Raw genomic sequence first — 56141 nt, forward strand, 5'->3', positions numbered from 1 at the left:
GCGATCGGATACGCGACTTGCCCTCGGCGGATGCGCGACAGTTCGAAGAGGCCAAGCGTCGCGCCGTAGATGCCGAGCGAAAAGAAATGCGCCACATAGAGCACGGCGACGAAGATCAGATTGGCGGCGAAGCGCAGCGGCCAGGGGCCCTCGGCCAGCATCAGATAGACGGCGATGCCCCAGAGCGCGAGGCCGAGCCCGAACTCGAAATTCACGAAGCCCCAGCTGAACGGCAGGCAGTAGAGGAAAGCCAGCGCGGCGAAGCCGGCGAGATGGATGCGCCCCTTCCTGACCCATTCGATCAGCAGCGCACCGGTGACGATCAGGAATTGGCTCAGCAGCAGAAACAGCCGCGTGGCGTTGTCGACGCTCATCAGCCGCGCCAGCTGCGGGACCAGCAGGTCCATTCCGAGGTTGGGATAGAAGGCCCACCTCACCTCGTAATACGGATTGGCCCCCGGGGTGCCGTTCTGGCTCAGAATGTACATGCGGGCGAGGTGATTGGGATAATCGACCATCGCCGGAATGGGCGTCAGCAGCACCGGAACAAACGAGACCGCCGCCAGCATCGTAAGCACGATGATCGCCACGGCTCGGTCCGGGTCGGGACGAGCCGGATCTGTCAGGGTCGGCTTGCTGAAAGGAGCCATGTGATGGAGCCGCTGAGGCCGATGACGCGCGCTGGAGCCGGTCCTCACTTCGCAGGCGCCACAATCGTGCTGTCTGCGGTGTCGCGCACGTGGATCACGGCGATGTCGTCCGCATAGATCCGCTTCCAGCCCTTGAGCTGGTCGAGGATCTGCGGGCCCGGCGCATCGGCGCCCAGCAGCGTCGCATCGATCTTGTATTCTTCCAGTAGACGCGGCAGCAGCTCGGGCTTCTTGCCTTCGGTTGCCTTGAAGAAGTCCAAGATGAACTTCTCGCCGTAGAGCTCGGCGCGTCCGTCGACGAAAACAGGGATGTCGCGCGAGATCAGATAGCCGCCGAACTGGTAGGCGTTGAAGACGCGCCGCACCTTGCGTTGCTCGAGCAGATCGACCGCCGCAACCGGCGTCTGCGTCATGGTGAAGGTGAAACGGTGGTGCCCCATGTAGAGCGAGGTCGAGGTCCAGCTTGCCGCCATGATCATCAGCACGCCGAGTGCTGTGAGGGTGCGGCCCGGCCAGCTTTCGGCACCGGCGGCCTCAGGCGCCGGCTGCGGGAACATCTCGCCGAGCGGCTTTGCCAGCACCAGCGGCACCAGGAATGCAAATGCCTCGATGCTCCTGACATGGCTCAGCGCGCTCCAGGTCAGGAACAGGATCAGGAAGATCCGGGGCGCCGACAGCACCAGGCCGCGATAATAGCCGAATGCGATCAGGGCGAGCAGGGCGCCTTCGAACGGGGTGAAGGTGGCGAAGTTCGCCGGCATCCATTCGAGGATCAGCGTCAGCAGCTCGCCGAGGCTGAGGATGTTGGTCGCGCCCTGCAGCGTTCGCCAGCCATAGGGCGTGCAGCAACTCGCGATCAGCGCCCCGATTCCGAACAGCACCCAGCGCATGAACAGGGCAAGCCGCTGGCCCTTCTCGGCATGCTCGACCGCTTCGAGCGAGATCGGGCCGATCAGCGCGAGCCCCAGCACGAAACCGCCATGCAGGTTCGCCCAGAGCGCCATCAGCGGCAGCCAGGTCCAGGACGGCGCGCTCCTGCGGCTTGCAGCCGCCATCAGCAAGCCGACCCACGCCACCATCACCGGCAGCGCCAGAATATGCGGGCGCGCCAGCACGTGATGGATCGACAGCAGCAGCGCCAGCATCGCGAACAGCACCGCGCGCGGGGCTTCGAGATGCGCCTCGAGCAGATGGACGAAGATTGCGACGGTGAGCGCGACGGCGGCCGCGGTGAGGATGACGGGACCCGCCCAGCCCCATTGCGCATGGGAGAAGGCGAACGCGACCTGCGACAGCCAGGACGTCGAGATCCACGGCGCGCCCGTCCGCGTGAAGGAATAGAAGTCGATCATGGGCATGGCGCGGTGATCGAGGATCCATTGCCCGATCTTGATCTGCCAGAACGAGTCGGAATCCTGAAGCAGTGTGTCGCCGAGGAACAGGAAGAACAGATAGGCGCCGGCGCCGACGCACAATGGCACCAGGGCGCGTGCGCGGCCCTGCACCGCGATGCTGTTGGCGAAGGAAAGGGACATGCCGCCTCGTCGTCCTGGTTGTTCTTGCCGGTCCGGCCATGATCCGGATCCGGCGGGCTGCGTGCGCACCATCTCGCCGCGCTTCAGTCCGAGCGGGCGGCATTGGACCACGCCGGTCATAACTTCGGGTAAACCGGCCGCGCCAGACCGGCGTCATATATTTACAATTTAACGGATTGTTTCGAACTTGGATTTACCATGGGCCAATACACGCAATCCGCTCAGTGTTTACGCAGTCGAATTAACTGCGGCGCAATTCTTTGCCTCTACGTTTCGTTCCCATGGTCGGGCGGCGCTGGGAAGCCGAAGAGACCAGATCAGTTGTAGCCTCGTGTACTCATTTGGAGCACTCTATGAAGAACCTCGTTGCGCGTTTCATGAAGGATGAATCGGGCGCCACCGCCATTGAATACGGCCTGATCGCTGCCGGCATCGCGCTGGCGATCATCACCGTCGTCAACAACCTCGGCACCACGCTGAACGCCAAGTTCACCTCGATCTCGACCAGCCTCAAGTAAGGCTCGACAAGCGAAATAGCGAAGAGCCCCGTCATCGACGGGGCTCTTTTGCTTTGCCGGTATCGGCGCGAGGCGCGACGATCGGGCTTAAGCCTCCTTCAAGCCACTCGGGTGTATGGCTTGAACGCATCTGCGTCAGCGTATCGCGTAAGGAAGCCGCATGGCCGAAGCTTCGTCCGTCCCGCCAGCCGTCGGCCGTCACGATGCGGTCCCTGCGATCCTCGTCAACATCTCCTTCGTGCTGGCGATCGTCACGCTGGCGTATTTTCCGACGGCCTATCTCACCCATCTGTGGATCTTCGACGCCGACGGACGCGGCATCCCCACTGATTTCGTCAATGTCTGGGCGGCCGGAAGGCTGGCGCTCGAGGGGCATCCCGCGCAGGCCTGGGATTGGGACATTCAGAAGCAGGTCGAGCTTGCACTGCTCAAGCAGGATTTCGTCGGCCATTTCGCCTGGCACTATCCGCCGCCCTTCCTGTTCGTTGCGTCGTTCCTTGCGCAATTTCCCTATGCAATCGCCTTCATCGGCTGGGCCGCGTTCAGCATGGTGCCGTATCTTGCCGTGATGCGCGCGATCATCGGGCGCAATGCGGGCCTCGTGATTGCCATTGGATTTCCGGCCGCCTTCCTCAACATCCTGGTCGGGCAGAACGGCTTCCTCACGGCATCGCTGATCGGCGGCACGCTCTACCTGTTGCCGGCACGGCCGGTGCTGGCCGGAATCTGTCTCGGCCTGCTCAGCTACAAGCCGCAATACGGACTCCTGTTTCCGCTTGCACTGCTCGCCGCCGCCGAATGGACCGTGCTGTTCACGGCCGCAATCGTCACCGCTGCGATCGCTGTAGTGTCCTGGTTCGCCTTCGGCACCGACAGCTGGCAGGCGTTCTTCCACTGGATCCCGATGTTCTCCCAGGCCTTCCTGACCGAGGGCAGGGCGCCCTGGTTCAAGATGCAGAGCATCTTCGCGCTGGTGCGCTATCTCGGCGGCACCGAGCAACTCGGATGGATCTTCCAATGGGTGTTGACCGCAGCCGTTGCCGTCGTGCTGGCATTGGTGTGGCGGAGCCGGTTGCCCCACGCCCTCAAGGCGGCGATGCTCGCGACGGCGACGCTGCTGACGACGCCCTATCTCTTCATGTACGATCTGGTCGTGCTGGGCATCGCGGTGGCGTTCCTCATCCGCGCCGGGCTCGATGAAGGTTTCGCACGCCACGAGGTGTTGGCGCTGGCGCTCGTCTTTGCGCTGCTTGCGAGCTTCCTGTTTCTCGGGCAACCGGTCGGCTTCCCGGCAATCCTGATCGTGTTCGGGCTGATCCTCGGACGCTGTGCAGCCTGGCGGACCGCCGAGGCCGCATCGGCGCAGCCCGCGATCGCGCGAACGAGCTGAGAAACTCGATTGCGCTTTGATCGGGCTCCGGGTGAGACGCGAGGGGCGTGTGAGCCCTCGGGCCCATCTCGCGCAACCCGAGCATCGGCCGCAAAACTCAGCAGCCGCGCAGGGCAAGTGGCGTCATCTAGTCCTGGAGGGGAGCGAGGGTAAACTGGAAGACGGCGCCCCGCGGTTTATTCACGGTGACCCACAACCGTCCGCCATGAGCCGCAATGATCGACCGACAGATGGCAAGCCCCATGCCTAGGCCGTCGGACTTGGTCGTGTAAAACGCGTCGAAAACACGTTCCGCACTCGTCGGCTCGATCCCCGGGCCCGAATCCCGTACAGCGACGAGCACGCTGCCTGCAACGTCTCTTTCGGTACTGATCTGCAACTCCCGCTTGCCGTCCTCGAGGCTGTTCATGGCTTCCACGGCATTGAGGATCAGATTAAGGAGCACTTGCTGCAGCTGAATGCGCTCACCTTCGATTTGCGGCAGATCCTCAGCGAGTTGCATCTGTACCGAGATTCCATGCCTCACCGCCTCGCTCCGGACCATGGCGATGACGTCCAGAACGGCTGCGTTGACGTCGAGCCGACTTTTGGGCACCGGCGCTTTCCTGACCATATCGCGGATCCGGTGGACGATGTCGCCAGCTCGTTGGCAATCTGTGACAATGTGGTGGAGGGACTCGCGGCCCTTGCCCAGGTTTGGCGGGTCCGCGGCGAGCCAGTTCAAGGCGGCGTCGGCGTTACTAAGCACGGCCGAGATCGGCTGATTGATCTCATGGGCAATCGAGGCCGTCAGTTGGCCCATTGTGGCTACGCGACTGACATGAGCGAGCTCGACTTGTGTCCTTTGGCGTTCGACAATGCCTTTCTTGAAAACATTGACCGCGGCCGCCATTGCGCCGATTTCGTCACGCCGGTCAATTCCGGGCACGTCGATGCTCGTGTCTCCCTTGGCAAGTGCCGCCATAGCCCCGGTCATGCGTGTGATCGGCCGCGCGATCGCGCGTGTGAGTAGTATGCCCATCAACACTGCGATCATGAGTGAGGCTGCGGCGCCCATCACGGTTGCCGTGTATGCAGTAGTATATGCCGAGTTCTGTACGGCGTCACGCCTTGCCAACAGATCGCGCTCAACCTTCTCGATTTCGCGCGCCTTGGCGCGGATTGCGTCCATGGCAGCTTTGCCGGTCGCCCCCTCCAACGTGCGCGCCTGCTCCCGCGTCGTGGGATCCGCCATCAGCGTGATCTCCCGCTCGGCGGTCTCGACGCGCCACGTCATCGCCAGCTTGTTCAATTCATCGAGACGACTTTGCTGGTCTGGGTTATCCGAAGTCTGTTCTCTCAATTTTCGGATTGCCGCGCTGAAGTCGGCGCTGCCTCTGCGGTACGGGTCCAGGAATTTCTCGTCGCCGCTGATCAAATAGCCGCGTAGGCTAGTTTGTTGATCCAGCGTTGCGGCTACTGCCGCCTCTAGCGTGTCCAACACGTCAGTGGTGTGGACCCGCCGGTTTTTGGCCTCTTCGATCACGCTAAGTCTGTCGTAGACGATTGCGCCGCTCACGAATATGACCGCTACCACGGCTGCAAATGCCGCCATCAATTTGTGCAAAATCAGTAGACTCGAAAACTGGGGCACCTGACCCTCAAAACCGAAGTCCGCGACCGACCAGACAGCTAGCTCGAGATTGCTCCCAAGCGATGGCATTCGCAAGAATTGGTATGGGACCGTGACGGGGCAAAGCGGCGCAGCCTCCGGAGTGGAGCGCAGTCAGTGTCTCGTCGGGCAAGGGGGAAATGTTGCCGTGTCGTCGGACACAACAGGGCCGTCATATCGACGCGACCTTCATGATATCCAATGTTCCGCGAAAGATCATCTCAAGTGCCACGTAGAGAATGACGGCCAGACCGACGTAAGCAATCCAGCGATGAGTCTCCAGAAGGCGGGCAATGAAGGAAGCGGCCATTCCCATCATCGCGATGGAAAGGCCCAAGCCGAAGATCAGGACCAATGGATGCTCCCGCGCAGCCCCAGCGACGGCCAGAACATTGTCGAGAGACATCGAAGCGTCGGCAACGATAATTTGCCAACTCGCTTGGATGAGTGTTTTACGAGGTTTGCTTTCCGGGATTGCTTCAATTGCCCCTTTCCTATCGGTGGGGCCCGTGGGGGACGTGCGCAACTCTCGCCACATTTTCCAGCATACCCACAATAGCAGGATCCCGCCGGCGAGTGGGAGGCCGACGATCTGCAGGATCTGCGTCGCTATCCCGGCTAACAGAAGGCGCAGTATCGTCGCGGCGACTATACCGATCAAAATCGCCTTGCTTCGTTGGGCCTGAGGAAGTCCCGCCGCGGCAAGGCCGATGACGATGGCATTATCGCCGGCGAGCACAAGGTCGATTAGAACGACCTGCAAGAGTACGCTAAGAACATCCGTATTGAGAGAATCTAACACGGATCATGGTCCCCGATGCCAGGGAAAACAACTCCGAGCGATGGTCGCATACGTTCTTATGGATTGACCGATGCGCGTTACCATCCAAAACAGAGCGGCCAATTCAGCTCTAGTCCGACGTCGCCGGCAATCCGGGCGCCAGGTGACGATCTCCCAAAACGGCGTCCGAATGCTGTCCGACCGGCGCCCCGAAAAGCATTGCGACTTGATCTGGTTCGCCAAAAATCGCTGCGGCGCAACACATCATGGTGAATGCACCTGCGATATCCCAGAGCGTTACATGTTCTGGCGTTACATGTTCGGGCTTTGCCCAGGCCAAGAGCGTGGTGATCATCGCGTCTGAGAAAAATAGAAGACTGAGCGCTGGTAAGACGAGTTGGGAATCCAGCAGGAGGATCATAAAGAGGGCGGGAGTCGCGACCAGGATGCTCAACAACGCGAATAAGCAGAATGTGTCCCGCCAAGGCGCATTCCTGTTCCAACTTGCATGAGAAGCGATCATTTGATCCTCCTGCATACGAGCGCTTTATGTAGGAGCCATCTACTCGTTGAACTATCCGGTCTACTTGGGCGTTTTCCGCCTCTCAAATGAATGTCTTGTTGTCCTATGCCGCCGACCCTCAATCAACGTAAGAACGCCAGCGGTCGTTACGGCAACAATGACAACGGCTGCCAGCCCCTCGACGGAGGCCAAGGTTTCATACCACCTGTTCCAAAGCTCAATCATGTGCTGGCCTCTCTCGAGAGCGCACCCCACGATCGATAGATTTCACCGCTTAAAGACGACCCTTGCAGTCAGAAGCACAATGCTACTGATGGTCGCGCGCGTTTTGGCCGCGCGGCAACATGACCACGATCCGTTCGGCCCGCACGCGCATCGATCTTTCTACTGGAACGTCAGGATCGAACTGGCTGTTCGATACCAGGAAGATTGCCTTCGCTGTCGCGGAACCACGCGCCTCGCTGAGCGACGCCCTTGCTGGCGTAGTTGCCGGCGATCTCGGCGATCCCATTAGCGGTCTTCAGACCAGGAAGGTCATATTCCTCGAACTTGACTCCCCGCGCGCGAAGTTCGCGCACTGTTGCGTCGATATCCTCTACTTCCCAGCGCATCTGCGTATGCTGCCGGATTGCACCCCGGCCGAGATGAATATCGCAAACTCGCCAGATGCGCAGACGTAGCGCAATCCACCCTCGCGCTGTTCGACCGGGTCGAGACCGAGTTTTTCGGAGTAGAAAGCCCGAGCGCGCTCCAGGTCCTTGGCTGGAAGCAATCTTCACCGCAGTGCTCCTGGTCATCGTCTTGGCTGGCATCCTTGGGCTGCAATAGAGCAGGACGTTGCAAAGTCTGAGCTCTGAGACGGGCTGTATCTCTTGCCAACCATCATCTTCTTCGAATTCTATTTCCTCACGAACGACCTGTTGGCCCTTCTTTGCGAGAAGTACGAGCTGGACTTCGGGCGGTGATGCGAACTGTGTAACAGTCTTCCAAGCAATCAGCCGAGATCAATCTCAGCCGCCTCGTACCCAATCGCCCAAGGCGAGCGCTTTATACAAGTTCATCAGCCCACACATTGAAGCTGACGAGCGTGTTGGGTCCGAAAGTTTGGGCGATCGGAACATCCGCCGCATCGCGGCCTTGCGCGATCAGGACGCGGCCGATTCGCGGAGTGTTGTTGCGTGCATCGAATGTGTACCAGCGACCGCCAAGATAGGCTTCGAACCAGCCTGCAAAGTCCCCGGGAGCGTGGGGCGGCGGGATGCCGATGTCGCCGAGATAGCCGGTGCAATAGCGTGCTGGAATGTTCATGCAACGGCAGAATGCAATGGCAAGATGTGCATAGTCGCGGCAGACGCCCTTGCCCTCGTTGAATGCTTCCCAAGCCGTCATGGTGGCCCGCGCGTGCTCGTAGCCGAACGCGATGTGATTGTGCACGAAATCGCAGATCGCCTGGACCCGTGGCCAGCCCGGCGCCACATTCTCGAACAGCTTCCATGCGATGTCGGAAAGCCGATCGGTTTCGCAGTAGCGGCTGCCAAGCAGATAAACGATGGTATCAGGTGGAAGATCCTCGACCGCGTATTGCGTGGCGGAAGGCGCGATCACATCAGGCAAACCGCTATCGCGCACTGTACCGTTGGCGGAAAGGCGCATGCGGCCGGCGGGCGCAACGAACCGACTGCACCAGTTTCCGAAGCCGTCGCGGTAGGGCGAGATCGGGACGGAAGGCTCGGTGATGAGGTAATCCGGCACAATGATGTCGGATGCCCGGGTAAAATGCATGCCGACGATAGCAATCAATGGTGTGACTTGCTGGAAGTCGTAGATCATTTCGAAGCCAACCCGTATTTTCATCCTTAGGGCCTGTCTCGACTGCATCAACTCGAATGGCTGCGGGGATGATCGTGTTGGCAACGGCGGCCGGCGTCCGTTACTTCAAACTAGAGGCTTCCTTGGTGACTTGCGAACGGGGCGGCTCGATGCGCCAGAATGGATATGCCGCCAATTCTTTCGAATGCTGCCCGAACATATCGACCTGTCTGCTTGTAAACTCCGCAAGGACGCCGAAAAATTCAGTCGGTGACCCGATCGTCGCAAATCTCAGGCCAAATTCAAAAGCAAATTGCACGTTGGCTCGGGCGACCTCAAAAAGCTTCGTTTGATATGCCTGCATGTTTGCCGTGGCTAAAACAAAGCTCTTCGTTTGATCGCTTTCCGTCATTCTCTGACTGACGTCATCTGGCAAGGCATCCACCCGAGGCTCAATGGTAGGAACCTCGTGGTTAGGATCATCCTGAAGCTTAAGAGGCGGTTCAATCGAAACTGCCGCAACCGAGCGAAGAAAATTCTCTTTCGGGCTTCTAACAACGGCCTGTTTGTTCCGTTCGGTCCGCACGGCCATTTTCGGATTGCGGGCGCGCTTTGAGGCTGATGCCGGTTTGCGTTTGCTCATCTGACGCTCCAATAAAATGGGGTGCGACCACAACGGTCATTTCTGAACGGACAACAGGCTTTGTGAGCTGGCGTTCCAACCCGCGCATTGTTGGAGTCCCGAGATCAATCGCACGCTCTGCGATGTCGCAACTCCAACCAACAAGCGTATAGCTGGCGATCTTCCAGACCTATACTCAACGGGTGTCGGTCTGAGAACAATCAGCTCTCCGCTCGTTGTGCTCTCCAGAGACCGCTTTAAGTTGCGGCGACTACGCTAGAGCATGATCCGCAAAAGTGTGCAGCGGTTTTCCGAAAAGATCATGCTCAAACAATAACCCAAAGCGCGATGACGATTCATCCTAATAGCATCGCGCTTTAGCATTCGTGCCTTGATCGCGAGACTGGCGGATAGAGGCCGGCAAGCTGATCCGGAAGCTCGGCGACGTGCTCGAGGACCCGAGCGCCCTGTGAAGCTGGGTTACCCACCGAGCGAATGCTCGAGGAAGAAGCGCAGCATTTCCCTTGTGGCATCCGGCCCTTGCGGATCAGTGTAAGACCCGGCGGGGCTGCCGCCTGACCACGCGTGTCCGGCGCCATCGATGTCCCAGTGTTCCGAGATCGCCCGACCGGCCCCGTCGATCAGGACGGTGCGAGTATAGGCATGGCCGTGGGGTACGCGTCCGCGAAGTACCTTCGTCGTCGGCCTCGTCGCCCTGGCGGACTGCTCGATAATCTGATCGCCATTCTTTGGATGCACCGTAGTGTCGCGATTGCCATGGAAAACGATGGTTGGCACAGAAGTTTTGCCATCCGCATTTGCCTTGGAGCCGCCTCCCTGCCGCATGGCGACGAACGCGGAGGGAAGATCGCTCGCGGCCCCGCACGCGAGGCCTGAATGAATACCGACGGCCGCGTACAGGTCGTTATACGTTGCGCCCATGATCGCGGCGGCGGCCCCGCCGGCCGACAGACCCGCGACGTATACGCGCTTCGGATCGATCGGATGCTCGCGCATGATCTGGCGGGTAATACCGGCGATCATCGACGGCTCGCCCCCGCCGCGACGCTGGTCGCCGGTGCGAAACCAGTTCCAGCACTTCGACTGGTTGGCTCCGCTCGGCTGCTCAGGATAGACCACATAGCAATTCTGCTCTTCCGCCAGGAAGTTCATCCGGGTGCCGGCCGCGAAATCGTCCGGCGACTGGGTGCAGCCATGAAGCATGACTATCAGGGGAAGCCGTTGTCCCTGAAAGCGGCTTGGAATGAACAGCTTGTAGGTCCGGCTTCCTGCGGCGTTACTGAAGGTACCGGCGATAAATTGTGTGCCCTCGGGCACGATGTCCGATGGGGACAGGGGAGCGCGCGTGATCGGACTTCGCAGGCCGACCCCGGGAAAATCCCGCATGCCGTCGAGCGGTAAGGCGCGTCTGCGTCCCTGAGCAGAGCGGGCCGGCGAGATCGGCGGAGCTTCCCGCTCCTCGACGACGTCGGCAGTGGCGTCGATAGTAAGCGGATCGAGCGGAAGCCGAGCCTGAGCGGCGCTACGAGACTCCGGTCTTGGAGCGTAACCGCCCTGGAGCATGCGCTGCAGGAGCGCGGTGGCCTCGACCAGTTGGCCGGCACGCGTAAGGCGGGTTGCTTCGCGGACTATGTCTTGATTCAGCATCGTTCACCTCATTCTGTCGGCGAGAGCGGCCTTGACCGCGGGAGTGGCGTGGAGGGCCCCCAGCACCGAGACCGACGCGATCGTGGCGCGAGCCAACTCGGGAGTGACGTCTTGGGCGATAGTGGCCAAGCCCAAAACATTGATCTGCAGCATCTCGCCGGCGCGGCGCGCCGCTTCGAGATCCTCGCGCGCGTAGTTGCGCAGCCCGAGGTCCAGGTTCTTCCGGACCGTGGATTGTCTGACGACCTCCGCGTGGCGCTCGAGCTGGTTCCGGATTGCTGTCCGAATGAAATCGGTCCGGTTCGAATAGAACCCTTCCTGCACCATGAGATCGACATGACCGAGGTCGACATAGCCAAGGTTGATCGTGATCTTCTCGGTGTCGGGGACCTTGGGGCGCAGCTCGCGCATATTATCGGCCATGGCTAGCATCCATTCTTACCATCCGTATGGATGGCATATGGATGCTATCTAGATGCTCGTAGGCTTCTTTCAAGGGATAGAGCGGATAGATCCGCGCCCAAGAGCACGAGACTGGATGCTGCAGCGGGCCGGCGTCTCGATGACCTCGGCGGAGCTCCGGATGGCGCGCATGCCGCACGACCTCTGCCGCGACTACCGAGCTCATTGTGAACGGCGGTCCAGGTCCTCCAACCCTACTCGTTCGGCGTCGCGAAGGTTCGCTGGAGATCGATCGTACCGGACAGACGTGACGCTGATTCCGCTCTGCTCCTGGCAAACTGCCACCCTCGGAAGGCGGCCTCGACAGGGATGGCGCCGACGCAGGCCTGGCGCTCCCGTCCGCAACCGTGGCGCTTCACGCATTTGCATCTTGTCATTCACCCTGAATAGTTGTTCAGTCCTTGCGGGGCGATTTGCATCTTTTGCGTGAGAAGCGTTCGGGCGCAGGGCGTGCGGCCGGCGTGTGTGGGACAGGAAGCGCGCCATGGTTTATCGGCGGACGCATCAAGTGGTGAAGCGCCTTGCGGCGCGGCGCAGCGCGATTTTGGCGGCGGCGCGGGAGGCGGCGGCGGAGGGCGGGATGGCGGCGGTGCAGATCGCGCCGGTCGCGGTTCGGGCCAATGTCGCAGCCGGCACCGTCTATCGCTATTTCCCCTCCAAGGCCGAGCTGATCTCCGAGCTCATTGCCGAGGTCTCCCGCGACGAGCTCGCGGCGATCCGCCGGGCGGCCGATGCCGCGCCGGGGCCGTCCTCGGCGCTGGCGGCTGCGGTCACCACGGTGGCGGTCCATACGCTGTCGCAGCGCAGGCTGGCCTGGGGCATCCTGGCCGAGCCGGTCGATGTCGATGTCAGCGCCTCCCGCCTCGCCAGCCGGCGCGAAATCGCCGGCGAGATCGCCTCCCGGATCGACGCTGCGGTGCGTGCCGGCCATCTGCCGGCGCAGGACACCGCGCTCGCCGCCACCGCGCTGCTTGGGGCGCTGCATGAGGCTCTCGTCGGGCCGCTCGCGCCCGACAATCTCGAAGATCCCGTCAAGATGCGCGATGCGGTGCAGACGGTGACGCTGCTGGCGCTGCGCGCGGTCGGCGTCATGGACGCCCGCGCCCGGGGCCTCGTGGTCCAGCAGACGCTGCTGCCGACGACCAAGGCACTGGTCGGCGCGTAGAAAATCGCGCCGCGAGTGCGGTGGCGAGGTGATCGCGCTCAGGCCTTTGCCTGAGCATGCCTTTTCGCAAAACCCCGGCAAATCCGGCCAAGCGGCCGGCTACTGTGCATGGGGTTGTTTTTCGACTTTGTGTTTGGCGGCCTCTGGCGAGGCTTACAGGTTGGCGTCGCCCTCGGGGCCGACCGAGGCGATGCGCACCATGTTGGTGGTGCCGGGGATGCCGAGCGGCACACCGGCGACGATGATCACGCGCTGGCCGGCGCGGACGAAGCCGTCCCGGAACGCGATCTGGCCGGCGCGGCTGACCATGTCGTCCTGGTCGCGCGCGTCTTCCGCCACCACGCAATGCACGCCCCAGGCAACCGCGAGGCGGCGGCCGGCGGTGATGTTCGGCGTGATCGCCACGATCGGCGGCTTCGGCCGTTCGCGCGCCACGCGCACGGCGGTCGAGCCCGACGAGGTCCAGCAGATCAAGGCCGGCAGGTCGAGCGTCTCGGCGATCTGCCGGGCGGCGTCGGCGATGGCATCGCCCGCGGTGGATTCCGGTGCCGGGCGCTGGGCCATGATCACCGAACGGTAGGTCGGGTCGCGCTCGACCTCCTCGCCGATCCGGTTCATGGTCGAGACCGCCTCGACCGGGAATTTGCCGGCGGCCGATTCCGCGGACAGCATGATGGCGTCGGCACCCTCATAGACCGCGGTGGCGACGTCGGAGACTTCGGCGCGGGTCGGCACCGGCGACTGGATCATCGATTCCAGCATCTGGGTCGCGATCACCACCGGCTTGCCGGCGCGGCGCGCCATCCGCGTCATCTGCTTCTGCAGGCTCGGCACCCGCTCCAGCGGCAGCTCGACGCCGAGGTCGCCGCGGGCCACCATCAGCGCATCGGAAGCCTCGATGATGTCGGCGAGGCGGTCGATCGCCTGCGGCTTCTCGATCTTGGCCATCACGGCGGCGCGGCCGCGGATCATCTTCTTGGCCTCGATCACGTCGTCGGCGCGCTGCACGAAGGACAGCGCGATCCAGTCGACGCCGGTGACGAGGGCGGCCTCGAGGTCGGCGCGGTCCTTGGGCGTCATCGCCGAGACCGGCAAATCGGTGTCGGGCAGGCTGACGCCCTTGCGGTCGCTCATCTTGCCGCCGACCACGACACGGGTCACCGCATGCTCTTTCGAGGTCTCCTCCGCGATCAGCCGCACCTTGCCGTCGTCGAGCAGCAGCGCATGGCCGGGCCTGAGCGCGGCCAGGATCTCCGGATGCGGGAGATTGACGCGCGTGGCATCGCCCGGCGCCTTGTCGGAATCCAGCGTGAAGGTCTGGCCGTTCTGGAGCTGGATCGCCCCCTCGGCAAAGGAGCCCAGTCTCAGCTTCGGGCCCTGGAGGTCGACCAGAATGCCGATCGGCCGACCGTAGCTAGACTCGACGTTACGGATCGTCGCGACCAGCTCCCGCATCTTGTCATGCGGGGTGTGGCTCATGTTGATGCGGAACAGGTCAGCGCCGGCCTCGAACAGGCGGCGGATCATCGCGAGGTCTGAAGAGGCCGGTCCCAGGGTCGCGAGAATCTTGATACGGCGAAGACGCCTCATGGCTTATTTCCAGGCGGGGGTGGCAGGCCGGGCGAGCCCGGGGGCGTAGCACCGGGCGGGCTATTGGGCAAACCCGGAACCCCGCCCGGGCCCACCGGACCGGGCAGGCCAGGCACGCGTTGCTGCGCCGGCTGTTCGTTGGCGTCGGTCAGCTGCACCGTCCAGGCCCGCTGCTCGCCGGTGTCGACCTCGAAATAGCCCGTGCGGTCATAGCCGCGCGCCAGGCAATCCTCGGTGCCGCGGATGGTGAACTCCTTGTCGCGCGAGCACATGAAGGCCTGGCCCGACCACTCGCCGCCGCGGTCGTAGTCGATGGCGTAGATGTAGTAATAGCGGGCGACCAGCGTGCCCCGCAGCAACGTCTCGCAGGAGCGGGACGAGATGTTCCACCAGCCCTCGGTGGTCCAGCCCTCGGCATCCTTGTAGCCGAGCGCAATCCCGACCCGGCTCGAGGTGTTGTTGCAGAGGCGGAAATCGGCGGAGGCGGGGCTGGCGGCAAGGCACAGCAGGGCGACCACCAGCACCGGGACCAACCGGGCGGGCAGGTAAAGCGGGGAGCGGGGAGATTCGGTCGTCATTGTCGCGGAAGCTATACCAGATCATTGACGATTTGGCGTTGGGCCGGGGCCAGCCGGGCCGTGGTCCCTTTGCGCCGCGATATGGCAAAATCTGTGACAACACCCACCTGATCCCCTAACGCTAACCTCCACCGGCACGGTTAAGGACGACAGCCATGGCAATCGACGACAAAACCAGAACGGAGCTCGAGGCCGCCGCTTTCCGGCGCCTGGTCGAGCATCTGCGGAGCCGGACGGACGTCCAGAACATTGACTTGATGAATCTGGCCGGTTTCTGCCGCAACTGCCTCTCGAACTGGCTCAAGGACGCCGCGGACGCCCAGGGCGTCGCCTTGAGCAAGGACGAGAGCCGGGAGGCCGTCTACGGCATGCCCTACGAGACCTGGAAGGCGAAGCACCAGGGCCCGGCCACGCCCGAGCAGATCGAGGCGATGAAGAAGGTCCATCCCCACGGGCATTGAACGGAACATCGCGGTGCCCTGAGTCGCACCACACAACAGCTTTCTTTGCATCAGTGCAGGAAGGTGTGGGCGCGCTGTGGACGAGCGTGATGCTTGCTTGAACGCTGGGAGCGCCGACCCTAAGGGTCTACCCAGCACGCGCGGTGAGGGATGCCGGCGTCACGTTTTGCCAGTTCCATTGGGAGTACCAAGATGGCCACCTCCGCCGCCGTCCGCGACGACGAGCCCGCGACGAAATTTGCCAAGGACCAGCTCAAATCCATCATCGAGCGCATCGAGCGGCTGGAGGAAGAGAAGAAGGCGATCTCCGACGACATCCGCGACGTCTATGCCGAGAGCAAAGGCAACGGCTACGACGTCAAGGCGCTGCGCACCATCGTGCGCCTGCGCAAGCAGGACCCCAACGAGCGCGCCGAGGCCGAGACCATTCTCGAGACCTACATGCAGGCGTTGGGGATGCTCTGAGGCGCCTCGCCCGGCCGGCGTTGCAGCGCACCAAGCTTGGGCAAAATCTCGGCATCTGCTAGATTGCTCGGTGAAGGGACCGAGCGATGGATGTGCCGGGACCAGAGCGCAGGCTTGCCGCGGTTCTTGCCGCCGACATGGTCGGCTTCAGCCGGCTGATGGAGGTCGACGAGGCCGGCACCCTCGCGCGCCTCAAGACCCATCGGGTCGAACTCATCGATCCCGCCATTGCCAAGAATCGCGGCCGTATCATCAAGACGACCGGCGACGGCATGCTCGCGGAATTCCACAGCGTCGTCGATGCCGTGCTATGTGCGGCCGAGGTTCAGCGCCGCATGGCGCGGCGTAATGCCGATGTCGCGCCGCCGCGGTGGATCCAATTCCGCATCGGCATCAATCTCGGCGACGTCATCGTCGATCAGAACGACATTTTTGGCGATGGCGTCAACGTCGCGGCACGGCTGGAGACGCTGGCCGAGCCTGGAGGCATCTGCATCTCCAGCGCGGTTCGCGACCAACTGGGCGAGCGCCTCGATGGCGTCGCATTCGAGGACATCGGCGAGCAGAACGTCAAGAACATCGTGCGCGCCATCCGCGTCTACCGGATCCGATTGGAGGATGCGCCGGCAAGCACGCCAGCCGGTGCGACGGCCGCCGCAAAGCCGACTGGCAAGTCGAAGAAGCCGTCAATCGCCGTGCTGCCCTTCGCCAACATGAGCGGCGATCCCGAACAGGAGTTCTTCGCCGACGGTCTCACCGAGGACATCATCACCGAGCTTTCACGCTTCCACGACCTGCTGGTGATCTCGCGCAACTCGACCTTCGTGTACAAGGGAAAGTCGGTCAAGGTACAGGATGTTGGCCGCGAATTCGGCGTCGACTACGTCATCGAGGGAAGCGTGCGAAAGGCCGGGGATCGCGTCCGCGTCACCGTGCAGCTGATCGATGCGGAGACGGATCGGCACATTTGGGCCGAGCGTTACGACGGCGAGCTCAAGGACATCTTCGCCATCCAGGACGAGATGACCCGCGCGATCGCCGCCACATTGCCCGGCCGCGTCGAGGCGGCGACGCACGATCGCGCGAACCGCAAGCCGACGGACAACATGGCGGCCTACGAATGCGTGCTGGCCGCAAAGGTCTTGCACCATCGCTCCAATCGCGAAGACAATGCGCGGGCGCAACTTCTGCTCGACCGGGCACTCGAACTCGACGCGAGCTATGCGCACGCGCATGCGTGGAAGGCGTGCGTCCTCGGCCAGACCTGGGTCTATAATTGGTGCGCGGATCGCGACGCCACCTTCCAGCAGGTGGCTGCAGAGCTGGAAACCGCGCTGGTCCTCGACGACAATGACAGCGACGTCCACCGCATCCTCGCGGCACTCAATCTGAATCGCGACGACCATGATAAGGCCACTTACCATCAGGAACGCGCGCTCGCGCTCAACCCGAACTATGACCTCGTGGTGGTGCAGCAGGGCGAACTGCTGACCTGGCTGGGGAGGCCGGAGGAGGGCATCGACTGGATCAAGAAGGCGATGCGGCTCAACCCATATCACCCGGAACGATTCTGGAGCCATCTCGGGCGTGCCTATTACTGTGCTGAGAAATACGCCGAAGCCGCCGAAGCTTTCTCGCGGATCTCACGTCCCGATCACACCCATCATGCGTTCCTTGCCGGGATCTTCGCGCAGATGGGCAATGCAGTGGCTGCCGGTGCGCACGCGGCCGAAGTTCTCAAGCGTGAGCCGGCATTTTCCGTCGCCAATCATCTTGCTACCCAGCATTACAAGCACCAGGTCGATCGTCAGCGCTATGAGGCAGGCCTTCTTCGGGCAGGCCTGCCGGCTTGATCTGGCGCGCGGCGGAGACTGCCTGCGATCATCGCAAGATGGGCTACGAGACTGAATTCGTGGAGGTCGCTATGCGCCTCAGCGCAGCGCGGCGGTGCGCACGACGAACGACGTCGTCTCGAGCTTTGCGGTCGCGCTGCCCGAGAAATTGTCGCAGGACAGGCCCAGCATCGGATCGTCGGAGAAGCCCATCGCGATCACGGCCTTCGGCTTGACGAAATAGCCGCGCAGCGCCGCGGTATCGAGCTCGCCCATCAGCGTCACCGACATCGCGCGGCTGGCGCTCGGCGACAGCATCACGATCTTGAGCCAGATGCTCTCGCCCTTGGCCGCGGAGAGGCGCGTCGCGGTTGCGATCCTGCCGTCGATGCTCTTGCCGACCACCGTGTTGATCTCCGCTGCCTGGGCCACGCTGCGGGGACGGGCGGTGCGCGGGATCGGCGCGGAAGCGGCGACGACATTGGCGCGGTCGACCGGCGAGGCCGCCGGCGCGAAAGCCAGGGCCTGGAGGGCCGCGTTGGGCACGCTCGCTGTTGGTTGCGGATCGGTAGCCGCAGCCAGCGCCTGGCGCGCCTTCAGCGCTGCGACCTGCGCCGGCGTCGCCTGCTGCGGCGTCGCAGGAACGTCATCCCAGAAGCCGCGCGCATTGATGATGTCGGCCGGGGTCTCCGGCTTGCCGGAAGCGGGCTTGTCAGCCACGGGCGCGGGCTTCGGCTTGGGCGGCGCGACGATCTGCGCATCGGCCGAGGCGAGCTGGATCGCGGTGGCGATCTGCGGCTTGGCGCGCGGCGTCGGCACCGGCTCTGCGGGCTTGGCGGCGGCTGCGACGACGGTCGGTGCCGCCGGCCTCGCGGCCGGAGCGGGCGCGCCCTCGTCATCCTCGTCGCTGGCGGCCGGAGCTGCCGACTTGCCCTTGAACAGCGCGGCGAAGAAATTCGGCTTGCTGCCGGCATCGTCGCCGCTGCCGCGGCGCTCGATCTCGGCCTTGGCGAGCTCATAGTTCTTCAGCGGCACGCCGTCGGTCGGCAGATGCACCGTCTTGCCGTCCGGGAACACGCGCGCGAGCTGGTCATGCGTCATGCGCGGCCAGTGCCGGACGCTGCCGGTGTCGAGGTGCACGAAGGGCGAGCCGGAGGTCGGATAGAAGCCAACGCCGCCGCGCTGCAGGCGCAGGCCGGCGAAGCGGATCTGCTCCAGCGGCACACCCGGGATGTAGAAGTCCATCGCATGTCCCAGCATGTGCTGGCTGGCGCGCGCCACGCCGGAGGAGCGGCGGCGGAGCATGGCGTTGGTGGCGGGAGAGCGATAGGAGGAGATGATCTGGATGGGCTGCTTGCCGTCGACGTCCCGATAGACTTCCCAGAGGATGTCGAACAGGCGGCGGTCCATCACCGTCTCGTCCTGGGTGCGCCAGTCGCGCAGGAAATGGTTGAGCTGCTTCAGCGCCGCCTCGTCATAGCGCCCGTCACGCTTGAAGGTGACGGTGAGGTCTTCGCCGGAATGGGTGTGGTGGAACGAGAGCGTCTTGGTCTCGTTCAGCGCGGCGGCGTCATGAACCGAACCGGCGGCCGCAAGCAGCAATGCAGCCGCGAGGCCGATCCGGGATCCGGCCTTCACGCCCGCATGGGACAACGACAGCACAGCAAGTTGGCGTGCGAGACCAGTCAGCACGTATGAGCCCACCCAGTCGACGAGCGTTCAAATGGACTCTCCCGCCAACCCCGTTAGCAGCGCGAAAGAGGATGAACGCTTTCTTAAAGCGAGAAGGTTAATTTGACGTTGACCTTCCCGCCCCCAAACCAAGTCAGAATACGATCCTAAGCCGTTGACTGTGGCAAAAAAACGCCCGCCGCCCCAGGGCGGGTCGCAGCATGGTTAACGTTAAGCGGCCCCATCCGAGGGATGAGGCCGCTGATTTCATTACATAATTCCTGTAAGCCAAGGGTGCCGAGCGAGGCTCAGCGGGTAAACACCCGCTGCGGACGGCGGCCGACCGGCGCCGGCGGCGCGGCCTGGGTGGGCGCCCCGAACAGCCGCTCGAAGAAATTGGGCCCGGACGAGCCGAAGCCGCTGTTAGCCACGGCCACCCCGGAGGGCAGCGTCGTCGCCGGACGCGAATAGCTCGGCTGGGAATGCGCCACGACGGCCTCGAGGTCCTTGCCGCGGTTGTTCTTCAGGATGTTGATCATGGTCGCGTCGCGGCCATAGACGTCCTTGCGGAATTGCAACTTGCCGGCGTCGTCCACGAACGCGGTCTGATAGGTGATGTTGACCGGGATCGGGGTCGGAAATTTCAGGTCGATCTCGCTCTTGCCGTACATGCTGCGCACGCGCTCCGGCGTGTACTTCTCGTTCGGCATGGCGATGTTGAGCAGCACGGAGGCGTACTGATCCGGATTCTGCACGCGCATGCAGCCATGGCTGAAGGCGCGCTCGTCCCGGGCGAACAAATGCTTGTCCGGCGTGTCGTGCTGATAGACCAGGAACTTGTTCGGGAAGTTGAAGCGGATGCGTCCGAGCGCGTTGGCCTCGCCGGGTGGCTGCGAGATGTGCACCGAACCGTCACGGTTCTGCTCCAGCCTGAGGCCCATGCGCTGAAGCACGGTCGGGTCCTGCTGCAGGGCCGGCAGGTATTCGTTGTAGACGATCGACGGCGGCACGTTCCAGGTCGGATTGACCGTGATGTACTTCATCGTCTCGGTGAGCAGCGGGGTCGCATGCGAACCCGGCTTGCCGGTCACGACGCGGGTGGTCCAGACCTGCTGGCCGCGCTGCATCACCTTCAGCGTGAAGTCCGGAATGTTGAGGATGACATAGGCATCGCCCAGCGCCGGCGTGCCGAGGTCGCGCGGCAGCCAGCGCCAGCGCTCCATGTTCACCAGCACCACGTCGATCTGCTTGTCGCGCTTGGGAGTGTTGAGCGCCTTGACCGTCTTGTCGTCGAGGATGCCGGTCGGCTTCAGCTCGACGCTGGTCTGGAATTTGCGCACGGCTTCGGCCACCGCAGCGTCGTAGCGGGTGTCGCTGGCATTCTCGGCGAGGCCGAGCTTGGCGCGCAGTTGCGGCACGCGCGGATCTTCCACGACGATCTCAGCCTGCTTCTTGCCGGCCGGGGTATATTTCAGCGCCGGACCGTCGGCGATCTCGATCACCGGACCGCTGCCCTGGCCGCGCAGCTCGGCGAGCTTGGCCTTCAGCTCCTTGTAGAGCTTGTGCGGCGGGTTGTAGCTGTCGAGCGCCGCGGAGGCGTCGCTCGCGGTCGTGACCTTGGCGAGTACCTCGCCGGGCTCGACCGGGTGCTCGGGATAGAGGATGTCGCCGCTGACCTGCGACCAATGCATGCGGCCGCTCTGGGCGTGGCGGGCGTAGTCGAACATCCCGGCGGTGAGCTTGAGCTCGGCATCGGCCAGCGCATCGGGCGTCGTGGCGGCGGCGAAATCCGGCACCGGATAGTCGGCGGGATTGAGACCGTCGGAGGCCGCGTCCTTGAGCCGCGCGATCACGCCCTTGGCCGCAGCAGTCAGGCTGCCGCCTTGCGTCCAGACCGGCGCGAAGTCGCGCGCGCCGTAAAACTTCTCGACGGCCGCCCGCTCGTTCTTGCGGTCGAAATGGCGCGAGGTCTTGGCGCCGATCATGTCCTTGAGCCTGTCCGCGACCGGCTGGTCGGCGGCGGGCACGGTGCTTGCGGCCTTCACCGGCTCGGCGGCCGGTGCTGCGGGAGCCGCCGGGGTGGCGGTCGCGGTGTCGGCCTTGGCAGGCTCGGTCTTTGCCGGCTCGGTCTTCGCAGTCTCGCTCTTCGGCGCTTCTGGCGCGGGTGTGGTGACAACGTCGGACGGCTTGGTCTCGACCTTGTCCGGCGCTGGTGCGACGTCCGTCTTGGCGGAGTCCCTCGCAGCGTCCTTCGTCGAATCCTGCACCGTGGCGGTGGTGTCGAGCTTGATGTCGGCTGCAGTCGGGGGCGGGACGTTTGCGGGCTCGGGGCGCGGGATCGCAGCTTCGATCGCGAGCTCGGCGGCGCTGCTGCGCACCTGATCCTGCGCCAGGGCCGAGCTGGCCGACACCGTGAGGAAGGTTGCCGCGACCGTCATCAAGACACGGTCAAAGCCCACACGATGGTTCAAACAGTCACGCATTGTGTCGCACCCCTCGGGTGAGCTGTTCCTTCGTGGAACAGCTTCGTTATCGCCTAGTGATGAGTTACGGCTAAAACCGCGCCGGCCTCTCGAAAGTTGCACGCCTGCACGCAACGATTCTGACGCAGACGATATACAGGCCCCGATTTTGCAGCCAGCGCTACCCGGGACGACTCACGACAAACTGACTTCAAGGGAGCCTCTTGGCAACGGATTGTACGCTTCTGCCACGCGCTTTTCCCTCTGTCTGTCACTTCCAAGTCACGGTTCAAATCGCAGACGAATTCCGTCGGCACGCGAACGGCTTAGAGCGGTCTCGCACCGCGGCGCGAACCCCCATTCACGTTGGGCTCAGTGCGTCTCTTCACCGCTTTTGCCGCCATGGCCGGGAACCCCGGCCTCGTCGAGTTTGCGGTAGAGCGTCGAGCGGCCGATCTTGAGGCGGCGAGCCACTTCGGACATCTGGCCGCGATAGTGCGAGATCGCGAACCGGATGATCTCGTTCTCCATGTCGTCCAGCGGGCGGACATCCCCGGTCGCAGTGAGCATGGAGAGCGTTCCCACCAGGGGAAGCGGAGCGATTGGTATTTCGTTACCCGACACCAGTGAGGGCGTCGCCGCCGGCTCGAGCATCAGCGGGGCGGTCGGAATTTCCGTGGCGGGATGCGGCTGCGAGGCGAGCAGCGGGAAGTCGCCGAGACCGAGCTGGTCTCCGTCGCTCATCACCACGGCGCGGTAGACCGCGTTCTCGAGCTGGCGGATGTTGCCGGGCCAGTCGAGCTGGGCAAGGTGGGCCACCGCCTCGCCGCTGATCCCGGCGATCGGGCGGTTCTCCTCGGCGGCGAAGCGCGCGATGAAATGCCTGAGCAGATGCGGGATATCCTCGCGCCGGGCGCGCAGCGAGGGGATCGTCAGCGGCAACACGTGCAGCCGATAGAACAGGTCTTCGCGGAAATGTCCCTGCTTGACCCGCTCCAGCAGCTTGCGATTGGTGGCCGAGATGATGCGAACGTCGACCTTGAGCGGCTTGCGGCCGCCGACCGATTCCACGGCGCCTTCCTGGAGCGCGCGCAGCAGCTTCACTTGCGCCGTCAGCGGCAGCTCGCTGACCTCGTCCAGAAACAGCGTGCCGCCATGAGCCTCGACGAACTTGCCGGTGTGCCGCTCGGTGGCGCCGGTGAAGGCGCCCTTCTCATGCCCGAACAGGATGGACTCGACGAGGTTGTCTGGAATCGCGCCGCAATTGACCGCGACGAACGGCTTGGCCTTGCGCTCGCCGCTGCCATGGATGGCGCGCGCGAACATCTCCTTGCCGACGCCGGACTCGCCCTCGATCAGCACGGGGATCGCGGAGTTTGCCGCCTTCTGGGCGGCACGCATCACGCCCACCATCGCTTCGGAGCGGGTGATGATGTCGGAGAAGGTGAGCCGTCCTTCGCGGCTGTGACGGATGCGCTGCAATTCGCCCTTGAGCGCGGACGTGTTGAGCGCGTTGCGCAGCGAGACCTGGAGCCGCTCGACGCCGACCGGCTTGACGACGAAATCGGCCGCGCCCGCGCGCATCGCGGAGATCACGTTGTCGATGCCGCCATGGGCGGTCTGCACGATGACGGGGACGCTCAGGCCGGCTTCGCGGATCTTGGCCAATACGCCCATGCCGTCGAGGCCGGGCATCACGAGATCGAGGATGACGGCGTCGATGGCCGGTCCGTCGGGAGCGGTGAGGGCGGCGATTGCGGCGTCGCCGGAGTCCACGACGACCGTCTCATAGCCGCATTTCTGCACCATGTTCTCGACCAGCCGGCGGGCTACAGCGTCGTCGTCGGCGATCAAAATACTGGCAGCCATGGTGTTCCCCGCACGCTACTACTATCTGTCTCGAATCGGGGCACTCTGGCCGAAGCCGATTAACGCACGCTTAATCCTTGATGCCCCCGCCCGCCGCCGCGATTGTTGAACACAGGTTTCCCACACAATGAATTCGCGCTCCAAGTCTGCCTCGAACAAGCCCGCTCTTAAGAAGACCGCTCTCAAGAAGTCCGCTTTCAGCAAGCCCGCTCTCCGTAAGCCAAGCGCCAAAAAATCCGCCGCCAAGGCAAGACCCTCCACGGCTGCGAGCAAGACCGGCAAGCTTCCGGAGTGGAACCTGGCCGACCTCTACTCCGGGATCGGCGCGCCGGAAGTGGCGCGCGATCTCGAGAAAATGGATGCCGACTGCGTCGCCTTCGAGACGGACTACAAGGGCAAGCTGGCGACAGGGACAGCAAACGAAGATGGCGGAAAATGGCTCGCCGAAGCGGTGCGACGCTATGAGGCGATCGACGATCTCGCCGGCCGTCTCGGCTCCTATGCCGGCCTCGTCCATGCCGGCGACAGCGTGGACCCTGCGATTTCAAAGTTTTACGGCGATGTGTCCGAACGGCTGACGGCGGCGTCCACGCATCTGTTGTTCTTCGCGCTCGAGCTCAACCGGATCGATGACGATATTTTGAATCGCGCGATGCAGGCCGCCGAGCTCGCGCACTACCGTCCCTGGATCGAGGATCTGCGCAAGGAGAAGCCGTACCAGCTCGACGACAAGCTCGAGCAGCTTTTCCTCGAGAAGGCGCAGACCGGCTATTCTGCCTTCAACCGTCTGTTCGACCAGACCATCTCCAGCCTGCGCTTCAAGCTCGGCACCAAGGAGCTCGCGATCGAGCCGACGCTCAACCTGTTGCAGGACCGCGACGGCTCCAAGCGCAAGAGCGCGGCGGAGGCGCTGGCGAAGACCTTCAAGGCCAATGAGCGCACCTTTGCGCTGATCACCAACACGCTTGCCAAGGACAAGGACATCTCCGACCGCTGGCGCGGCTTCAAGGACGTCGCCGATTCCCGCCATCTGAACAACCGCGTCGAGCGCGAGGTCGTCGACGCGCTGGTCGCCTCGGTGCGCGCAGCCTATCCGAAACTGTCGCATCGCTATTACGCATTGAAGGCGAAATGGTTCGGCAAGAAGCGGCTGGCCTATTGGGACCGCAACGCGCCGCTGCCTTTTGCGGCGACTGACGTCATCGCCTGGCCGGAGGCGCGCAGCATGGTGCTGACGGCCTATCGCGGCTTCTCGCCCAAAATGGCCGATATCGCCGAGCGCTTCTTCACCGACCGCTGGATCGACGCGCCGGTGCGGCCGGGCAAGGTGCCGGGGGCGTTCTCGCATCCGACCACGCCATCGGCTCATCCTTACGTGCTAATGAACTACCAGGGCAAGCCGCGCGACGTGATGACCCTCGCGCATGAGCTCGGCCATGGCGTCCATCAGGTGCTCGCGGCAAAGAACGGTGCGCTGATGGCGCCGACGCCGCTGACGCTGGCGGAGACCGCGAGCGTGTTTGGCGAAATGCTCACCTTCAAGCGACTGCTGGCCCAGACCAAGAACGCAAAGCAGCGCCAGGCGCTGCTCGCCGGCAAGGTCGAGGACATGATCAACACCGTGGTTCGGCAGATCGCGTTCTATTCCTTCGAGCGCGCGGTCCACACCGAGCGCAAGAACGGCGAGCTCACCGCGACGCGGCTCGGCGAGATCTGGCTGTCGGTGCAGGGCGAGAGCCTGGGGCCGGCGATCAAGATCAAGGCGGGCTACGAGAACTACTGGATGTACATCCCGCACTTCATCCACTCGCCGTTCTACGTCTACGCCTACGCATTCGGCGACTGTCTCGTGAACTCGCTCTATGCGGTCTATGAGAACGCGGCCGAGGGTTTCGCCGAGCGCTATCTCGACATGCTCGCCGCCGGCGGCACCAAGCACTATTCCGAGCTGCTGCGCCCGTTCGGGCTCGATGCGAAGGACCCGAAGTTCTGGGACCGCGGGCTCAGCGTCATCGCGGGGATGATCGACGAACTCGAGGCGATGGGCTGAGGCGCGCGGCGCTTTTGGCGATGGGGCGCGCGTAAAACATCTGTTGAACTAGGGCTTCGGCGATGTTATACATATGTATAACGTGCTGGAGCCCATGTCATGAAAATCGAGATCAAGAAGATTGGCAATTCCGATGGCCTGCTGCTGCCCCGTGAATTGATGCAGCGCCTCGATCTCAAGCGGGGGCAGCAATTGCACGTCGTGGAATTGCCTGGCGGTGGTTTTCAATTGCTGCCCTACGATCCCGACTTCGAGCGGACGATGGAAATCGCCGACGAGGTGATGGACAAGTATCGCGACACGCTCGCTGCTCTCGCAAAATAAGTCGGCGACGCGCATGAGCGATCCTCAGGAGCCGCTCTGGGTGACCTACGAGCAGGCTGTCGCAATTCACGGCCGCCAACTCCGGCGCTTCGGTGGTGCGCCGGGATTGCGCGACGAGGGCATGCTGCGCTCCGCGCTGGAGCGCCCGCTCAATAAACGGCGCTATGAACGGGCGCCGATGGACGAACTCGCTGCAGCCTATGCATTCGGCCTCGCGAAGAACCATGCATTCGTCGACGGAAACAAGCGCATCGCCTTCATGGTGATGATGGTCTTCCTTCATAAGAACGGCGTGGCCTTCAGTCCCGATCCTGCGGAGGCGACGACGATCATCCTCTCGCTCGCCGCCGGCGAAGTCAGCGAGCAGAGCCTGACGCGCTGGATTCGCGACAATTGGAATTCCAAATGACCCGATTTGCGGGAAAACCCCGCTTCGGTGCCGTTGCCCTGTCTAAATCTTTCAGGTATCCCAGCCCGAGAATTCGACGTTCGACTGGGGACAATCCATGGCTGATCATAGCGAAGTGGCGTACACCACTGCCGACGGCAACGACTACGTTGCCCACGAGCAGACCTATGAGGGTTTCATCAAACTGGTGAAATACGGCACGGCCTCGGTCGCGCTCATCGTGATCCTGATGGCGATCTTCCTCACCTGATCCGTCCGTTGCCGCACCGCCAGCGCTGTCGGTGCCCATAAAATTTGCATTCAAGCCGGTTCTAAAACCGGTATCCAACGTTGCGGGAGTAACGCTAAGTTCGCGTGCGCGCTTTGTCCCGCGTCGCCGGAGGGCCTATGAAGATCGCCGTTGCCAAGGAAATCGATCCGTCGGAGCCGCGCGTCGCCGCTTCGCCTGATACGGTGAAAAAATTCAAGGCGCTCGGCGCCGAGATCGCCGTCGAGCCGGGTGCCGGCATCAAGTCGGGCCTTCCGGATTCCGAATTCATCGCCGTGGGCGCCACCGTCAGCACAGACGCGCTCAAGGACGCCGACATCATAATCAAGGTGAAGCGTCCCGAGGCATCCGAGCTTGCGCAGTACAAGCGCGGCGCCCTCGTCATCGCCATCATGGACCCTTACGGCAACGAGGCCGCGCTGAAGACGATCGCGGATGCGGGCGTCGCGGCCTTCGCGATGGAATTGATGCCGCGCATCACCCGCGCGCAGGTGATGGACGTGCTGTCCTCGCAGGCCAACCTCGCCGGCTACCGTGCCGTGATCGAGGGCGCCGAGGCCTTCGGCCGCGCCTTTCCGATGATGATGACCGCGGCCGGCACCGTACCCGCCGCCAAGGTGTTCGTGATGGGCGTCGGCGTCGCCGGCCTGCAGGCGATCGCGACCGCCCGCCGTCTCGGCGCCGTGGTGACCGCGACCGACGTCCGACCCGCAACCAAGGAACAGGTCGAGTCGCTCGGCGCAAAGTTCCTCGCCGTCGAGGACGAGGAGTTCAAGAACGCACAGACCGCCGGCGGCTACGCCAAGGAAATGTCCAAAGAGTACCAGGCCAAGCAGGCCGCGCTCACTGCCGAGCACATCAAGAAGCAGGACATCGTCATCACCACCGCGCTGATTCCGGGCCGGCCGGCGCCGAAGCTCGTCAGTGCCGACATGGTGAGATCGATGAAGCCCGGCTCGGTGCTGGTCGACCTCGCCGTCGAGCGCGGCGGCAATGTCGAGGGCGCCAAGGCCGGCGAGGTCGTCGACCTCGATGGCATCAAGATCGTGGGCTACACCAACGTCGCCGGCCGCGTCGCAGCCTCGGCCTCCAGCCTCTATGCCCGCAATCTGTTCTCCTTCATCGAGACCATGGTCGACAAGAACGAGAAGAAGCTCGCCGTGAACTGGGACGACGAGCTCGTCAAGGCCACCGCGCTCACCAAGGACGGCGCCGTGATCCACCCGAACTTCCAGCCGAAGGCTTAAGGAGACCCGTTATGGAGCACGCTGCACAGGTCGTCGACCCCTTCATCTTCCGGCTGTCGATCTTCGTCCTCGCCGTCTTCGTCGGCTATTTCGTGGTGTGGTCGGTGACACCCGCGCTGCACACGCCGCTGATGAGCGTGACCAACGCGATCTCCTCGGTGATCGTGGTCGGTGCGCTGCTTGCCGGCGGCGTCGCCAATGTTTCGAGCGGCTCCGGCTGGGCGCGAGCCTTCGGCTTCGTCGCGCTGATCTTTGCCTGCATCAACATCTTCGGCGGCTTCCTTGTCACCCAGCGCATGCTGGCGATGTACAAGAAGAAGTCGAAGTGAGCGGCCACCTCGGGCTGATGGGATCAATGGGGACCTGAGATGAGCGCCAACCTCTCTGCATTTCTGTATCTCGTGGCGGGAGTGCTGTTCATCCTGTCGCTGCGTGGGCTATCCAGCCCGGCTTCGTCGCGCCAGGGCAATCTGTTCGGCATGATCGGCATGGCGATCGCGGTCGCCACCACGCTTGCCAACCATCCGCCGGCTGACGGTCTCGCGTGGGTGCTGGTGATCGTCGGCATCGCGATTGGCGCCGCGATCGGCGCGGTGATCGCGCGGCGCGTGCCCATGACGTCGATGCCGGAGCTCGTCGCGGCCTTCCACTCGCTGGTCGGCATGGCCGCGGTGCTGGTCGCCGCCGGCGCGTTCTATGCGCCCGAGGCGTTCGACATCGGCACGCCGGGCAATATTCACACCCAGAGCCTGGTCGAAATGTCGCTCGGCGTCGCCATCGGCGCTTTGACCTTCACCGGCTCGGTGATCGCCTTCCTCAAGCTTTCGGCGCGGATGAGCGGCGCTCCGATCATCCTGCCGGCCCGCCACGTGATCAACATCGCGCTCGCGGTGGCGCTGGTCGCCTGCATCGTCGGTCTCGTCGTCACCGGCAGCCCCGTGTTCTTCTGGCTGAACGTCATCCTGGCGCTTCTGCTCGGCGTGCTCATGATCATCCCGATCGGCGGCGCCGACATGCCGGTCGTGATCTCGATGCTGAACTCCTATTCGGGGTGGGCCGCGGCCGGCATCGGCTTCACGCTCGGCAATTCCGCGCTGATCATTACCGGCGCGCTGGTCGGCTCCTCAGGCGCGATCCTGTCCTACATCATGTGCCACGCGATGAACCGGTCCTTCATCTCGGTCATCCTCGGCGGCTTCGGCGGTGAGACCGCTGCGGCCGGCGGCGGTACGGGCGAGCAGAAGCCCGCCAAGCTCGGCTCGGCCGACGATGCGGCCTTCATCATGAAGAACGCCTCCAAGGTCATCATCGTGCCCGGCTACGGCATGGCGGTGGCGCAGGCCCAGCACGCGCTGCGCGAGATGGCCGACATCCTGAAGAAGGAAGGCGTCGAGGTGAAGTACGCCATTCACCCCGTCGCCGGCCGCATGCCCGGCCACATGAACGTGTTGCTCGCCGAAGCCAACGTTCCCTATGACGAGGTGTTCGAGCTCGAAGACATCAACTCCGAATTCGCGCAGGCCGACATCGCCTTCGTGATCGGCGCCAACGACGTCACCAACCCGGCCGCAGAAGAGGACAAGTCCTCGCCGATCTACGGCATGCCGGTGCTCCAGGTCTGGAAGGCCGGCACGGTGATGTTCATCAAGCGCTCGCTGGCTTCGGGCTATGCCGGTATCGACAATCCGCTGTTCTACCGCGACAACACGATGATGCTGCTCGGCGACGCCAAGAAGGTCACCGAGAACATCGTCAAGGCGATGTAGCGAGGGAGGGACCCCTGGCCATCAACAAGGATTGGCACCGGTCCCAGCGCATGCCGCCCAAGGCGACGCGCGAGCAGCGCATCGCCTGGCACGCTGCCCACAAGGCGGCATGCGGCTGTCGCGACGTTCCGGCGAGTCTCCGGCCCGACGTCATGAAATTGCTGCGGAGCCGTCGCAAGCCCTAGTCTGGATCGGGGCCGGCCGCGCAATGATCACCATCGTCAAATGGACCGTCATCCTGCTCGTGGCCGTCTATCTTGCCGGTCTCGTCGTGCTGTATCTCCGCCAGCGCGAGATGCTGTTTCCGATCCCGCCCGTCGGTCGCACCGCACCCGATGCTGCGGGCCTTCCCGAGGCGGAAGAGCATGTCCTGACTACCTCGGACGGCGAGAAGGTCATCGTCTGGCACGTGCCGGCGAAACCCGGTCGTCCCGTGATCCTGTATTTTCCAGGCAATGGTGATTTTCTCGCCGGTCCTGTCGGCCGCTTCAAGGCGATGACCGCAGACGGTACCGGCCTCGTCGCGCTGTCCTATCGCGGCTATGCCGGCTCCAGCGGCGCGCCCAGCGAGGAGGGCCTGTTGCGCGATGCCGCGGCCGCCTACGCCTTCACGACCGCGCGCTACGCGGCGGAACGAATCGTCGCCTGGGGCTTTTCGCTCGGGACCGGCGTGGCGGTCGCGCTCGCCTCGGAGCAGCGCATTGGAAAGCTCATCCTGGAAGCCCCCTATACGTCGACGGCCGACATTGCAGCTTCGTCGTTCCGGTTCGTGCCGGTGCGCCTGCTGATGCGCGACCCGTTTCCCTCCGACGAGCGCATCTCGCGCGTCACGGTGCCGCTCCTGGTGATGCATGGCACCAATGACCTTGTCATTTCGATCGTCTTCGGAGAGCGTCTGTTCGCACTCGCCCGCGAGCCCAAGCGGTTCGTTCGCATGGAGGGCGGCGGGCACGACAATCTCGATCAATATGGCGCGATCGAAACGGCGAGAGGCTTCATTGGCGACTGACGGCTTGGCTCAACGTTACGTTCCCGCGCTCGCCGTCTCCTGCTTGACGTTTCTGCCGCAGAATGCGCTTGCCGCGACCGGGCTCGACGGCGCGGCGATGCGCTGGCCCCATGCGCTGCCCTTTGCCGGCTTGTTGCTGTCGATCGCACTGGGGCCGCTGCTGTTGCCGAAGATCTGGCATCACCATTACGGCAAGATCACAGCTGCCTGGTCGCTGCTGGCGCTCGCCGCGCTCGTCGTCTTCGCCGGCGGCATGGCGATGCTGGCGGCGCTGGTCCATGCCATCCTCGCCGAATATCTCGGCTTCATCGTGCTGCTGTTCGCGCTCTATGTCGTGGCCGGCGGCATTCTCATCACGGGCGACATCAAGGGCACGCCGGCGGCGAATGTCGGCATCCTCGCGCTCGGCACGTTGGGGGCGAGCATCGTCGGAACCACGGGTGCCGCGATGATCCTGATCCGCCCCTTGATCCGCGCCAATCGGCTGCGGCGCCACAACGCCCATGTCGTCATCTTCTTCATCATCCTGGTGGCCAATGTCGGCGGCGCGCTGAGCCCGCTCGGCGATCCCCCGCTCTTCGTCGGCTTCCTCCACGGTGTCGACTTCTTCTGGACCACGCGGACCGTCTGGTTGCAGACCGCGCTGGTTGCCGGCCTGTTGCTCGCGATCTTCGCCGTCATCGACGTCTGGCGCTTTCGTAGCGAGCCTCCCACTGACACAGGCCGTGGCGAGCCGTTGCGCATCCGCGGCCTCGTCAATCTGGTGCTGATCGCAGCCATCGTCGCCAGCCTGCTCGCCTCCGCGATGTGGAGGCCCGGCATCGCGTTCGATGTTCTCGGCACCAGGCTGGACCTGGAGGACCTCGTTCGCAATCTGGTGCTGCTGGCCATCGCGGCGCTGTCGGTATGGCTGACGCCCGACGAGCACAGGCAGGCCAACGGCTTCACCTGGGAGCCGATCCGCGAGGTCGCAAAGCTGTTCGCGGGCATCTTCGTCGCCATCATCCCGGTCATTGCCATGCTCAATGCCGGCCATCACGGCGCGTTCGCCTGGCTGCTGTCGGCCGTGACGGCGCCGGACGGCACCCCGCGCGAGGTCGCCTATTTCTGGTTCACCGGACTGATGTCGGCTTTCCTCGACAATGCGCCGACTTATCTGTTGTTCTTCGAGCTCGCCGGCGGCGACCCGCAGGTGCTGATGCATGAGCTCTCGGGCACGCTCGCCTCGATCTCGATGGGAGCCGTCTACATGGGAGCGCTCACCTATATCGGCAACGCGCCGAACTTCATGGTGAGCAGCATCGCCCGCGAGAACGGCATCGAGATGCCGAGCTTCTTCGGTTATCTCCTGCGCGCGGGCGCCGTGCTGATCCCGCTGTTCCTGTTGCTGACGTTCCTGCCGGTCGCGCCGATCCTGCACTGGCATTGAATCTGCCGGCCGATTTGCTACTGCTCGGCCGAGCTGCGATGAATTTCATCGCACCTCGGTTTTTCGATTGCGCATGATCATATCGGAAAACCGCAACACACTTTTCCGGATCATGCTGAGATTGGAGCCGGTGGATGAGCGCGCATGATCCGATGCCCCGGTCGGCCTGGGTCTTTCCGGCGCTGGCCGTGCTGTTGTTCGCGGCCGTCAGCGCGACGGGTTACGTGTTCACGCTGTCGTTTGGCGGACTGCTCTTCGCAATCGTCCTCCTGGTCATCCTGTTCGGCACGGTATTCGCTGCGGTTCATCATGCCGAGGTGATCGCGGAGCGGGTCGGCGAACCCTATGGCACGCTGGTGCTGACGCTGTCGGTGACCATCATCGAGGTCGCGCTGATCACCACGATCATGCTGGGCGACAAGCCTGCCCCGGCACTGGCCCGCGACACCGTGTTCGCCGTGGTCATGATCGTCTGCAACGGCCTGGTCGGGCTCTGCATCTTCATCGGCGGCCTGCGCTATCGCGAGCAGGGCTTTCAGCTCTCCGGCGCCAACGTCTATCTCAGCGTCCTGTTCGCGCTCGCGACCATCACGCTGATCATGCCGAACTACACCACCACCACGCCGGGGCCGGTCTATTCGGCGGTCCAGCTCGGCTTCGTCGACGTGGTCACGCTGGCGCTCTATGCGGTGTTTCTCTATACCCAGACCGTCCTGCACAAGGATTACTTCGTGCACGAACGTGCCGACGGCGAGGGCGGGGCGGCGCACGTGTCTGCAGGGGCACTCGCGCTCACGGTGGTGCTGCTCCTGGTCTCGCTTCTGGCGGTCGTGCTGCTCGCCAAGAAATTCTCGCTGGTGGTCGATGCCGTGGGCGCCAGGATCGGGGCGCCACCGGCCTTCGCCGGCCTTCTGGTCGCGCTGCTGATCCTGATGCCCGAGGGCGTTGCGGCCGTCGCGGCGGCGCGCAGGAACGACCTCCAGAAGAGCATCAATCTCGCCCTCGGCTCTTCGCTGGCGACCATCGGCCTGACCATTCCTGCCGTCGGCGTCGCGACCTATGCGCTCGACAAGGAGCTCGAGCTCGGCCTCAGCGCCCAGGGCAGCGTCCTTTTGCTGCTGACCTTCTTCCTGAGCATGCTGACCTTCGGCACGGGCAGGACCAACGTCCTGTTCGGCCTGGTGCATATGGTGGTATTTGCCGTCTACGTGTTCATGGTTTTCGTGCCCTAGAAGGAGCTCCCGGTGCTTGCCGCCAAGTCTGACGTCCAGATCGACAACGAAGAGGTCCGGGTGACCGAATGGCGGCTTGCCCCCGGCAGCGCCACCGGCCATCACACCCATGGGATGGACTATGTGATCGTTCCGGTCGCCGCCGGCGAGATGACCATCGTGGCGCCCAATGGCGAACGGTCCAAGGCGCAGCTTTCCGCCGGCAAATCCTATTTCCGCAAGGCCGGCGTCCAGCATGACGTACTTAACGAAACCTCAACTGAGATCGTGTTCCTTGAAATTGAGCTGAAACGCTAGGGGGCGCGCCACCCTTTGCCATCGATCCGTCGCAGTTGATCCCTCACAATGCCCTAAAGTTCCCGCATCAGGTCGCGCGGGGAGTGGTCGGAATGCTGAAATACCTCGCAAAAATTTCGATGGATATTTTCCCCTCGGTGCTCGCGACGATCATCGGGGCCTACATCGTCAATCATTACATCAACGCCAAGCCGGCCGCCGACACCCCAGCCGCCGTGACCGCGCCTGCCCAGACCGGCGGCGACGGCAAGCCGACCGATAGCGCCAACCTTCCCGCGCCTGGCGTCAAGGCCAAGGGCATTCCCGAGAAGAGCGTGACGGACAAGGCGGCAGCCGAGAAGCCGGCCGATCGTCCGCCGGCCGCCGAGACCAAGGCCGCAGACGTGGCTCCCGCTGACGCCGCCCCGCGCGGCCGACCCTCTACCCGCGACAAGGCCGCGGCGAAATCCGCACCGGCTGCCGCTGCTCCGGTGGTTGAGGCCAATTCAGCCCCGACGGCGGCTTCCCCGGCTCCCGACGCCAACGATCTGGCGCGTGCTGCGATCGAGCGCCTGCGCAAATCGCCCGAGGGCAAGGCTGCCGAGGCCAAATCGTCGGAAACCAAGCCTGCCGAGGCTCGCGCTTCGGAGACCAAGCCGGCCGAGCCTGCGGTGCGGGACGCTGCCCGCACGCCGGAGACCCCGCGGGTCGTGAATGTGGAGCCGTCCCCGGTCCGTCCGCTGCCGCCGCCGATCAATGTCTCGACGCCTTCGCCCGAGGCCTATGGCAATGCGGGCTCCAATCCGCCCTACACGGCCTCGGTCGGCAACGACGATCCGAATCGGGTGACGCCGCCGGCCGACATTCCTGTGCCCGTCATCGCGCCACCGCTCGACCTGCGTGCCGATGCGGGCGCCTCCATGCCGCGGCCGAAGAAGACCAATGTCGCCGACGAGATGCTGTCGGGCATGAAGTCGATGTTCAACGCCGTTCTGCCCAAGAGCGCTACCCCCGACTAGAACTACGCTCAGGCTACACCAAACGGTCAGCCGCCGACGCGGGCGAGACCGCTGCGGGCGGGTTCGTCGCGTGGACGAAGCGCGACCGCCCTGGTGTAAGACGCCGCCGCCTTGGCCTTGTCGCCCAGCCGCTCATAGGCCTGACCGCGCGCGGTCCAGACCTGGGCATTGTGCGGATCCGCCTCGGAGGCTTCATCGAGATCGGCTGCGGCCTCCTTGACCTTGCCGAGCGCGAGATAGCTGGTGGCGCGGCCGAGCAGCGGCTCGGCCTTTTGCGGGTTGAGGCCACTGGCCGCGCTGAAATCGGCGATCGCGAAGTCGTGCTGGTTGTTGCCCTGGTAGATCAGGGCGCGGCCATAGAGCGCCTGCGCATTATAGGGATCGAGGCCGACCGCGCGGTTGAACTCGTCGAGCGCTGCCGTGGTCTCGCCTGACTTCGCCAGGGACTGGGCCTTCGCGGTATGGGCCTGGGCTTCGGTGACGTTGCCGGCGCTTACCGCGCCCTCGGCCGGCGCGGTGGCTTTGGGCGCTTCCTGCGGCTTGTCCTTCTCCGGCATCAGCGATCCCAGATCGAACGAGCAGCCGCACAGCGCGATTCCCGTCAACGCCACCGCGAGCGGCGGCTGCCAGATCCGACGCCGTCGCGCAAAGCCGCGCTGAGGGAAAGGGGAGGCCATCTACGGTTCGCTCGCGCTAGAGCTTGATCCGACAAGTCCTCAAAACAATAACGCGGGCCTGGGGCCCGCGTCATCGAAAACTGAAGTCTTGCTGAATCGGATCAGCGCGGTCCGCGCGGACCTGCACCGGGGCCGCCACGACCGCCGCGATCGCCGCCCGGGCCGGCGCCGAACACCGGCTTCGGCTTCATCGGCAGCAGGCCTTCGCGCTGCAGCTTCTTGCGGGCGAGCTTGCGCGCACGGCGCACGGCTTCGGCCTTTTCGCGGGCCTTCTTCTCGGAGGGCTTCTCGTAATGACCGCGGAGCTTCATCTCGCGGAAAATTCCCTCGCGCTGCATCTTCTTCTTCAGCGCCTTGAGGGCTTGATCAACATTGTTATCGCGAACGAGAACCTGCACGCGGCATCCTCTTCAAGTGGATCGGATTTGAATTCTGGTAAGTCAAAGGGGATGGCGAAACGCGCAAGCCCTTGACCTTGAGCGCGCGGATGTATCAGACAAAACAGCAGATGTCCACCGGCCAAGCGGGTTTTCGGGCCAAGTTCGGCCATTAAATGCGGCGAAAATACCTCCATGCGGCCCCGATTTGGGCGGTTTGGCGCCGAGGACGGGGCCGCGCCGGAGCTTTGTTTCCGGAATCTTGCAATGAGGGGACCACAATGGACATCAAAAAATATGCTGCCGAAGCCATCGGCACCTTCTGGCTCACATTCGCGGGCTGCGGAAGCGCGGTGATTGCGGCCGGCTTCCCGCAGGTGGGAATCGGGCTGGTCGGCGTGTCCCTGGCCTTCGGATTGAGCGTCGTCACCATGGCCTATGCGATCGGCCACATCTCCGGCTGCCATCTCAACCCGGCCGTCACGGTCGGTCTTACCGCCGGTGGCCGTTTTCCGGCGGGGCAGGTCCTGCCTTACATCGTCGCCCAGGTGGCGGGGGCGATCACTGCCGCCTGGCTGCTCTATGTCATTGCCAGCGGGGCGCCCGGCTTCGACGTCGGCAAGGGCTTTGCCTCCAACGGCTATGACGCGCATTCGCCCGGCCAGTACAGCATGATCGTGTGCTTCCTCACCGAGGTGGTGATGACCATGATGTTCCTGTTCATCATCATGGGGGCCACCCATGGCCGCGCGCCGGCGGGTTTCGCACCGCTGGCGATCGGGCTCGCGCTGGTGATGATCCATCTCGTCAGCATTCCCGTCACCAACACCTCGGTGAACCCGGCGCGCAGCACCGGCCCGGCGCTGTTCGTCGGAGGCTGGGCGCTGTCGCAGCTCTGGCTGTTCTGGATCGCGCCGCTGATCGGCGGCGCGCTCGGCGGGGTGATCTATCGCTGGCTGAGCGAGGAGCCCACCGGCGTCGTTGCGGGCGTGAAGACGGCGTAATCGAAAAGCACCCGGCGGGATTGCAGCCTTTGCTGCGATCCCGTCACTCGTCCCGGGGCGGCCTGATTTCGGTGACGTGGCCCATCTTGCGGCCGGGGCGCGGCGTGCCCTTGCCGTAGATGTGCACGGTCGCGCCCGGCACGCTCAGCCACTTTTCGTAGTCCTTGATCTCGTCCCCGATCAGGTTGGTCATGGTGACGACGTCGCCGTGGCGCACCGGCTTGCCGAGCGGCCAGCCGGCGATGGCGCGGATGTGCTGCTCGAACTGCGAGATGGAGGCGCCGTCGAGCGTCCAGTGTCCGGAATTGTGCACGCGCGGCGCGATCTCGTTGACCAGCACCTTCGGCCCGGTGCCGTTGGCGAGCACGAACATCTCGACCGCGAGCACGCCGACATAGTCGAGCGCGGTTGCGATCTTGCCGGCGATGCTGCGCGCCTCCTCGGCGAGCGCATCGGGGATCGGCGCGGGTGCACGCGATATTTTCAGGATGTGGTCGCGGTGCTCGTTCTCGGTGACGTCGAAGCACTCGACCTCGCCCGTGGCCGCGCGCGCGGCGATCACGGAGATCTCGCGCTCGTAGGGCACGAAGGCCTCCAGGATCGCCGATTTGGTGGCGAGGCTGGTCCACACTTTCGCGATGTCGTCGCCCTCGCGGATGATGGCCTGGCCCTTGCCGTCATAGCCGAAGCGGCGGGTTTTCAGCACCGCCGGAAGGCCGATCCTGGCGATCGCCTCGCGCAGCGAGGAGACGGAGGTGACGTCGGCATAGGCGGCAGTGCCGATGCCGAGCCGCGTCACGAAATCCTTCTCGGCGAGCCGGTCCTGGGTGGTCTCGAGGATCTTGCGGTTGGGCAGTACCGGGCGGCGCGCGTCCAGCACCAGCGCGGCTGCCGCCGGCACGTTCTCGAATTCGTAGGTGATGACGTCGACATCATGCGCGAACAATTCGAGCGCCTCGACGTCGGCATATTCGGCGCAGGTCGCGTTCAGCACGACGTCGAAGGCCGGCGAATCCGGATCGGGCGAGAACACCTGGCAGCGCAGGCCGAGCCGCGCCGCGGCCATGGCCAGCATCCGGCCCAATTGTCCGCCGCCGAGGATTCCGATGGTGTCTCCGGGCTTCAGCTTCACGTGCCTGGTGTCCGTCACGCCTGGTCCTCCGGGCGCTCGGCGACCGCCTCGGTTTGCGCCTTGCGCCAGGCGGCGAGGCGATCCGACAGGGCCGGGTCGGACAACGCCAGCACGGCGGCCGCCAGCAGCGCGGCATTGATCGCGCCGGCCTTGCCGATGGCGAGGGTGCCGACCGGGATGCCCGCGGGCATCTGGACGATCGAATAGAGCGAATCGACGCCCTTGAGCGTCCTGGATTCGACGGGAACGCCGAACACCGGGAGTTCCGTCAGCGCTGCCGCCATGCCGGGCAGATGTGCCGCGCCACCGGCCCCGGCGATGATGACTTTGTAACCCGCGGCCTTGGCGCCCTTGGCGAAAGCGAACAGCCGGTCGGGTGTGCGGTGGGCCGAGACGATGCGGCTGTCGGCGGCAATACCGAGCGCGTCGAGCGTGTCGGCGGCGTGGCGCATCGTGTCCCAGTCCGACTGGCTTCCCATGATGATGGCGATTGGCGCGGTCATGAGGTCAATTGTGCCCAGAAAAACAGAAAGATAGGCCAGATTAACGATTCCGGCCGGCGGCTCGCAAGGCGGTGGCAAGGAGAAGGGAATCCACTATCCTGTCTTGGTGAATCCCCGCAAGCCTTCATTGAGCAGGATGCCCATGAAGAAACCAAAAAGGGCGAGCTCTGCGAAGGCCGGAAAGGGCCGGACCACCAGCGCCGGCCGATCCAAAGCCGTTTCGAGCCGCGCGGCCAAATCGGCCTTGCGCGGAGCGCCGGCAGCCAACGACAGCAAGGCGGCCATCCGCGACCTCAGGAGCAAGCTCAAGGCAGCCCTGCTGCGGATCTCGGAACTCGAGGCGGCGGCCGACACCGATTTCCTGCTCGATATCCCCAACCGGCGCGGTTTCGAGCGCGAGCTCGCGCGCGCGATCGCCTACATGAAACGCTACCGCGCCAGCGGGGCGCTGATCGTGCTCGACGTCGATCGGCTGAAGCCGATCAACGATTCCTTCGGTCACGCCGCCGGCGATGAGGTGCTCAAGGCGATTGTCGCCACGCTGACGCGACAGGTCCGAGCCTCCGACGTGGTCGGCCGCCTCGGCGGCGATGAGTTCGCGCTGCTGCTCTGGAATCTCAGCGAGACCGATGCCAAGGCGAAGGCCGCCGCCCTGGAGCAGGCGATCGACGAATTGTCCTTCGTCTTTCGCGGCCAGCACGTGACCGCGGGCGCCTCGGCGGGCGTCGCCCTGCTCGGTCCGCAGTCCGCGGCAGCTCGCGCCCTGGAGGAGGCGGATGCCGCCATGTACGTGCGCAAGGCGCACCGCCGGCACGAGGCGGCGGATCAGGCTCCGCAGCGAGCGCTAGTCTAGAGGGTTGCAAGATCTTCCGGCACGTTGCCGAACTTGCGCAGCAGCGTCGCATCCCCGAACTCGCCGGTCATGGGATCGCCGCTGCGACTGAATGCGACCGCGCCGATATGGCCGGCGCCGCGCGCCAGAATCTCTGCGCGTCGCAGCGCCGCCGTCGAGGACTGACACTCCTCTGCCGCGCCTGCGACGGGGGATCCGTCATCATCGATCAAAAAGGGCATTGCAACGTAATAGGTCACATCCGACATGGCGTTGCTCCGATGGAGCATGATCCGGAAAAGTGTGGAGCGGTTTTCCGACAAGATCATGCTTAAAACAAAGCGCGGTCTCTTCGCGCTTTGAAAATCAGGCGGCGCTGCTCTTGCTCCGCATCTTGCTGCGCGAAGTCTCCGGAATGCAGCCTGCGGAAATCGCCTCCTGCAATTCCTCCAGCTCAGCTTCCAGATATTCGTTGGCCATGATCAGCGCCTTGATGGTGCTGCGCAGATTGCCGTCGCACATCGCGATCGCCTGATCGCAGGCCTGTTCATAATGGCTGTTGTCGAGAAGGGCGGTCGCCGACATCTGCGTTGTCCTCGTGTGTTGTGCTTGAGCGTTCTCTGAGGTGTTGGGGCGCCCGCGAATGTTCCTATTTTGTTCTTATTGAGTCAAGCGGATTCGGAAGCGGCGGGCGCCGCGCGAGACCGGCTCAGGCTCAGGCGATGATGTCGGGCGTAATCTGGTCTTCGATGAAAGCGATGCGGTCGCGCAACAACAGCTTGCGCTTTTTCAGGCGCTGTAACCGCAACAGATCGGGGGCGGGCGATTGATGCAACGCATCGATCGCCGCATCGAGATCTCGGTGTTCCTGCTGCAACCGGGTGAGCTCGGCTTCGAGCTCACGCTCATCTTCATTGGTCATGTCTGCGGTGGCCGAAAACCGATAGGCGTGAGATCTGGGCTGTGGATGCCCTGTGGAAATTATCGTCCTTGCGCCGCGTGATCGCAAGCGATCTGCGATCCCGCATCGCCGATCTCCCGCAAGATATTTCTGCGAGGAGCTGCGGCGTGGCGCCGGCGCATTGATATCATGGATTTTTCCGGCGTGGTTCCCCTAGTCACGCTTCGTTACATATGAACTTTCAAAAATGACGCGGCGACGACGGTTACCCATCGACAGGACGAATCGGTGATGTAGACTTAGGCGTCCGGATCGAATCCTGAGGTTCAACCCTACCGAGGAGGTTTCGAATGACAATTCAGGCACATCTCGTTGAATTGGAACGGAAGCACAAACTTCTCGAAAACGAATTGCACGAAGCTCTCGTGCACCTTTCAACAGACGACCTGCAAATTGTTGAGTTGAAGCGCCGGAAGTTGATGGTCAAGGACCAGATCGAGCGTCTGAAGCAAGGCGACACGCTCCACTAGTAACCCCCGTGACAGTGTAGAGTTGATCACATCCTTCACGCAGGGATGAGAGCATTCGTGCTCATCCCTGCTGCAAGGTGTGCACCGTGCAACAGGTTTGCGCGGCGGCCACTCTTGTTTGGACGCGTGGTCTCGACACCAACAGTTATCCGCTCCTCGAAGCGCTCTCGATGTTTGCGAGCTCGGCGACGTGATCGGCGATCGCGAGCGAGGACGTCAATCCCGGCGATTCGATGCCGAACAGATTGATCAGGCCTGCAACGCCGTGATCGCGCGGGCCCTGCATCATGAAATCCTGCGTGGCCACGGCCGGGGGCACGATCTTCGGGCGGATGCCGGAATAGCTCGGCATCAGCGCGCCGTCAGGCAGCGTCGGCCAGTATTTGCGGATCGCGGGATAGAACCGCTCGGCGCGTGAGGGGTCGACCTCGTAATCGATCGTCTCGATCCATTCGACGTCAGGCCCGAAGCGCGCCTGTCCTGCCATGTCCAGCGTCAGGTGCACCCCCAATCCGCCGGGCTCGGGCACCGGATAGATCAGGCGCGAGAACGGCGCCTTGGCGTTGCAGCTGAAATAGTTTCCCTTGGCGAGATAGGCCGCTGGAATCCGGTCCAGCGGCATGCCGTCGATGCTGCGCGCCACATGCGTCGCCGACAGCCCCGCGGCGTTGACGAGGAGGCTGCATTGCAGCGTCATCGGTGCCTCGCCGCCGGCATCGATCTCGATGAATCCGGCCGCCGCCTTGGCACGGATCAGCGGAGTGTGAAACGCGAAAGCCGCGCCGGCGTCCTCGGCTTCGCCGCGCAGCGAGAGCATGTAGGCGTGGCTGTCGATGATGCCCGTCGACGGTGACAGCAGCGCGGCGTCGCAGGCGAGCGCAGGCTCCAGCGCGCGTGCGGCCTCGCCCGAGAGCAGCTGCATGTCGAGTACGCCGTTGGCCTCGGCATGGGCCTTGATCGATTGCAGCTTCTCGGTCTCTTTCGGGCTGGTCGCGACGATCAGCTTGCCGCAATTCTTGTGCGGGATGCCGCGCTCGTCGCAGTAGCGGTAGAGCGCGTGCTTGCCGGCCACGCACATGCGCGCCATCCAGCTCCCGGCGCGGTAGTAGATACCGGCATGGATCACCTCGCTGTTGCGCGAGGAGGTGACGGTGCCGATCGCCTCGGCTTCCTCGAGCACGATCACCTCGCGCCCGGCCTGGGCGAGCTTTCGGGCCACCGCGAGACCGATCACGCCGGCTCCGATGACGACGCAGTCGACCCTATCCATGGTTGTGCAAGATACCAGTTGGAAGCACCGGTGGCGTATGGCCCGGGCAGGGGCGCGCAGGCGGGGCTTCCGTTAAGAAGGCGTTTATCATGTCAGGGCAATTGCCGTATTTCACGTGACATTATTCTGTTGTTCCCTCAGGCGTTTACCCGATCCAAACCCGCGAGGCCAGACAATCCGACGTTGAAATCGCGGGTGGCTGATGGCTGAGAAGAACTGGCACGTGGGCAGCACGCTTTCGATTGCTGTGCAGGCCCTCCTATGCCTGGCCGGCACGGGCGCGCCTGCGCGCGCCTTTGCGGCATCGGACAGCCTTGCCGTGGCGGCAGATCTCACCGGGCTTGATCCGGGCGTGATCTGGGAAGCCCTGATCGCCGGCATCGTGGTCTGCGCGTTCCTCGCCGCGATCGGGCTGTGGATCCATTCCTCATTGCGCCGGTCCAGGCGTTTGCAGCTGCGGCGCAACGCCTTCATCTCCTCCGCCATGAACAATCTCAACCAGGGCGTGGTGATGACGGATGCGCAGCGCCGCATCATCTTCTGCAACGACCGCTATCTCGAGATCTATGGCCTGACGCGGTCGGAAGTCCGGCCTGGCATGAATGGCCACGACCTTCTCGAGCTTCGTCGCAGGCGCGGGGTGCTGAATGCCGCCTCCGACGCCGAGTTCTACGACAAGGCATCGAGCGTCAACGGCCTGATCACGGAGCTGCCCGACGGACGGGCCATCCTGGTGAAATATTTCGTGCTGCCGAACGGTGGCTCGGTGGCGACCCATCTCGACGTCAGCGAGGAGCGCAGACTGTCGCGGCAGCTCGCCTCCACCAAGCAGTTCCTGGAGACGGTGCTGGACCATGTGCCGGCCTGCGTGGCGGCCAAGAACATCGAGGACGGCTGCTACATCTTCGCCAACAGCGCCTATGAGAAGTTCTGGGGATTGTCGCGGGACTTCGCCGTCGGCAGGAATGCGCGGGAGCTGTTTGCATCGGCCTCGGCCGCGAGCATCGAGGCGGCCGACGAGGCGGCACTCAATTCGCCGGATGGCCAGTACCGCAACGAGTTCGACGTGGATCGTGCCGGCGCGCAGCGCACGGTCGCCTCGATCCGGATCGTGGTCCGCAACGAGAGCAATAAGCCCGAATTTCTGCTCATCGTGTTCGAGGACATCACTGACCGCCGCTCGCTGTCGGAGGAGCTGGAGAGCACCAAGAAGTTCCTCGAGCTCGTGGTCGACAACATCCCGGTTGCGCTGATCGTGGAGCAGGTCAAGGACGGCCGCTATCTTCTCGCCAACCGCAGCGCTGAGACGATCCTCAACCGCAGCCGCGAAGAAGCCACCGGCCTGACCGCGACCGACATCTTCAACGCCAAGGAAGCCAAGCTGATCGTCGCGCGCGACGAGGCCGCGATCAAGAAACGCGGGATGATCACCGAGGAGCATCCGATCTCGACCAAGGACGGCTTGCGGCTGTTCCTCACCCGCCGCGCCACCGTGCTGAGCGAGGCCGGCGAGCCGCAATATCTGATCAAGACCCACGAGGACGTCACCGACCGCCGGCAGACCGAGTCGCGCATGGCGCACATGGCCTATCACGACGGCCTCACCGATCTGCCGAACCGCGCCGCCTTCCTGCAGGCGCTGACCCAGATGATCGAGGCCTGCGAGGGCACCGGCGAGGAGTTCGCCGTGCTCTGCGTCGACCTCGACGGCCTCAAGGAGGTCAACGACGTCTTTGGCCATGCGCTCGGCGACAAGCTCCTGATCGAGGTCGCCCATCGGCTCCAGGATTCCGCGCGCGGCGGCGTGGTGGCGCGCCTGTCCGGGGACGAGTTCGGGCTGATCATCGACGGCAAGCAGCCCGAGGCCGGCCTCGCGCTGGCGCAGCAGATCGCCGAAGCCGTCGCGAAGGATTTTCAGATCGACGGCCGTCCGGTCCGCGCCGGCATCACCACGGGCATGTCGGTGTTCCCCCACAATGGCACCGATGGCGCCTCGCTGCTCGCCAATGCCGGTGCCACGCTGTTCCGCGCCAAGCAGAAGTCGCGCGGCACGATCAGCCTCTACCAGCCCGAGATGGACCAGCAGATTCGCGACCGCCGCGTGCTGCACCAGGACCTGTCCATGGCGGTCAAGAACGGCGAGCTCGCGCTCGCCTTCCAGCCGCAGGGGGCCGCGGGCCACAGCGTCGCCGAGAGCGAGATCATCGGCTTCGAGGCGCTGGCGCGCTGGCAGCATCCGGTGCGCGGCCAGGTTTCGCCGGCCGAGTTCATTCCCATCGCCGAGGAAAGCGGCCTCATCGTCGAGATGGGCGAGTGGATCCTGCGCGAGGCCTGCCGCGAGGCGGCGTCCTGGCCGAAGCCGCTGCAGGTCGCGGTCAATCTGTCCCCGGCGCAGTTCATGCACGGCGACGTGGTCGGCCTCGTCCATTCGATCCTGCTCGAGACGGGCCTTGCACCCGGCCGGCTCGAGCTCGAGATCACCGAGGGTGTTCTGATCGAGGATTTCGACCGCGGTCTCGCGCTGCTGCGCCGCCTGAAGGCGCTCGGCGTGCGCATCTCCATGGACGATTTCGGCAGCGGCTATTCCTCGCTGAGCTATCTCCAGGCGTTTCCGTTCGACAAGATCAAGATCGACCGCGCCTTCATCATCAATCTCGGCCGCAACCCGCAATCGGCGGCGATCGTGCGCGCCGTCATCGACCTCGGCCACGGCCTCGAAATGTCGATCATCGCCGAGGGCGTCGAGACGGTCGACCAGCTCGCCTTCCTCGCCAAGGAGGGCTGCGACGGCGTGCAGGGCTACCTGCTCGGCAAGCCCTTGCCGATCGGCAAATATGCCGGCCTCGTCGGCCGCGACGAAGCGATGGAGCTTGCGCTGAAGACCGGCTAGTGATGGGAGCGCTTCGCTCCCATTCGACGGCTTCATGGCGGATTACGATCTCGCGATCATCGGCGGCGGCCTGAACGGCGTCAGCCTCGCCCGCGATGCGGCGGGCCGCGGCCTGCGGGTAATCCTGTTCGAGCAGGGCGATCTCGGCGGCGCGTCGTCGTCGGCCACACCGCGGCTGATCCACGGCGATCTCTCAGTGCTGGAGCGCCGCGGCTTCTGGCGGGTGCGCCGGGCTCTGGCCGAGCGCCGGATCTGGCTCCGGATCGCGCCGCATCTGGTCCGGCCGATGCGTTTCGTGATTCCCGCGCATGTGGACGAGCGTCCACCCTGGTTGCTGCGGGCCGGCCTGTTTCTCTATGACGGCCTCGCCGGCAGGAGCGGCCTGCCCGCGTCGGCGACCCTCGACATCACCCATCACCCGGTCGGCAACGCGCTGAAGCGCCCGTTCGGCACGGCGTTCGAATATTCGGACTGCATCGTCGACGATTCGCGCCTTGTCGTGCTCACGGCGCTGGACGCCGCCGATCGTGGTGCGGCGATCCGGACCGGCGCACGCTGCGTGCGTGCCGACCGAACCGACATCTGGCGGCTCGCCGTGGTCGATCGCGGCCACCGCCGCTCCATCACAGCCAGGGCGCTGGCCAATACCAGTGGCGGCTGGACCTCGATCGTCGCGGAGACGGTCCTGCGCCAGCCGCAGCCCGCCGTGACGGCCATGCAGATGAGCCAGATCATCGTGCCCAGGCTGTTCGATTCAGACAATGTCTACGTGTTCCAGAACAGCGACGGCCGGCTGATCTTCGCAAGCCCGTTCGAGCGCGCGTTCACGCTGATCGGCACGGTCACGCATGATTTCACCGGCGACCCCGCCATCGTGGCGATGCGCGGTGCCGACGTCGATTATCTCTGCGAAGCGGCGAGCCGCTACTTTCGCGAGCGCATCGCCCCGACCGACGTGGTCCGGACGGTCTCCGGCGTCAATTTGAGGCCGGCGTCCGCGCGGCAACGCGAGGGCACGACCCTGTTCCATGCGCGTCGGCGCAAGGCGCCGCTGATCACGATGTTCGGCGGCGACGTCACCACCTCGCGCCGGCGCGCCGAGCGGGCGGTGACGAAGCTGACGCCGTTCTACCCGATGTCGCCGCCCTGGACCGCCGGCGCAGCGCTGCCCGGCGGAGATTTCGCCTGGGACCGTTTTGACACCGAGGTCGACCTCGCACGCGAGCGCTGGCGCTTCTTGTCGGAGCCGGAAGCCCAGCGCCTGGTTGCCGCCTATGGCTCGCGATTGTCGGCCATGCTCTGTGAAGCAAGGACACGCGAGGAGCTTGGCCCGGCCTTCGGACCCGAACTGACCGGCGCCGAGGTGCGCTATCTCATGAGCCGTGAATGGGCGCGCTTTCCGGATGACGTTCTGTGGCGCCGTTCCAAGCTCGGCCTGACCATGCCCGCCGCGGACCGTGAGGCGCTGGCGGCGTTCATGGCGGGCGAGAGCGTTTCATCCCGAACCGGTTGAGCTAAACACGATCGGCCGCTAGCGTGCGGCGGAATCGGGGTTGGCAGGGACCATGGCGGAAGAATTGCCCGAAACGAGCGTTGCGGCTGAACCGGCTGGCGGAGAATCATTTCCGGCCGCAGGCCAGCCGCTGCTGCGCATCGACGGCGTCGCCAAGACCTTCGGCACATTCCGCGCCGTCGACGGGGTGTCGCTCGATATCAACGCCGGCGAGTTCTTCGCGCTGCTCGGCCCGAGCGGCTGCGGCAAGACCACGCTCTTGCGCATGCTCGCGGGCTTCGAGGCGCCGGACGAGGGACGCATCCTCCTCGGCGGCAAGGACATCGCGCAGGCGCTGCCGCATGAGCGGCCGATCAACATGATGTTCCAGAACTATGCGCTGTTCCCGCATCTGTCGGTGCGCGACAACATCGCCTTTGGCTTGAAGCGCGCCGGCATGCCGCGTGCCGAGATCGCGACGCGCGTGGCGGAGATGGTCGCGCTGGTCAAGCTCGAAGGGTTGGAAAAGCGCAAGCCGGACCAGCTGTCCGGCGGTCAGCGCCAGCGCGTGGCGCTGGCCCGCGCCCTGGCGCGCCGGCCACAACTGCTGCTGCTCGACGAGCCGCTCGCGGCCCTCGACAAGAAGCTGCGCGAGAGCACGCAAGCCGAGCTGATGGAGCTGCAGCGGCGGCTCGGCATGACCTTCATCATCGTCACCCACGACCAAGAGGAGGCGATGACGATGGCGAGCCGGATCGGTGTGATGAAATCAGGCAAGCTCGCCCAGGTCGCGAGCCCCCGCGAGCTCTATGAGGCGCCGCGTTCGCGCTGGATCGCCGAGTTCGTCGGCGACATCAATCTGTTCGACGGCGAGTCCAAGTTGCGCGACGGTCATCGTCTGGTCATCGGCACGCGTGATGCGGGGGCGCTGGTGGTGGCCGAGCCACGCGAAGCCGTCGGCACCGGAAAACTGGCGGTCGCGATCCGTCCCGAGAAGGTCAAGCTGTCGCGCCGCGCCCCGGTCAGCGAGGCCGGTCGTGAGACGGCGATCAACACTCTCGACGGCGTGATCGCCGACGTCTGCTATCTCGGCGGCACCACCACCTACAAGGTGAAGCTCGACACCGGCGGAATGTTGCAGGCGTCGGTCGCCAACAGCGCGCGGCTCGACGTCGACGCCTACAGCCTGAACCAGCATGTCGTCGCCTGGTTCACGCCTGATGATTGCGTGGTGCTGCAATCATGAGCTCGCGCCGCATCTTCGCAAGGCCGGCGCGCTTCGCCGCGATCGCGCCCTATGTCTGGATGGTGCTGTTCTTCCTGGTGCCGTTCGCCTTCGTGCTCAAGATCAGCCTGTCGCAGACCGCGATCGCGCAGCCGCCTTACGCGCCGGTGTTCGACGTGACGGCGGGATGGGACGCTCTCAAGGCGGCGTTCGCAGCGCTCTCGGTCGACAATTTCAAGCTGCTCGGCTCCGACGACATCTACGTCTTCGCCTATGTGCGCAGCCTCACCGTCGCCATCACCGCCACCGCGCTGCTGCTCCTGATCGGCTATCCCATCGCCTACGGCATGGCGCGGCTGCCGAAACGCTGGCAGGCGGTGGCGATGGTGCTGGTGATCGTGCCGTTCTGGACCTCGTTCCTGATCCGCATCTACGCCTGGATCAACATCCTCCAGCACGACGGCCTGCTGAACCAGGTCCTGCTCGCGCTGCATCTGGTCAGCCAGCCCGTGGTGTGGCTCTCCACCGACACTGCGATGTATATCGGCATCGTCTATTCCTATCTGCCGTTCATGATCCTGCCGCTCTATGCCACGCTCGCCAAGATGGAGCCGGCGCTGGAGGAGGCGGCCTCCGATCTCGGCGCGCCGCCCTGGCAGGTGTTCTGGCTCGTCACCTTCCCGCTGTCGCTGCCCGGCGTCGGTGCCGGCGTGCTCTTGTGCTTCATCCCGATCGTCGGCGAGTTCGTGATTCCCGATCTTCTCGCCGGATCCAATTCGCTGATGATCGGCCAAACCCTGTGGCTCGAATTCTTCACCAACAAGGACTGGCCGGTCGCCTCCGCTGCTGCGATCGTGCTGCTGGTCGTGCTGCTGCTGCCGCTTTTGCTGTACGAGCGGCTGCAGAAGCGGCAGCTGGAACAGGGGCGTTGAGACGATGCGCAAGGTCGCCCGCCTGTCCCGCTTCAACATCGCCTCGCTGGCACTCGGGCTGGCCTTCCTCTATCTGCCGATCCTGATCCTCGTTCTCTACTCCTTCAACGCCTCGCGCCTGGTGACGGTGTGGGGCGGCTGGTCGCTGCGCTGGTATCACGAGTTCTTCAACGATCGCGCCATGATCGAGGCGGCCTGGATGAGCCTGCGGGTTGCGGTCGCCTCCGCGACCATCGCGACACTGCTCGGCACGCTGGCGGCAGTGGCGCTGTCGCGCGGGGAGAGGTTCCGCGGCCGCACCCTGTTCTCCGGCATGCTCTATGCCCCGCTGGTGATGCCGGAAGTGATCACCGGATTGTCGCTGCTCTTGCTGTTCGTCGCGCTGAACGCCGAACGCGGCTTCTGGACGGTGACGATCGCCCATACCACGCTGACCATGTGCTTCGTCGCGGTGGTCGTGCAGTCGCGCCTCGGATCGCTCGATCGCTCGCTGGAGGAGGCGGCGATGGATCTCGGCTGCGACCCGGTGCGCGCGTTCGTCGCCGTGACACTGCCGCTGATCGCGCCGGCGATCGTCGCCGGCTGGATGCTGGCGTTCACGCTGTCGCTCGACGACCTCGTGATCGCGAGCTTCACCACCGGCCCGGGCTCGGCGACGCTGCCGATCCGCATCTATTCGGAGGTGCGGCTCGGCGTGAAGCCCGAGATCAACGCGATCTGCACGCTGGTGATCGCCCTGATCGCGGTCGTCATCGTCATCGCCTCGCTCGCTTCGAAGCTGTCGAGCTCACAGGGCGAGAGCGCGGCGCCGCTGTAGCCGGTCGTGCGGCGAACCGCGCGCGGGCCGCGTCCTGCATGGCCGCGCCGAGCTGGCGCAGCGCCAGTGCATTGAGCGGAAACTCCAGCAGGATGTGAATCAGGCTGAGCGCCAGCAGGAAGGTGAAGCCGAACGCGTAGTCGTAGAAATACAGCGCGGTCGCCGCTGCGCTGGCAGCGGCCATTGCCGCCAGCCGCACCTTCGGCACCTCGGCCCAGCGGATCACGTCGGCTTTGATGAACCAGTTGAGGTAGTGATAGGTGTAGACGAAGGCGAGCAGGCTGGTCAGCCTGGTGTCGAGGACGAGCCCCGGCACGCCGAACAGCCGGCCGAGCGCCGGGCCGACATTGCCGAAATAGTCCTGCCCGACCCGGGCAAAGCTTGCGATGCGGATTTCGGCGGCGGGCGGCAGCAGCAGGATCGCGGCGATTGCGGCGAGATAGACCACCACCAGCGCGGCCTGCACGCGGCTGCCGGACCGGTAGGCGCCGAGCACCATGAAGATCAGCGTGAACAGCGAGACGTGGATCAGCGTCGGAATCAGGATGCCGATCACAGCGAGCGAGGAGCCGCTCGAATACATGATCGCGGACAGGGCAAGTGCCACCATGAACAGCAGCATGCTCTCGATCGCGGTGGCGGTCGCCGCCAGCATGGCGCAGACGACCAGCGCGGCCCACATCGTAAAACCGAACCACGAGGCGTTGTCGATCAGCGCCGCGACCACGGCGACGATGGCGAGGACCGCCGCAATGCCGCGATGGGGCAGGTAGTAGCTGCGGTCATGCAGCCACGAGATCTCGGTGAAATAGTGCGCCGGGCCGAGCACGACATAGGCCAGCAGCAACAGCTCGAACGGCACCAGATAGGCGGCCGCGAGCGCCAGCAGCATCAGGCCGAGATGGATCGCGTCGTTGCTTCGCATGATGCCGGGGCCCGCCTTTGGGAACCCGGAGGTTAGATGAGGCGTGGACAATCTTCAATTGCCCACGCCGTTGCTCGACCGCTTTGCTTGCGGCGACCCCTTGCGTCCTGTTGCGTCAGGACTTCACCGCGCCCGCCGTGAGCCCGCCCACCATGTAGCGGCGGAAGGCGTAATAGACCGCGGCCGGCGGCAGCGCGTAGATGAAGCCGGTGGTCATCAGCAGCTCCCACGGCGAGTCGTCGGCGGCGAGGAAGTTGCCGAGCGCGACGGGGAGGGTGATCTCGCGGTCGTTCGACAGCAGCAGGAACGCGTAGAGATATTCGTTCCAGGCCAGCAGCACCGCATAGGTGCCGATCGCGACCAGCGAGGGCATCATCAGCGGCACGTAGACCAGGCGGAAGATCTGCAGGGTGGTGGCGCCGTCCATCACCGCGGCCTCGTCCAGCTCCACCGGCAGCTTGTCGGAGGCCTGCTTGAGCACCCAGATGGCGTAGGGGCTCGCGATCGTCACCATGGCCAGGATCAGCGACCAGTGATTGTTGAGCAGACCGTAATTGCCCATGGTGCGATACATGGGCACCGCGAGGAACGCCGCCGGAATGAAATAGGTGAAGAGCGCGAGGTTCAGCACCGCGCGTCCGCCCGGCACCTTCAGCCGCGAGATCGAGAACGCGGCTGCGGTCGCGATGACCAGCGTCAGCGCGCCGACGGAAGCCGCGATCAGCGTCGAATTCCAGAACTGGACGTAGAAGTCGCGCAGGAAATAGTGCTGCTGCTTGAACACGATCTCGAAGTTGTGCAGCGTCGGATGGTCCGGCCACAGCTTGCCCGAGAACGCGTCCTCCTTCGGGGAGATCGCGAACAGGAACATGTGGTAGATCGGGATCATCGTCCACAGGAAGACGGGAATGCCGATCAGCAGCAGCCGCGCTTCCGTCGCGACGTCACGGAGAGAGGGGAGCTTCATCGCGACAACCGTTTCATCATGAAGTAAACGAGCGGCAGGACGAACGGCATCGCGCAGACGATGGATGCCATCGCGAGCGAGAGCTGGTCGAGCCGGAGATAGCGGATACCGAGCGTCGCCAGCACGTGCGTGAGGTCGGCAGGTCCACCGCCGGTGAGCAGGTAGACGCTGTTGAAATCGCCCAGCGTCCAGATCATCGAGAGCAGCGTGCAGGTGACGTACAGCGTCTGCATCGAGGGCCAGGTGATGTAGCGGAATTTCTGCCACCAGCTCGCGCCGTCGACCTCCGCGGCCTCGAACAGATCGTGCGGGATCGCGAGGCGCCCGGTGATCAGGATCAGGGTCCAGAACGGCAGGGACTTCCAGATGTGAACGCCGATCGCCATGCTGAGCGCCACGGTCGGGTCGTTCAGCCAGTTCGGACCGTCGTCGCCGGTGAAAGAGAAGATGAGGTGGTTGATCACGCCCCATTCGGGGTTGAGCATGAATCGCACCGACAGGATGGTCGGGATCGACGGCACCGCCCAGGGCAGGATGAAGATCACCGAAAGCCATTTGATCCAGGTGCGCTGCTGCGCGAAGAAGCCGGACAGGAACAACGCGATCAGCATCTTGATGTTGATGCCGATGACCAGGAAGATCAGCGTGTTGATTGCGGCGCGCGCGAAGATCGGGTCGTTGTACAGCGCCACGTAATTCGACGGCGCCCGCGCCAGCCAGAGCCCATAGCAAACGGGATAGACGACGAAGGCAAGGAAGACGAGCAGATAGGGCGCGAGCAGGATGATGCCCCAGACCTGCGCCGGGGTCAGCCGCGACGACAGGGGCGGGCCGGGGATTGCCTGATCGCCAGAGAGCGTGATCGCCATTCTTTCGAAACTCTTTGAAAGGACTTCCGGCCGCACGAGGCGGCCGGTGTTTGTCGTTTACCACTCCCTGCGAGCGACGGGGAGAGAGGGATGGACCTTAGCCCGCGACCTGCTTGATCCGGGCGATCAGCTCGTCCACGGCCTTGTCGACCGGAACCTTCTCGCTGACGACGCGGTTCATCGCCTTCGCCCACACGTTCTCGTTGTTGAGAATCGTGAACTTCCAGTTCTTGGTGAAGTCGAACGCTGCGGTGCCGCCCTTGAACTGGGCGTAGACGGCCTTGCGGTGCTTGTCAGCCTGCCAGAACGGGCTTTCCTGGCTTTCCTTCGTCACCGGGAACCAGCGGCCGAGCGCGCCCTCGATGTAGGGGCGGATGTTCTCTTCCTGCAGCAGGAAGCTGATGAACTGCTTGCCCTCGGTCTTGTTCTTGGCCGCGGTGAACATCAGTCCGGTCTTGACGTCGGAGCGGTAGCGGATGGTCGAACCGTCAGGCGCCTTCGGGAACGAGGCCGTGATGATGTCCTGTTCATAGGCCTTCTTGCCGGCCTCGCGCTGTTCCGGCGTGAGGTTCTGGTTCTGGGAATCCTCGAACCATTTCGCCGCGATCGAGATCGTGAAGTTATGGGTCATCACGATGGTCTTGTTGTGGAACGCGACGTTATTGTCGGGATCCTTCCAGGTGGTCGAGGACGGCGGGGTGCAGCCCTTGATGTAGGTGTCGGTGTAGTCCTTCATCGCAAGGATCAGGTTCTCGCGAACCTTGGGGTCGTCGACCAGGAGCTTGCCGTCGTCGTCGACCAGCTTGACGTGATAGGCGTCCATGAAGGTGTAGAACGACTGGAAGGCGTCGGTGGATTCCACGCCCATCGGCTGGCCGACGGCGTAGAGGCGCTGGCCGGTCGCCTTGCGGATCGCCGGCTGCACCTTGTCGCACCAGAAGGTCCAGTAGCCCGCCCAATCGTTCGGAATGTCGCTCAGCTTGAAGCCGGCCTTCTCCAGCAGGTCGTTCCAGATCTGAACGTGCATGCTCTGCTGCTTCAGCGGAAAGCCGTAATAGGCCTTCTTCTTGGTGACGTCGTTGTAGAGAATCGAGGCGTCGAGCGTGTTCTGCACGAACCGGCCCTTGATCGGCTCCATGACGTCGGAGAGGTCCTCGAGCTTGCCCTCATAGGCCCACTTGCCCTGTACCTGCACGTCGTAGCTGTCGGAATAGGCGACGTCGGGCACGGTGCCTGCATCGAGCGCCGCGACGGTCTTCGGGATCATGTCCTGGATCGCGTACTGCGACAATTCGACCTTGATGCCGGTCTTGGCTTCAAACTTCTTGATCGTCTCGGCGAGCGCTTCGTCCTCGGACTTGTAAAAGCCCTTGACCCACCAAACCGTAATCGTCTTTTGCTGCGCAAAGGCGGGTGCGGTGGCGGCAAATAGCCCAGCCGCAGCGACCGCCAATGAAACTGCGCGAATAACCTTGGATTTCACGTTTTTCTCCCTCAAACGGCCGGTGTTTTAACCGGTCGTATAAAACACTAGCGCATGGCCGTCATCCGATCTAGCGGCTTCTTGTCAGACCTATGTCGCGGTTGGAGCGAGGCTCTGGAGACGCGAATTCGCGCATCGATCCAAAGGCCGCATCAATACATGCCAATCAATTCGGCTCGTGGTGTCTGGCCTCGTCAGCGCTTCCCCTTGATGCCGGCCGAAGCGGCAGTCGGGCTCGTGTCAGCCGATCGCGCGCGGGGCTTGCCTTGCCCGCTCGTGCGAGCAGGAGAGCGCCATGCCTCGAGCAACATCTTGAGAAACTGGCTGGCATGAGGGGACAGAGTCGCTCCGCGCCTGCGCACGATGCCGATCGTCCGCGACACTTCCGGCTCGATCAGGCGAATGGTCTGAATGATCGGATGGCCGGCCGCGGGCATCGCGAGCTTCGGTAGCACGGCGATGCCAAGACCCGCTTCGACCAGGCCAAGCGAACCGGAGAGGTGAGCCACTTCATAGGACCAGTTCAGCTGCAAGCCGTGCCGCGCCAGCGCATTGTCGATCAGCGCACGATTGCCGCTGTTGCGACCGACGGTGATGACCCGGTGCGGCACGATCTCCGGCCAACTGACCTGCTTGCGCGATGCCAGCGAATGGTCGTGACGGCAGGCGAGGACGAAAGGGTCCTCCACCAGCTTCTCGAACTCGATCTCGGCATGCGAAGCCCCGATGAAATTGATGCCGAAATCGACCTCGCCGCGCGAACACGGAGCAGGCGAGGTAGCTCGGCCAGGGCAGCACGCCTGCGGCCGCGCCGACGATCGCTGCAGCGCCCCTGGTGCGGGAGAAGCTGGATTTCGACGACCCAATCGGCCGCGTGAGGCCGCGCCGGATCATGCCTCAGTTGGACTTGGCATTTTCCTTGGCGTTTTCCTTGGCATTCTCCGCCGTCGGCGATCCGTCGGGGCGCTTTCCGCCTCCCGTGATGCGCTGCTTGAGGAGATCGAGGAAGGGAGACGCTGCAGGCGACTGCCGGATCAGGCTTTCGGGATCGGGAAAGATCAGCGGGTCGTCCCAGGGGCCCTGCACCATGAAGGGCAATTGAAAGCCGGACGCCGTGTTGAGGCTCGCCACACCCTTCATGTCGTATTCGCGCGCCGGCACCGAGGCGGTGCCGGTCAGCGTGATCTTGGCCGCCGGACCCTCGATGCGGATGTCCTCGGCGGTGGCGATGCCGTCGGAGAATTTCACCGAGATGGTGAGATTGTCGTATGGCGTCGAGCCGTTGCGGAAATTGCCGCCACCCGACAGCGGCCGTCGCTCCAGCCGCTTCAGCAACTGCTCGGCATTGAAGCCCGAGATCGCGCCGTTGTGCCCGGTCACGGTGGCGCTGCCGTCGAGGGACTGCACGAGGCCGAACGGGCTCGAGCCCGAGGCGAAGAGCGAGACGTTGATGTTGCCGCGGCCGGACAGCTTGTTGAGGCCGAACAGCTCGGTGGCGCAGGCCTGCAGATCGACGTCGGTGAACTGGAATTGCGCCTTGATGTCGGCGACCGTATCGGACCGCGCGATGCCGAACGAGCCCTTTGCGATCCCGCCATAGACCTGCGCCTCGCCGACCGAGAGCGCCAGCGTGCCATTGCGCACATTGGCGCCGATCGCGGTGCGGCCGAGCTTGGTCGGCCCGACCGTCAGCTTTGCCGCCGACAGGCGCATGTCGAGGTCGGTGGTCGACAACCCGTTGAGATCGAACAGTTGCCTGTTCCAGTCGCGCGCGCCGCTCGCGAGCAGGCGGAACGTCGAGATATAAGGCGTGAAGTCGAGCGCGTCGGCGGCGAGCGTCGCCTGCAGCGTCTGCCGGCCGTTATTGGCGTAGGTCATGACGCCCTCGGCGGCATTGCCGTCGAGCTCGACATTGACATTGGTGAGCGCGATCGAGGCGCCGACGACGTTGGCGCGCGCCTTCAGCACGAAGCGGCCGAAGCCGCCGCTGCCGGGCTGCGGCTGTCCGGTCCAGCGCAGCGCGTTGCGCAAGGACGGGCTGTCCACGGTGAGCGTGCCCTCCATCATCGGGCTGGTGCGGTTGGCGACGCTGCCGTCGAAGGCGAGCTTGAGCGGCGCGCTGGCGATGCGCGCCTTCAGGCCGGAGCGGTCTCCGGAGAGGGCGGCGACGAAGTCGGAAAAGCTGATCGAGCCGTCGACGCGCTCGCCGCGCCAGTCGAACTGTCCGGTCGCGGCAAAGGAGCGCGAGATCGAAGGCCAGGCCAGCGACAGGTCGATGTCCTCGAGCTTCTCGGTGGCATGCGTGGCAACGTCCTCGTAATCGAGCACGCCGTCCTGGATCCGGATTTCGGAGAACGAGACCTGGTTCTCGGCTCCGGGCTTCATGGTGCGCGCGATGGTCTGGATGAAGGGCGTCCAGTTGCTCTCGCCGTCCGGCTGCAGGCTGACGTGGATGCGCGGCCGCAGCAGCGTCAGGTCGGCGATCTCGAAACGTTGCAGCAAGAGCGGCAGCAGCCGCAAATTCGCGGTGAGCACGTCGACCTGGAGCGCGGGAGCGCTGGTGCCGCCGCCCTTGAGGCCGACG

Annotated in this window: 56 protein-coding genes (2 of these 56 only partly in view); 27 read left to right on the forward strand and 29 right to left on the reverse strand. The window is 64.2% G+C overall.

The genetic code is table 11. The features are described from left to right. Both N2602_RS06650 and N2602_RS06655 read right to left on the reverse strand, forming a co-directional pair. A protein-coding gene (locus tag N2602_RS06650; protein WP_260382125.1) for a hypothetical protein crosses the window boundary here: on the reverse strand, positions 1–650 show its beginning. Its footprint begins 913 nt before the window's first position; the window shows 650 of its 1563 coding nt (coding positions 1–650); its start codon is at positions 648–650; the stop codon falls past the left edge of the window. Between the two features lie 44 nt (positions 651–694). Then, positions 695–2185: a hypothetical protein gene (locus N2602_RS06655; RefSeq protein ID WP_260382126.1), complete on the reverse strand. Its 1491-nt coding sequence runs from the start codon at positions 2183–2185 to the stop codon at positions 695–697. Positions 2186–2538: 353 nt separating this feature from the next. On the opposite strand from N2602_RS06655, the gene N2602_RS06660 reads away from it, so the two are divergent. After that, complete coding sequence (locus N2602_RS06660) at positions 2539–2703, forward strand: Flp family type IVb pilin (RefSeq protein ID WP_172784770.1); 165 nt, start codon at positions 2539–2541, stop codon at positions 2701–2703. A gap of 160 nt (positions 2704–2863) precedes the next feature. Next, the gene (locus tag N2602_RS06665) at positions 2864–4093 is read left to right on the forward strand and encodes a glycosyltransferase family 87 protein (protein WP_260382127.1); all 1230 of its coding nucleotides are present in this window, start codon (positions 2864–2866) and stop codon (positions 4091–4093) included. A 127-nt stretch (positions 4094–4220) separates the two neighbouring features. On the opposite strand, the gene N2602_RS06670 is transcribed toward N2602_RS06665, so the two are convergent. From N2602_RS06670 to N2602_RS06680, 3 genes are all read right to left on the reverse strand, one after another. Next, on the reverse strand, positions 4221–5687 hold the full coding sequence (locus N2602_RS06670) for a CHASE3 domain-containing protein (protein ID WP_260382128.1): 1467 nt from the start codon (positions 5685–5687) through the stop codon (positions 4221–4223). 229 nt (positions 5688–5916) lie between these two features. After that, entirely contained in the window at positions 5917–6546 is a 630-nt protein-coding gene (locus N2602_RS06675; RefSeq protein ID WP_260382129.1) for a TerC family protein, read from the reverse strand. Positions 6547–6655: 109 nt separating this feature from the next. Next, positions 6656–7048 carry a hypothetical protein gene (locus N2602_RS06680; RefSeq protein ID WP_260382130.1) on the reverse strand — a complete coding sequence of 131 codons (393 nt, stop codon included), beginning with the start codon at positions 7046–7048 and terminating at the stop codon, positions 6656–6658. 344 nt (positions 7049–7392) lie between these two features. Here N2602_RS06680 and N2602_RS06685 point away from each other — a divergent pair, with 344 nt between their 5' ends. After that, on the forward strand, positions 7393–7728 hold the full coding sequence (locus N2602_RS06685) for a hypothetical protein (protein WP_260382131.1): 336 nt from the start codon (positions 7393–7395) through the stop codon (positions 7726–7728). Here the strand turns inward: N2602_RS06685 and N2602_RS38890 are convergent. The 5 genes from N2602_RS38890 to N2602_RS06705 all read right to left on the reverse strand — a co-directional run bounded on the left by N2602_RS38890 (position 7644) and on the right by N2602_RS06705 (position 11570). Next, entirely contained in the window at positions 7644–7820 is a 177-nt protein-coding gene (locus N2602_RS38890; protein WP_409241885.1) for a VOC family protein, read from the reverse strand. The genes N2602_RS06685 and N2602_RS38890 overlap by 85 nt on opposite strands. A gap of 275 nt (positions 7821–8095) precedes the next feature. After that, positions 8096–8902 carry a transglutaminase family protein gene (locus tag N2602_RS06690; protein ID WP_260382132.1) on the reverse strand — a complete coding sequence of 269 codons (807 nt, stop codon included), beginning with the start codon at positions 8900–8902 and terminating at the stop codon, positions 8096–8098. A gap of 76 nt (positions 8903–8978) precedes the next feature. Then, entirely contained in the window at positions 8979–9500 is a 522-nt protein-coding gene (locus N2602_RS06695; protein WP_172784764.1) for a phasin family protein, read from the reverse strand. Between the two features lie 459 nt (positions 9501–9959). Beyond that, positions 9960–11147: a PHB depolymerase family esterase gene (locus N2602_RS06700; protein ID WP_260382133.1), complete on the reverse strand. Its 1188-nt coding sequence runs from the start codon at positions 11145–11147 to the stop codon at positions 9960–9962. A gap of 3 nt (positions 11148–11150) precedes the next feature. Next, the gene (locus N2602_RS06705) at positions 11151–11570 is read right to left on the reverse strand and encodes a CopG family transcriptional regulator (protein ID WP_260382134.1); all 420 of its coding nucleotides are present in this window, start codon (positions 11568–11570) and stop codon (positions 11151–11153) included. A gap of 523 nt (positions 11571–12093) precedes the next feature. Between N2602_RS06705 and N2602_RS06710 the strand changes: the two genes are divergently transcribed. After that, complete coding sequence (locus N2602_RS06710; protein ID WP_063694085.1) at positions 12094–12774, forward strand: TetR/AcrR family transcriptional regulator; 681 nt, start codon at positions 12094–12096, stop codon at positions 12772–12774. Positions 12775–12927: 153 nt separating this feature from the next. Here N2602_RS06710 and pyk read toward each other — a convergent pair whose 3' ends face one another. Together pyk and N2602_RS06720 are read right to left on the reverse strand one after the other, a co-directional pair. After that, positions 12928–14364, reverse strand: a complete 1437-nt coding sequence (gene pyk / locus N2602_RS06715) for a pyruvate kinase (protein WP_172784761.1) — start codon at positions 14362–14364, stop codon at positions 12928–12930. After that, complete coding sequence (locus N2602_RS06720; RefSeq protein ID WP_172784760.1) at positions 14361–14942, reverse strand: DUF1036 domain-containing protein; 582 nt, start codon at positions 14940–14942, stop codon at positions 14361–14363. Before N2602_RS06720 ends, pyk begins: the two co-directional genes overlap by 4 nt. Before the next feature lie 155 nt (positions 14943–15097). Here N2602_RS06720 and N2602_RS06725 point away from each other — a divergent pair, with 155 nt between their 5' ends. The 3 genes from N2602_RS06725 to N2602_RS06735 all read left to right on the forward strand — a co-directional run bounded on the left by N2602_RS06725 (position 15098) and on the right by N2602_RS06735 (position 17721). Further along, positions 15098–15403: a DUF1244 domain-containing protein gene (locus tag N2602_RS06725; protein WP_260382135.1), complete on the forward strand. Its 306-nt coding sequence runs from the start codon at positions 15098–15100 to the stop codon at positions 15401–15403. A gap of 192 nt (positions 15404–15595) precedes the next feature. Next, a complete protein-coding gene (locus tag N2602_RS06730; RefSeq protein ID WP_018641571.1) occupies positions 15596–15868 on the forward strand; it encodes a DUF2312 domain-containing protein in 273 nt (90 codons plus the stop codon). Positions 15869–15954: 86 nt separating this feature from the next. Continuing rightward, positions 15955–17721, forward strand: a complete 1767-nt coding sequence (locus N2602_RS06735) for an adenylate/guanylate cyclase domain-containing protein (RefSeq protein ID WP_260382136.1) — start codon at positions 15955–15957, stop codon at positions 17719–17721. A 78-nt stretch (positions 17722–17799) separates the two neighbouring features. Here N2602_RS06735 and N2602_RS06740 read toward each other — a convergent pair whose 3' ends face one another. From N2602_RS06740 to N2602_RS06750, 3 genes are all read right to left on the reverse strand, one after another. Further along, positions 17800–19392 (reverse strand): DUF882 domain-containing protein, encoded by a 1593-nt coding sequence (locus tag N2602_RS06740; protein WP_260382137.1) that lies wholly within the window; start codon positions 19390–19392, stop codon positions 17800–17802. Positions 19393–19679: 287 nt separating this feature from the next. Beyond that, positions 19680–21854, reverse strand: a complete 2175-nt coding sequence (locus N2602_RS06745; protein ID WP_172784756.1) for a murein L,D-transpeptidase — start codon at positions 21852–21854, stop codon at positions 19680–19682. Between the two features lie 351 nt (positions 21855–22205). Continuing rightward, positions 22206–23702: a sigma-54 dependent transcriptional regulator gene (locus tag N2602_RS06750; protein WP_260382138.1), complete on the reverse strand. Its 1497-nt coding sequence runs from the start codon at positions 23700–23702 to the stop codon at positions 22206–22208. Positions 23703–23829: 127 nt separating this feature from the next. Here N2602_RS06750 and N2602_RS06755 point away from each other — a divergent pair, with 127 nt between their 5' ends. The 12 genes from N2602_RS06755 (at position 23830) to N2602_RS06810 (ending at position 34731) form a co-directional block, all read left to right on the forward strand. Continuing rightward, positions 23830–25752 carry a M3 family oligoendopeptidase gene (locus N2602_RS06755; protein ID WP_260382139.1) on the forward strand — a complete coding sequence of 641 codons (1923 nt, stop codon included), beginning with the start codon at positions 23830–23832 and terminating at the stop codon, positions 25750–25752. 99 nt (positions 25753–25851) lie between these two features. After that, positions 25852–26076, forward strand: a complete 225-nt coding sequence (locus N2602_RS06760) for an AbrB family transcriptional regulator (protein WP_124162834.1) — start codon at positions 25852–25854, stop codon at positions 26074–26076. A gap of 13 nt (positions 26077–26089) precedes the next feature. After that, entirely contained in the window at positions 26090–26485 is a 396-nt protein-coding gene (locus tag N2602_RS06765) for a type II toxin-antitoxin system death-on-curing family toxin (RefSeq protein ID WP_172784753.1), read from the forward strand. A 97-nt stretch (positions 26486–26582) separates the two neighbouring features. After that, positions 26583–26735 carry an aa3-type cytochrome c oxidase subunit IV gene (locus N2602_RS06770; RefSeq protein ID WP_008136857.1) on the forward strand — a complete coding sequence of 51 codons (153 nt, stop codon included), beginning with the start codon at positions 26583–26585 and terminating at the stop codon, positions 26733–26735. A 137-nt stretch (positions 26736–26872) separates the two neighbouring features. Then, entirely contained in the window at positions 26873–28000 is a 1128-nt protein-coding gene (locus N2602_RS06775; protein WP_260382140.1) for a Re/Si-specific NAD(P)(+) transhydrogenase subunit alpha, read from the forward strand. 11 nt (positions 28001–28011) lie between these two features. Next, positions 28012–28329: a proton-translocating transhydrogenase family protein gene (locus tag N2602_RS06780; RefSeq protein WP_014492434.1), complete on the forward strand. Its 318-nt coding sequence runs from the start codon at positions 28012–28014 to the stop codon at positions 28327–28329. 39 nt (positions 28330–28368) lie between these two features. Further along, positions 28369–29766, forward strand: a complete 1398-nt coding sequence (locus N2602_RS06785) for an NAD(P)(+) transhydrogenase (Re/Si-specific) subunit beta (RefSeq protein ID WP_172784751.1) — start codon at positions 28369–28371, stop codon at positions 29764–29766. A 211-nt stretch (positions 29767–29977) separates the two neighbouring features. Then, entirely contained in the window at positions 29978–30775 is a 798-nt protein-coding gene (locus tag N2602_RS06790; protein ID WP_260383616.1) for an alpha/beta hydrolase, read from the forward strand. Then, on the forward strand, positions 30735–32204 hold the full coding sequence (locus N2602_RS06795; protein ID WP_409241886.1) for a sodium:proton antiporter: 1470 nt from the start codon (positions 30735–30737) through the stop codon (positions 32202–32204). Before N2602_RS06790 ends, N2602_RS06795 begins: the two co-directional genes overlap by 41 nt. 134 nt (positions 32205–32338) lie before the next feature. Then, positions 32339–33436 carry a calcium:proton antiporter gene (locus tag N2602_RS06800; protein WP_172784750.1) on the forward strand — a complete coding sequence of 366 codons (1098 nt, stop codon included), beginning with the start codon at positions 32339–32341 and terminating at the stop codon, positions 33434–33436. A gap of 12 nt (positions 33437–33448) precedes the next feature. Then, on the forward strand, positions 33449–33733 hold the full coding sequence (locus N2602_RS06805; protein WP_172784749.1) for a cupin domain-containing protein: 285 nt from the start codon (positions 33449–33451) through the stop codon (positions 33731–33733). 92 nt (positions 33734–33825) lie between these two features. Further along, on the forward strand, positions 33826–34731 hold the full coding sequence (locus N2602_RS06810; RefSeq protein ID WP_260382142.1) for a hypothetical protein: 906 nt from the start codon (positions 33826–33828) through the stop codon (positions 34729–34731). A 26-nt stretch (positions 34732–34757) separates the two neighbouring features. On the opposite strand, the gene N2602_RS06815 is transcribed toward N2602_RS06810, so the two are convergent. Then, a complete protein-coding gene (locus N2602_RS06815) occupies positions 34758–35408 on the reverse strand; it encodes a tetratricopeptide repeat protein (protein WP_260382143.1) in 651 nt (216 codons plus the stop codon). A gap of 101 nt (positions 35409–35509) precedes the next feature. Continuing rightward, the gene (rpsU, locus tag N2602_RS06820) at positions 35510–35806 is read right to left on the reverse strand and encodes a 30S ribosomal protein S21 (protein ID WP_008546194.1); all 297 of its coding nucleotides are present in this window, start codon (positions 35804–35806) and stop codon (positions 35510–35512) included. Positions 35807–36066: 260 nt separating this feature from the next. Here rpsU and aqpZ point away from each other — a divergent pair, with 260 nt between their 5' ends. Next, positions 36067–36789 (forward strand): aquaporin Z, encoded by a 723-nt coding sequence (gene aqpZ / locus N2602_RS06825; protein ID WP_260382144.1) that lies wholly within the window; start codon positions 36067–36069, stop codon positions 36787–36789. A gap of 43 nt (positions 36790–36832) precedes the next feature. On the opposite strand, the gene N2602_RS06830 is transcribed toward aqpZ, so the two are convergent. Together N2602_RS06830 and purE are read right to left on the reverse strand one after the other, a co-directional pair. Then, a complete protein-coding gene (locus N2602_RS06830; RefSeq protein WP_260382145.1) occupies positions 36833–37939 on the reverse strand; it encodes a 5-(carboxyamino)imidazole ribonucleotide synthase in 1107 nt (368 codons plus the stop codon). Further along, positions 37936–38424, reverse strand: a complete 489-nt coding sequence (purE, locus tag N2602_RS06835; protein WP_172784744.1) for a 5-(carboxyamino)imidazole ribonucleotide mutase — start codon at positions 38422–38424, stop codon at positions 37936–37938. The genes N2602_RS06830 and purE overlap by 4 nt, the downstream gene beginning before the upstream one ends. A 142-nt stretch (positions 38425–38566) precedes the next feature. Here purE and N2602_RS06840 point away from each other — a divergent pair, with 142 nt between their 5' ends. Beyond that, positions 38567–39277 carry a GGDEF domain-containing protein gene (locus N2602_RS06840; RefSeq protein WP_260382146.1) on the forward strand — a complete coding sequence of 237 codons (711 nt, stop codon included), beginning with the start codon at positions 38567–38569 and terminating at the stop codon, positions 39275–39277. On the opposite strand, the gene N2602_RS06845 is transcribed toward N2602_RS06840, so the two are convergent. From N2602_RS06845 to N2602_RS06855, 3 genes are all read right to left on the reverse strand, one after another. Further along, positions 39274–39525, reverse strand: coding sequence for a hypothetical protein (locus tag N2602_RS06845; RefSeq protein WP_172784742.1), 252 nt, complete (start codon positions 39523–39525; stop codon positions 39274–39276). The genes N2602_RS06840 and N2602_RS06845 overlap by 4 nt on opposite strands. 97 nt (positions 39526–39622) lie before the next feature. Continuing rightward, positions 39623–39841, reverse strand: a complete 219-nt coding sequence (locus tag N2602_RS06850; protein ID WP_260382147.1) for a hypothetical protein — start codon at positions 39839–39841, stop codon at positions 39623–39625. A 130-nt stretch (positions 39842–39971) separates the two neighbouring features. Then, positions 39972–40178: a YdcH family protein gene (locus tag N2602_RS06855; protein ID WP_008546179.1), complete on the reverse strand. Its 207-nt coding sequence runs from the start codon at positions 40176–40178 to the stop codon at positions 39972–39974. Positions 40179–40507: 329 nt separating this feature from the next. Here N2602_RS06855 and N2602_RS06860 point away from each other — a divergent pair, with 329 nt between their 5' ends. Then, positions 40508–40687 carry a YdcH family protein gene (locus N2602_RS06860; protein ID WP_025034152.1) on the forward strand — a complete coding sequence of 60 codons (180 nt, stop codon included), beginning with the start codon at positions 40508–40510 and terminating at the stop codon, positions 40685–40687. A 145-nt stretch (positions 40688–40832) separates the two neighbouring features. Here the strand turns inward: N2602_RS06860 and N2602_RS06865 are convergent, their stop codons facing one another. After that, a complete protein-coding gene (locus N2602_RS06865) occupies positions 40833–41957 on the reverse strand; it encodes an NAD(P)/FAD-dependent oxidoreductase (RefSeq protein ID WP_260382148.1) in 1125 nt (374 codons plus the stop codon). 202 nt (positions 41958–42159) lie between these two features. Between N2602_RS06865 and N2602_RS06870 the strand changes: the two genes are divergently transcribed. The 5 genes from N2602_RS06870 to N2602_RS06890 are packed head-to-tail and all read left to right on the forward strand — an operon-like array spanning position 42160 to position 49313. Beyond that, complete coding sequence (locus N2602_RS06870) at positions 42160–44847, forward strand: EAL domain-containing protein (protein WP_260382149.1); 2688 nt, start codon at positions 42160–42162, stop codon at positions 44845–44847. A gap of 34 nt (positions 44848–44881) precedes the next feature. Beyond that, the gene (locus N2602_RS06875; RefSeq protein ID WP_260382150.1) at positions 44882–46360 is read left to right on the forward strand and encodes a glycerol-3-phosphate dehydrogenase; all 1479 of its coding nucleotides are present in this window, start codon (positions 44882–44884) and stop codon (positions 46358–46360) included. A gap of 52 nt (positions 46361–46412) precedes the next feature. Next, the gene (locus tag N2602_RS06880; protein ID WP_260382151.1) at positions 46413–47585 is read left to right on the forward strand and encodes an ABC transporter ATP-binding protein; all 1173 of its coding nucleotides are present in this window, start codon (positions 46413–46415) and stop codon (positions 47583–47585) included. Beyond that, positions 47582–48496, forward strand: a complete 915-nt coding sequence (locus N2602_RS06885) for an ABC transporter permease (RefSeq protein WP_172784737.1) — start codon at positions 47582–47584, stop codon at positions 48494–48496. The genes N2602_RS06880 and N2602_RS06885 overlap by 4 nt, the downstream gene beginning before the upstream one ends. A 4-nt stretch (positions 48497–48500) precedes the next feature. Continuing rightward, the gene (locus N2602_RS06890; RefSeq protein ID WP_260382152.1) at positions 48501–49313 is read left to right on the forward strand and encodes an ABC transporter permease; all 813 of its coding nucleotides are present in this window, start codon (positions 48501–48503) and stop codon (positions 49311–49313) included. Here N2602_RS06890 and N2602_RS06895 read toward each other — a convergent pair. The 6 genes from N2602_RS06895 to N2602_RS06920 form a co-directional block, all read right to left on the reverse strand. Then, positions 49252–50238, reverse strand: coding sequence for a hypothetical protein (locus N2602_RS06895; RefSeq protein ID WP_260382153.1), 987 nt, complete (start codon positions 50236–50238; stop codon positions 49252–49254). The two genes, N2602_RS06890 and N2602_RS06895, sit on opposite strands and share 62 nt — an antisense overlap. Positions 50239–50353: 115 nt before the next feature. After that, positions 50354–51205, reverse strand: a complete 852-nt coding sequence (locus N2602_RS06900) for a carbohydrate ABC transporter permease (protein ID WP_172784734.1) — start codon at positions 51203–51205, stop codon at positions 50354–50356. Next, positions 51202–52074 (reverse strand): carbohydrate ABC transporter permease, encoded by an 873-nt coding sequence (locus N2602_RS06905; protein ID WP_260382154.1) that lies wholly within the window; start codon positions 52072–52074, stop codon positions 51202–51204. Before N2602_RS06905 ends, N2602_RS06900 begins: the two co-directional genes overlap by 4 nt. 97 nt (positions 52075–52171) lie before the next feature. Continuing rightward, on the reverse strand, positions 52172–53557 hold the full coding sequence (locus tag N2602_RS06910; RefSeq protein ID WP_260382155.1) for an ABC transporter substrate-binding protein: 1386 nt from the start codon (positions 53555–53557) through the stop codon (positions 52172–52174). A 194-nt stretch (positions 53558–53751) separates the two neighbouring features. Next, the gene (locus N2602_RS06915) at positions 53752–54423 is read right to left on the reverse strand and encodes a LysR substrate-binding domain-containing protein (protein WP_260382156.1); all 672 of its coding nucleotides are present in this window, start codon (positions 54421–54423) and stop codon (positions 53752–53754) included. A gap of 31 nt (positions 54424–54454) precedes the next feature. After that, positions 54455–56141, reverse strand: the 3' portion of a protein-coding gene (locus N2602_RS06920; protein ID WP_212254884.1) for an AsmA family protein. Its footprint extends 212 nt past the window's final position; 1687 of the gene's 1899 nt are visible here — the last part of the coding sequence; its start codon lies off the right edge, out of view — the gene reads right to left on this strand; its stop codon occupies positions 54455–54457.

This window comes from Bradyrhizobium sp. NC92 (genome assembly GCF_025200865.1).
Taxonomy (GTDB): Bacteria; Pseudomonadota; Alphaproteobacteria; order Rhizobiales; family Xanthobacteraceae; genus Bradyrhizobium.

Bases quoted from the DNA above. Each gene is read 5' to 3' on its own strand.
- N2602_RS06655 (WP_260382126.1), bottom strand. From the start codon at position 2,185: ATGTCCCTTTCCTTCGCCAACAGCATCGCGGTGCAGGGCCGCGCACGC.
- N2602_RS06660 (WP_172784770.1), top strand. From the start codon at position 2,539: ATGAAGAACCTCGTTGCGCGTTTCATGAAGGATGAATCGGGCGCCACC.
- N2602_RS06665 (WP_260382127.1), top strand. From the start codon at position 2,864: ATGGCCGAAGCTTCGTCCGTCCCGCCAGCCGTCGGCCGTCACGATGCG.
- N2602_RS06670 (WP_260382128.1), bottom strand. From the start codon at position 5,687: ATGGCGGCATTTGCAGCCGTGGTAGCGGTCATATTCGTGAGCGGCGCA.
- N2602_RS06680 (WP_260382130.1), bottom strand. From the start codon at position 7,048: ATGATCGCTTCTCATGCAAGTTGGAACAGGAATGCGCCTTGGCGGGAC.
- N2602_RS06685 (WP_260382131.1), top strand. From the start codon at position 7,393: ATGACCACGATCCGTTCGGCCCGCACGCGCATCGATCTTTCTACTGGA.
- N2602_RS06690 (WP_260382132.1), bottom strand. From the start codon at position 8,902: ATGAAAATACGGGTTGGCTTCGAAATGATCTACGACTTCCAGCAAGTC.
- N2602_RS06695 (WP_172784764.1), bottom strand. From the start codon at position 9,500: ATGAGCAAACGCAAACCGGCATCAGCCTCAAAGCGCGCCCGCAATCCG.
- N2602_RS06700 (WP_260382133.1), bottom strand. From the start codon at position 11,147: ATGCTGAATCAAGACATAGTCCGCGAAGCAACCCGCCTTACGCGTGCC.
- N2602_RS06705 (WP_260382134.1), bottom strand. From the start codon at position 11,570: ATGGCCGATAATATGCGCGAGCTGCGCCCCAAGGTCCCCGACACCGAG.
- N2602_RS06710 (WP_063694085.1), top strand. From the start codon at position 12,094: ATGGTTTATCGGCGGACGCATCAAGTGGTGAAGCGCCTTGCGGCGCGG.
- pyk (WP_172784761.1), bottom strand. From the start codon at position 14,364: ATGAGGCGTCTTCGCCGTATCAAGATTCTCGCGACCCTGGGACCGGCC.
- N2602_RS06720 (WP_172784760.1), bottom strand. From the start codon at position 14,942: ATGACGACCGAATCTCCCCGCTCCCCGCTTTACCTGCCCGCCCGGTTG.
- N2602_RS06725 (WP_260382135.1), top strand. From the start codon at position 15,098: ATGGCAATCGACGACAAAACCAGAACGGAGCTCGAGGCCGCCGCTTTC.
- N2602_RS06730 (WP_018641571.1), top strand. From the start codon at position 15,596: ATGGCCACCTCCGCCGCCGTCCGCGACGACGAGCCCGCGACGAAATTT.
- N2602_RS06735 (WP_260382136.1), top strand. From the start codon at position 15,955: ATGGATGTGCCGGGACCAGAGCGCAGGCTTGCCGCGGTTCTTGCCGCC.
- N2602_RS06745 (WP_172784756.1), bottom strand. From the start codon at position 21,854: ATGCGTGACTGTTTGAACCATCGTGTGGGCTTTGACCGTGTCTTGATG.
- N2602_RS06750 (WP_260382138.1), bottom strand. From the start codon at position 23,702: ATGGCTGCCAGTATTTTGATCGCCGACGACGACGCTGTAGCCCGCCGG.
- N2602_RS06755 (WP_260382139.1), top strand. From the start codon at position 23,830: ATGAATTCGCGCTCCAAGTCTGCCTCGAACAAGCCCGCTCTTAAGAAG.
- N2602_RS06760 (WP_124162834.1), top strand. From the start codon at position 25,852: ATGAAAATCGAGATCAAGAAGATTGGCAATTCCGATGGCCTGCTGCTG.
- N2602_RS06765 (WP_172784753.1), top strand. From the start codon at position 26,090: ATGAGCGATCCTCAGGAGCCGCTCTGGGTGACCTACGAGCAGGCTGTC.
- N2602_RS06770 (WP_008136857.1), top strand. From the start codon at position 26,583: ATGGCTGATCATAGCGAAGTGGCGTACACCACTGCCGACGGCAACGAC.
- N2602_RS06775 (WP_260382140.1), top strand. From the start codon at position 26,873: ATGAAGATCGCCGTTGCCAAGGAAATCGATCCGTCGGAGCCGCGCGTC.
- N2602_RS06780 (WP_014492434.1), top strand. From the start codon at position 28,012: ATGGAGCACGCTGCACAGGTCGTCGACCCCTTCATCTTCCGGCTGTCG.
- N2602_RS06785 (WP_172784751.1), top strand. From the start codon at position 28,369: ATGAGCGCCAACCTCTCTGCATTTCTGTATCTCGTGGCGGGAGTGCTG.
- N2602_RS06795 (WP_409241886.1), top strand. From the start codon at position 30,735: ATGGCGCGATCGAAACGGCGAGAGGCTTCATTGGCGACTGACGGCTTG.
- N2602_RS06800 (WP_172784750.1), top strand. From the start codon at position 32,339: ATGAGCGCGCATGATCCGATGCCCCGGTCGGCCTGGGTCTTTCCGGCG.
- N2602_RS06810 (WP_260382142.1), top strand. From the start codon at position 33,826: ATGCTGAAATACCTCGCAAAAATTTCGATGGATATTTTCCCCTCGGTG.
- N2602_RS06815 (WP_260382143.1), bottom strand. From the start codon at position 35,408: ATGGCCTCCCCTTTCCCTCAGCGCGGCTTTGCGCGACGGCGTCGGATC.
- aqpZ (WP_260382144.1), top strand. From the start codon at position 36,067: ATGGACATCAAAAAATATGCTGCCGAAGCCATCGGCACCTTCTGGCTC.
- purE (WP_172784744.1), bottom strand. From the start codon at position 38,424: ATGACCGCGCCAATCGCCATCATCATGGGAAGCCAGTCGGACTGGGAC.
- N2602_RS06840 (WP_260382146.1), top strand. From the start codon at position 38,567: ATGAAGAAACCAAAAAGGGCGAGCTCTGCGAAGGCCGGAAAGGGCCGG.
- N2602_RS06845 (WP_172784742.1), bottom strand. From the start codon at position 39,525: ATGTCGGATGTGACCTATTACGTTGCAATGCCCTTTTTGATCGATGAT.
- N2602_RS06850 (WP_260382147.1), bottom strand. From the start codon at position 39,841: ATGTCGGCGACCGCCCTTCTCGACAACAGCCATTATGAACAGGCCTGC.
- N2602_RS06855 (WP_008546179.1), bottom strand. From the start codon at position 40,178: ATGACCAATGAAGATGAGCGTGAGCTCGAAGCCGAGCTCACCCGGTTG.
- N2602_RS06860 (WP_025034152.1), top strand. From the start codon at position 40,508: ATGACAATTCAGGCACATCTCGTTGAATTGGAACGGAAGCACAAACTT.
- N2602_RS06865 (WP_260382148.1), bottom strand. From the start codon at position 41,957: ATGGATAGGGTCGACTGCGTCGTCATCGGAGCCGGCGTGATCGGTCTC.
- N2602_RS06870 (WP_260382149.1), top strand. From the start codon at position 42,160: ATGGCTGAGAAGAACTGGCACGTGGGCAGCACGCTTTCGATTGCTGTG.
- N2602_RS06875 (WP_260382150.1), top strand. From the start codon at position 44,882: ATGGCGGATTACGATCTCGCGATCATCGGCGGCGGCCTGAACGGCGTC.
- N2602_RS06880 (WP_260382151.1), top strand. From the start codon at position 46,413: ATGGCGGAAGAATTGCCCGAAACGAGCGTTGCGGCTGAACCGGCTGGC.
- N2602_RS06885 (WP_172784737.1), top strand. From the start codon at position 47,582: ATGAGCTCGCGCCGCATCTTCGCAAGGCCGGCGCGCTTCGCCGCGATC.
- N2602_RS06890 (WP_260382152.1), top strand. From the start codon at position 48,501: ATGCGCAAGGTCGCCCGCCTGTCCCGCTTCAACATCGCCTCGCTGGCA.
- N2602_RS06895 (WP_260382153.1), bottom strand. From the start codon at position 50,238: ATGCGAAGCAACGACGCGATCCATCTCGGCCTGATGCTGCTGGCGCTC.
- N2602_RS06900 (WP_172784734.1), bottom strand. From the start codon at position 51,205: ATGAAGCTCCCCTCTCTCCGTGACGTCGCGACGGAAGCGCGGCTGCTG.
- N2602_RS06905 (WP_260382154.1), bottom strand. From the start codon at position 52,074: ATGGCGATCACGCTCTCTGGCGATCAGGCAATCCCCGGCCCGCCCCTG.